At 31.8% G+C, this 52,301-nt stretch carries 90 protein-coding genes (1 of these 90 running past the window's edge); 3 read left to right on the top strand and 87 right to left on the bottom strand.

Annotation, left to right across the window (positions count from 1 at the left end; translation table 11 throughout):
• The 80 genes from CLMAG_RS28675 to CLMAG_RS28340 form a co-directional block, all read right to left on the bottom strand.
• Positions 1-111 carry the 5' portion of a transcription initiation factor IIE subunit alpha family protein gene (locus CLMAG_RS28675; RefSeq protein ID WP_066630649.1) on the bottom strand. 285 nt of this gene lie to the left of the window's left edge, so only the first 111 of its 396 coding nucleotides appear in the window; the start codon lies at positions 109-111; its stop codon lies beyond the left edge, outside the window.
• 30 nt (positions 112-141) lie between these two features.
• Positions 142-414, bottom strand: coding sequence for a hypothetical protein (locus CLMAG_RS28670; RefSeq protein WP_066630648.1), 273 nt, complete (start codon positions 412-414; stop codon positions 142-144).
• A 58-nt stretch (positions 415-472) separates the two neighbouring features.
• A complete protein-coding gene (locus tag CLMAG_RS28665) occupies positions 473-664 on the bottom strand; it encodes a helix-turn-helix domain-containing protein (RefSeq protein ID WP_066630792.1) in 192 nt (63 codons plus the stop codon).
• Positions 665-806: 142 nt separating this feature from the next.
• On the bottom strand, positions 807-3,158 hold the full coding sequence (locus CLMAG_RS28660; protein ID WP_242873165.1) for a hypothetical protein: 2,352 nt from the start codon (positions 3,156-3,158) through the stop codon (positions 807-809).
• Positions 3,143-3,313 carry a hypothetical protein gene (locus CLMAG_RS32800; RefSeq protein ID WP_161487058.1) on the bottom strand — a complete coding sequence of 57 codons (171 nt, stop codon included), beginning with the start codon at positions 3,311-3,313 and terminating at the stop codon, positions 3,143-3,145. Before CLMAG_RS32800 ends, CLMAG_RS28660 begins: the two co-directional genes overlap by 16 nt.
• An 11-nt stretch (positions 3,314-3,324) precedes the next feature.
• Positions 3,325-3,729: a hypothetical protein gene (locus CLMAG_RS28655; RefSeq protein WP_066630790.1), complete on the bottom strand. Its 405-nt coding sequence runs from the start codon at positions 3,727-3,729 to the stop codon at positions 3,325-3,327.
• A 287-nt stretch (positions 3,730-4,016) separates the two neighbouring features.
• Positions 4,017-4,235 carry a hypothetical protein gene (locus CLMAG_RS28650; protein ID WP_066630788.1) on the bottom strand — a complete coding sequence of 73 codons (219 nt, stop codon included), beginning with the start codon at positions 4,233-4,235 and terminating at the stop codon, positions 4,017-4,019.
• Positions 4,232-4,453 (bottom strand): hypothetical protein, encoded by a 222-nt coding sequence (locus CLMAG_RS28645; RefSeq protein ID WP_066630786.1) that lies wholly within the window; start codon positions 4,451-4,453, stop codon positions 4,232-4,234. The genes CLMAG_RS28650 and CLMAG_RS28645 overlap by 4 nt, the downstream gene beginning before the upstream one ends.
• A gap of 13 nt (positions 4,454-4,466) precedes the next feature.
• Positions 4,467-4,625, bottom strand: coding sequence for a hypothetical protein (locus CLMAG_RS32795; protein WP_161487057.1), 159 nt, complete (start codon positions 4,623-4,625; stop codon positions 4,467-4,469).
• A gap of 112 nt (positions 4,626-4,737) precedes the next feature.
• Complete coding sequence (locus CLMAG_RS33105) at positions 4,738-4,881, bottom strand: hypothetical protein (protein ID WP_169809824.1); 144 nt, start codon at positions 4,879-4,881, stop codon at positions 4,738-4,740.
• A gap of 179 nt (positions 4,882-5,060) precedes the next feature.
• The gene (locus CLMAG_RS28640; RefSeq protein ID WP_066630785.1) at positions 5,061-5,354 is read right to left on the bottom strand and encodes a hypothetical protein; all 294 of its coding nucleotides are present in this window, start codon (positions 5,352-5,354) and stop codon (positions 5,061-5,063) included.
• Positions 5,338-6,240, bottom strand: coding sequence for a ParM/StbA family protein (locus tag CLMAG_RS28635; RefSeq protein WP_066630784.1), 903 nt, complete (start codon positions 6,238-6,240; stop codon positions 5,338-5,340). Before CLMAG_RS28635 ends, CLMAG_RS28640 begins: the two co-directional genes overlap by 17 nt.
• 122 nt (positions 6,241-6,362) lie before the next feature.
• Complete coding sequence (locus CLMAG_RS28630; RefSeq protein WP_066630783.1) at positions 6,363-6,995, bottom strand: hypothetical protein; 633 nt, start codon at positions 6,993-6,995, stop codon at positions 6,363-6,365.
• A gap of 884 nt (positions 6,996-7,879) precedes the next feature.
• On the bottom strand, positions 7,880-8,866 hold the full coding sequence (xerA, locus tag CLMAG_RS28625; protein ID WP_066630782.1) for a site-specific tyrosine recombinase/integron integrase: 987 nt from the start codon (positions 8,864-8,866) through the stop codon (positions 7,880-7,882).
• Between the two features lie 237 nt (positions 8,867-9,103).
• Complete coding sequence (locus tag CLMAG_RS28620) at positions 9,104-9,298, bottom strand: phage holin (protein WP_066630781.1); 195 nt, start codon at positions 9,296-9,298, stop codon at positions 9,104-9,106.
• A gap of 13 nt (positions 9,299-9,311) precedes the next feature.
• The gene (locus CLMAG_RS28615; protein ID WP_066630779.1) at positions 9,312-10,193 is read right to left on the bottom strand and encodes an N-acetylmuramoyl-L-alanine amidase; all 882 of its coding nucleotides are present in this window, start codon (positions 10,191-10,193) and stop codon (positions 9,312-9,314) included.
• A gap of 13 nt (positions 10,194-10,206) precedes the next feature.
• The gene (locus CLMAG_RS28610; protein ID WP_066630777.1) at positions 10,207-10,512 is read right to left on the bottom strand and encodes a hypothetical protein; all 306 of its coding nucleotides are present in this window, start codon (positions 10,510-10,512) and stop codon (positions 10,207-10,209) included.
• Between the two features lie 192 nt (positions 10,513-10,704).
• Positions 10,705-10,896, bottom strand: coding sequence for a DNA translocase FtsK (locus CLMAG_RS28605; protein ID WP_066630775.1), 192 nt, complete (start codon positions 10,894-10,896; stop codon positions 10,705-10,707).
• A gap of 81 nt (positions 10,897-10,977) precedes the next feature.
• Positions 10,978-13,197: an SGNH/GDSL hydrolase family protein gene (locus CLMAG_RS28600; protein WP_153041013.1), complete on the bottom strand. Its 2,220-nt coding sequence runs from the start codon at positions 13,195-13,197 to the stop codon at positions 10,978-10,980.
• A 21-nt stretch (positions 13,198-13,218) separates the two neighbouring features.
• Complete coding sequence (locus CLMAG_RS28595) at positions 13,219-13,950, bottom strand: phage tail protein I (RefSeq protein WP_066630767.1); 732 nt, start codon at positions 13,948-13,950, stop codon at positions 13,219-13,221.
• Complete coding sequence (locus tag CLMAG_RS28590; protein WP_066630765.1) at positions 13,943-15,079, bottom strand: baseplate assembly protein; 1,137 nt, start codon at positions 15,077-15,079, stop codon at positions 13,943-13,945. The genes CLMAG_RS28595 and CLMAG_RS28590 overlap by 8 nt, the downstream gene beginning before the upstream one ends.
• Positions 15,079-15,360: a hypothetical protein gene (locus tag CLMAG_RS28585; RefSeq protein WP_066630761.1), complete on the bottom strand. Its 282-nt coding sequence runs from the start codon at positions 15,358-15,360 to the stop codon at positions 15,079-15,081. The genes CLMAG_RS28590 and CLMAG_RS28585 overlap by 1 nt, the downstream gene beginning before the upstream one ends.
• Before the next feature lie 10 nt (positions 15,361-15,370).
• The gene (locus CLMAG_RS34015) at positions 15,371-16,135 is read right to left on the bottom strand and encodes a phage tail protein (RefSeq protein ID WP_066630759.1); all 765 of its coding nucleotides are present in this window, start codon (positions 16,133-16,135) and stop codon (positions 15,371-15,373) included.
• Positions 16,132-16,395, bottom strand: a complete 264-nt coding sequence (locus CLMAG_RS28575) for a hypothetical protein (protein WP_066630757.1) — start codon at positions 16,393-16,395, stop codon at positions 16,132-16,134. Before CLMAG_RS28575 ends, CLMAG_RS34015 begins: the two co-directional genes overlap by 4 nt.
• Positions 16,395-17,411: a phage late control D family protein gene (locus tag CLMAG_RS28570; RefSeq protein WP_066630755.1), complete on the bottom strand. Its 1,017-nt coding sequence runs from the start codon at positions 17,409-17,411 to the stop codon at positions 16,395-16,397. Before CLMAG_RS28570 ends, CLMAG_RS28575 begins: the two co-directional genes overlap by 1 nt.
• The gene (locus CLMAG_RS28565) at positions 17,398-17,622 is read right to left on the bottom strand and encodes a tail protein X (RefSeq protein ID WP_066630752.1); all 225 of its coding nucleotides are present in this window, start codon (positions 17,620-17,622) and stop codon (positions 17,398-17,400) included. Before CLMAG_RS28565 ends, CLMAG_RS28570 begins: the two co-directional genes overlap by 14 nt.
• 11 nt (positions 17,623-17,633) lie before the next feature.
• Complete coding sequence (locus tag CLMAG_RS28560; RefSeq protein WP_066630751.1) at positions 17,634-20,252, bottom strand: phage tail family protein; 2,619 nt, start codon at positions 20,250-20,252, stop codon at positions 17,634-17,636.
• Positions 20,242-20,376 (bottom strand): hypothetical protein, encoded by a 135-nt coding sequence (locus tag CLMAG_RS34560; protein WP_278331914.1) that lies wholly within the window; start codon positions 20,374-20,376, stop codon positions 20,242-20,244. Before CLMAG_RS34560 ends, CLMAG_RS28560 begins: the two co-directional genes overlap by 11 nt.
• A gap of 23 nt (positions 20,377-20,399) precedes the next feature.
• A complete protein-coding gene (locus CLMAG_RS28555; RefSeq protein WP_066630750.1) occupies positions 20,400-20,738 on the bottom strand; it encodes a phage tail assembly protein in 339 nt (112 codons plus the stop codon).
• An 18-nt stretch (positions 20,739-20,756) separates the two neighbouring features.
• Positions 20,757-21,278 (bottom strand): phage major tail tube protein, encoded by a 522-nt coding sequence (locus tag CLMAG_RS28550; protein ID WP_066630749.1) that lies wholly within the window; start codon positions 21,276-21,278, stop codon positions 20,757-20,759.
• Complete coding sequence (locus tag CLMAG_RS28545; RefSeq protein ID WP_066630748.1) at positions 21,278-22,741, bottom strand: phage tail sheath family protein; 1,464 nt, start codon at positions 22,739-22,741, stop codon at positions 21,278-21,280. The genes CLMAG_RS28550 and CLMAG_RS28545 overlap by 1 nt, the downstream gene beginning before the upstream one ends.
• Positions 22,742-22,745: 4 nt before the next feature.
• A complete protein-coding gene (locus CLMAG_RS28540; RefSeq protein WP_066630746.1) occupies positions 22,746-23,081 on the bottom strand; it encodes a hypothetical protein in 336 nt (111 codons plus the stop codon).
• Positions 23,078-23,557 (bottom strand): hypothetical protein, encoded by a 480-nt coding sequence (locus CLMAG_RS28535; RefSeq protein ID WP_066630742.1) that lies wholly within the window; start codon positions 23,555-23,557, stop codon positions 23,078-23,080. The genes CLMAG_RS28540 and CLMAG_RS28535 overlap by 4 nt, the downstream gene beginning before the upstream one ends.
• Positions 23,557-24,123, bottom strand: a complete 567-nt coding sequence (locus CLMAG_RS28530; RefSeq protein WP_066630736.1) for a phage tail protein — start codon at positions 24,121-24,123, stop codon at positions 23,557-23,559. Before CLMAG_RS28530 ends, CLMAG_RS28535 begins: the two co-directional genes overlap by 1 nt.
• Positions 24,120-24,431, bottom strand: a complete 312-nt coding sequence (locus tag CLMAG_RS28525; RefSeq protein WP_066630734.1) for a hypothetical protein — start codon at positions 24,429-24,431, stop codon at positions 24,120-24,122. The genes CLMAG_RS28530 and CLMAG_RS28525 overlap by 4 nt, the downstream gene beginning before the upstream one ends.
• Before the next feature lie 11 nt (positions 24,432-24,442).
• A complete protein-coding gene (locus CLMAG_RS28520; protein WP_066630732.1) occupies positions 24,443-25,489 on the bottom strand; it encodes a major capsid protein in 1,047 nt (348 codons plus the stop codon).
• A 13-nt stretch (positions 25,490-25,502) separates the two neighbouring features.
• Entirely contained in the window at positions 25,503-25,874 is a 372-nt protein-coding gene (locus CLMAG_RS28515) for a hypothetical protein (RefSeq protein ID WP_066630730.1), read from the bottom strand.
• Positions 25,875-25,876: 2 nt separating this feature from the next.
• Positions 25,877-26,983, bottom strand: coding sequence for a head maturation protease, ClpP-related (locus CLMAG_RS28510; RefSeq protein WP_066630727.1), 1,107 nt, complete (start codon positions 26,981-26,983; stop codon positions 25,877-25,879).
• Positions 26,970-28,517, bottom strand: a complete 1,548-nt coding sequence (locus tag CLMAG_RS28505) for a phage portal protein (protein WP_066630725.1) — start codon at positions 28,515-28,517, stop codon at positions 26,970-26,972. The genes CLMAG_RS28510 and CLMAG_RS28505 overlap by 14 nt, the downstream gene beginning before the upstream one ends.
• A gap of 29 nt (positions 28,518-28,546) precedes the next feature.
• A complete protein-coding gene (locus CLMAG_RS28500; RefSeq protein WP_066630723.1) occupies positions 28,547-28,783 on the bottom strand; it encodes a DUF6148 family protein in 237 nt (78 codons plus the stop codon).
• A 44-nt stretch (positions 28,784-28,827) separates the two neighbouring features.
• A complete protein-coding gene (locus CLMAG_RS28495; RefSeq protein ID WP_242873164.1) occupies positions 28,828-30,654 on the bottom strand; it encodes a phage terminase large subunit family protein in 1,827 nt (608 codons plus the stop codon).
• Positions 30,623-31,216 carry a hypothetical protein gene (locus tag CLMAG_RS28490; RefSeq protein WP_066630721.1) on the bottom strand — a complete coding sequence of 198 codons (594 nt, stop codon included), beginning with the start codon at positions 31,214-31,216 and terminating at the stop codon, positions 30,623-30,625. The genes CLMAG_RS28495 and CLMAG_RS28490 overlap by 32 nt, the downstream gene beginning before the upstream one ends.
• A gap of 107 nt (positions 31,217-31,323) precedes the next feature.
• Positions 31,324-31,701 carry a hypothetical protein gene (locus tag CLMAG_RS28485; protein ID WP_066630720.1) on the bottom strand — a complete coding sequence of 126 codons (378 nt, stop codon included), beginning with the start codon at positions 31,699-31,701 and terminating at the stop codon, positions 31,324-31,326.
• A 468-nt stretch (positions 31,702-32,169) separates the two neighbouring features.
• A complete protein-coding gene (locus tag CLMAG_RS28480; protein ID WP_066630718.1) occupies positions 32,170-32,742 on the bottom strand; it encodes a tyrosine-type recombinase/integrase in 573 nt (190 codons plus the stop codon).
• 30 nt (positions 32,743-32,772) lie between these two features.
• Positions 32,773-33,318 (bottom strand): DUF4236 domain-containing protein, encoded by a 546-nt coding sequence (locus CLMAG_RS28475; protein WP_066630717.1) that lies wholly within the window; start codon positions 33,316-33,318, stop codon positions 32,773-32,775.
• Between the two features lie 57 nt (positions 33,319-33,375).
• Positions 33,376-33,534, bottom strand: coding sequence for a hypothetical protein (locus CLMAG_RS32785; protein ID WP_161487056.1), 159 nt, complete (start codon positions 33,532-33,534; stop codon positions 33,376-33,378).
• Positions 33,535-33,704: 170 nt separating this feature from the next.
• Positions 33,705-34,181, bottom strand: a complete 477-nt coding sequence (locus CLMAG_RS28470) for a hypothetical protein (RefSeq protein ID WP_082832133.1) — start codon at positions 34,179-34,181, stop codon at positions 33,705-33,707.
• Positions 34,182-34,224: 43 nt separating this feature from the next.
• On the bottom strand, positions 34,225-34,785 hold the full coding sequence (locus tag CLMAG_RS28465) for a recombinase family protein (protein WP_066630716.1): 561 nt from the start codon (positions 34,783-34,785) through the stop codon (positions 34,225-34,227).
• 369 nt (positions 34,786-35,154) lie between these two features.
• Positions 35,155-35,337, bottom strand: a complete 183-nt coding sequence (locus CLMAG_RS28460) for a hypothetical protein (protein ID WP_066630715.1) — start codon at positions 35,335-35,337, stop codon at positions 35,155-35,157.
• 21 nt (positions 35,338-35,358) lie between these two features.
• Positions 35,359-35,778: a hypothetical protein gene (locus CLMAG_RS28455; RefSeq protein WP_066630709.1), complete on the bottom strand. Its 420-nt coding sequence runs from the start codon at positions 35,776-35,778 to the stop codon at positions 35,359-35,361.
• Positions 35,779-35,784: 6 nt separating this feature from the next.
• Positions 35,785-36,141 (bottom strand): DUF4406 domain-containing protein, encoded by a 357-nt coding sequence (locus CLMAG_RS28450; protein WP_066630703.1) that lies wholly within the window; start codon positions 36,139-36,141, stop codon positions 35,785-35,787.
• A gap of 2 nt (positions 36,142-36,143) precedes the next feature.
• Positions 36,144-36,272, bottom strand: a complete 129-nt coding sequence (locus CLMAG_RS34555) for a hypothetical protein (protein ID WP_278331907.1) — start codon at positions 36,270-36,272, stop codon at positions 36,144-36,146.
• Between the two features lie 16 nt (positions 36,273-36,288).
• Positions 36,289-36,441, bottom strand: a complete 153-nt coding sequence (locus CLMAG_RS32780) for a hypothetical protein (RefSeq protein ID WP_169809822.1) — start codon at positions 36,439-36,441, stop codon at positions 36,289-36,291.
• An 18-nt stretch (positions 36,442-36,459) separates the two neighbouring features.
• Positions 36,460-36,636 (bottom strand): hypothetical protein, encoded by a 177-nt coding sequence (locus CLMAG_RS32775; RefSeq protein WP_161487054.1) that lies wholly within the window; start codon positions 36,634-36,636, stop codon positions 36,460-36,462.
• 30 nt (positions 36,637-36,666) lie between these two features.
• On the bottom strand, positions 36,667-36,921 hold the full coding sequence (locus CLMAG_RS28445) for a hypothetical protein (RefSeq protein WP_066630701.1): 255 nt from the start codon (positions 36,919-36,921) through the stop codon (positions 36,667-36,669).
• Between the two features lie 32 nt (positions 36,922-36,953).
• Positions 36,954-37,313 (bottom strand): DUF5406 family protein, encoded by a 360-nt coding sequence (locus CLMAG_RS28440; RefSeq protein ID WP_066630700.1) that lies wholly within the window; start codon positions 37,311-37,313, stop codon positions 36,954-36,956.
• The gene (locus CLMAG_RS33325; RefSeq protein WP_066630699.1) at positions 37,306-37,752 is read right to left on the bottom strand and encodes a hypothetical protein; all 447 of its coding nucleotides are present in this window, start codon (positions 37,750-37,752) and stop codon (positions 37,306-37,308) included. Before CLMAG_RS33325 ends, CLMAG_RS28440 begins: the two co-directional genes overlap by 8 nt.
• 47 nt (positions 37,753-37,799) lie before the next feature.
• Positions 37,800-38,009: a hypothetical protein gene (locus CLMAG_RS28430; protein WP_066630698.1), complete on the bottom strand. Its 210-nt coding sequence runs from the start codon at positions 38,007-38,009 to the stop codon at positions 37,800-37,802.
• Positions 38,010-38,037: 28 nt separating this feature from the next.
• Positions 38,038-38,265 carry a hypothetical protein gene (locus CLMAG_RS28425; protein ID WP_066630696.1) on the bottom strand — a complete coding sequence of 76 codons (228 nt, stop codon included), beginning with the start codon at positions 38,263-38,265 and terminating at the stop codon, positions 38,038-38,040.
• A gap of 71 nt (positions 38,266-38,336) precedes the next feature.
• Entirely contained in the window at positions 38,337-39,596 is a 1,260-nt protein-coding gene (locus CLMAG_RS28420) for a DNA cytosine methyltransferase (RefSeq protein ID WP_066630694.1), read from the bottom strand.
• A gap of 61 nt (positions 39,597-39,657) precedes the next feature.
• The gene (locus tag CLMAG_RS28415; protein WP_066630688.1) at positions 39,658-40,053 is read right to left on the bottom strand and encodes a hypothetical protein; all 396 of its coding nucleotides are present in this window, start codon (positions 40,051-40,053) and stop codon (positions 39,658-39,660) included.
• Between the two features lie 123 nt (positions 40,054-40,176).
• Positions 40,177-40,698, bottom strand: a complete 522-nt coding sequence (locus tag CLMAG_RS28410; RefSeq protein ID WP_066630687.1) for a hypothetical protein — start codon at positions 40,696-40,698, stop codon at positions 40,177-40,179.
• Positions 40,699-40,769: 71 nt separating this feature from the next.
• Positions 40,770-41,135, bottom strand: coding sequence for a hypothetical protein (locus CLMAG_RS28405; RefSeq protein WP_066630686.1), 366 nt, complete (start codon positions 41,133-41,135; stop codon positions 40,770-40,772).
• A 53-nt stretch (positions 41,136-41,188) separates the two neighbouring features.
• On the bottom strand, positions 41,189-41,515 hold the full coding sequence (locus CLMAG_RS28400; RefSeq protein WP_066630684.1) for a hypothetical protein: 327 nt from the start codon (positions 41,513-41,515) through the stop codon (positions 41,189-41,191).
• A gap of 21 nt (positions 41,516-41,536) precedes the next feature.
• On the bottom strand, positions 41,537-41,869 hold the full coding sequence (locus CLMAG_RS28395; protein WP_066630682.1) for a hypothetical protein: 333 nt from the start codon (positions 41,867-41,869) through the stop codon (positions 41,537-41,539).
• A gap of 21 nt (positions 41,870-41,890) precedes the next feature.
• On the bottom strand, positions 41,891-42,070 hold the full coding sequence (locus CLMAG_RS28390; RefSeq protein ID WP_066630679.1) for a hypothetical protein: 180 nt from the start codon (positions 42,068-42,070) through the stop codon (positions 41,891-41,893).
• 43 nt (positions 42,071-42,113) lie between these two features.
• Positions 42,114-42,236 (bottom strand): hypothetical protein, encoded by a 123-nt coding sequence (locus tag CLMAG_RS34550; RefSeq protein WP_278331893.1) that lies wholly within the window; start codon positions 42,234-42,236, stop codon positions 42,114-42,116.
• Positions 42,237-42,325: 89 nt separating this feature from the next.
• Positions 42,326-42,871, bottom strand: a complete 546-nt coding sequence (locus CLMAG_RS28385; RefSeq protein WP_066630674.1) for a 3'-5' exonuclease — start codon at positions 42,869-42,871, stop codon at positions 42,326-42,328.
• Positions 42,872-42,921: 50 nt separating this feature from the next.
• Entirely contained in the window at positions 42,922-43,149 is a 228-nt protein-coding gene (locus tag CLMAG_RS28380) for a hypothetical protein (RefSeq protein WP_066630673.1), read from the bottom strand.
• Position 43,150: 1 nt separating this feature from the next.
• Positions 43,151-43,351 carry a hypothetical protein gene (locus CLMAG_RS28375; RefSeq protein ID WP_066630671.1) on the bottom strand — a complete coding sequence of 67 codons (201 nt, stop codon included), beginning with the start codon at positions 43,349-43,351 and terminating at the stop codon, positions 43,151-43,153.
• Positions 43,329-43,526 (bottom strand): hypothetical protein, encoded by a 198-nt coding sequence (locus CLMAG_RS28370; RefSeq protein WP_066630670.1) that lies wholly within the window; start codon positions 43,524-43,526, stop codon positions 43,329-43,331. Before CLMAG_RS28370 ends, CLMAG_RS28375 begins: the two co-directional genes overlap by 23 nt.
• Positions 43,527-43,604: 78 nt before the next feature.
• Entirely contained in the window at positions 43,605-44,315 is a 711-nt protein-coding gene (locus CLMAG_RS28365) for a hypothetical protein (RefSeq protein WP_066630668.1), read from the bottom strand.
• A 23-nt stretch (positions 44,316-44,338) separates the two neighbouring features.
• On the bottom strand, positions 44,339-44,734 hold the full coding sequence (locus CLMAG_RS28360; protein ID WP_066630667.1) for a replication terminator protein: 396 nt from the start codon (positions 44,732-44,734) through the stop codon (positions 44,339-44,341).
• 19 nt (positions 44,735-44,753) lie between these two features.
• Positions 44,754-45,071: a MazG nucleotide pyrophosphohydrolase domain-containing protein gene (locus CLMAG_RS28355; RefSeq protein ID WP_169809823.1), complete on the bottom strand. Its 318-nt coding sequence runs from the start codon at positions 45,069-45,071 to the stop codon at positions 44,754-44,756.
• Positions 45,031-45,174: a hypothetical protein gene (locus tag CLMAG_RS32770; RefSeq protein ID WP_161487053.1), complete on the bottom strand. Its 144-nt coding sequence runs from the start codon at positions 45,172-45,174 to the stop codon at positions 45,031-45,033. Before CLMAG_RS32770 ends, CLMAG_RS28355 begins: the two co-directional genes overlap by 41 nt.
• On the bottom strand, positions 45,165-45,314 hold the full coding sequence (locus tag CLMAG_RS32765) for an aspartyl-phosphate phosphatase Spo0E family protein (protein ID WP_161487052.1): 150 nt from the start codon (positions 45,312-45,314) through the stop codon (positions 45,165-45,167). The genes CLMAG_RS32770 and CLMAG_RS32765 overlap by 10 nt, the downstream gene beginning before the upstream one ends.
• 16 nt (positions 45,315-45,330) lie before the next feature.
• Positions 45,331-45,465, bottom strand: coding sequence for a hypothetical protein (locus tag CLMAG_RS34545; RefSeq protein WP_278331891.1), 135 nt, complete (start codon positions 45,463-45,465; stop codon positions 45,331-45,333).
• A gap of 24 nt (positions 45,466-45,489) precedes the next feature.
• Positions 45,490-46,296 carry a DnaA ATPase domain-containing protein gene (locus CLMAG_RS28350; protein WP_242873163.1) on the bottom strand — a complete coding sequence of 269 codons (807 nt, stop codon included), beginning with the start codon at positions 46,294-46,296 and terminating at the stop codon, positions 45,490-45,492.
• Positions 46,232-46,987 (bottom strand): DnaD domain protein, encoded by a 756-nt coding sequence (locus tag CLMAG_RS28345; protein WP_066630661.1) that lies wholly within the window; start codon positions 46,985-46,987, stop codon positions 46,232-46,234. The genes CLMAG_RS28350 and CLMAG_RS28345 overlap by 65 nt, the downstream gene beginning before the upstream one ends.
• Positions 46,988-47,139: 152 nt before the next feature.
• Positions 47,140-47,388 carry a helix-turn-helix transcriptional regulator gene (locus CLMAG_RS28340; RefSeq protein ID WP_066630659.1) on the bottom strand — a complete coding sequence of 83 codons (249 nt, stop codon included), beginning with the start codon at positions 47,386-47,388 and terminating at the stop codon, positions 47,140-47,142.
• Between the two features lie 204 nt (positions 47,389-47,592).
• Here CLMAG_RS28340 and CLMAG_RS28335 point away from each other — a divergent pair, with 204 nt between their 5' ends.
• The 3 genes from CLMAG_RS28335 (at position 47,593) to CLMAG_RS28325 (ending at position 49,010) form a co-directional block, all read left to right on the top strand.
• The gene (locus CLMAG_RS28335) at positions 47,593-47,958 is read left to right on the top strand and encodes a helix-turn-helix transcriptional regulator (RefSeq protein ID WP_066630657.1); all 366 of its coding nucleotides are present in this window, start codon (positions 47,593-47,595) and stop codon (positions 47,956-47,958) included.
• 375 nt (positions 47,959-48,333) lie between these two features.
• Positions 48,334-48,534, top strand: coding sequence for a helix-turn-helix domain-containing protein (locus CLMAG_RS28330; protein ID WP_066630655.1), 201 nt, complete (start codon positions 48,334-48,336; stop codon positions 48,532-48,534).
• A gap of 110 nt (positions 48,535-48,644) precedes the next feature.
• Entirely contained in the window at positions 48,645-49,010 is a 366-nt protein-coding gene (locus tag CLMAG_RS28325; protein WP_066630653.1) for a helix-turn-helix domain-containing protein, read from the top strand.
• A gap of 34 nt (positions 49,011-49,044) precedes the next feature.
• On the opposite strand, the gene CLMAG_RS28320 is transcribed toward CLMAG_RS28325, so the two are convergent.
• The 7 genes from CLMAG_RS28320 to CLMAG_RS35135 all read right to left on the bottom strand — a co-directional run.
• On the bottom strand, positions 49,045-49,905 hold the full coding sequence (locus CLMAG_RS28320; RefSeq protein WP_066630651.1) for a hypothetical protein: 861 nt from the start codon (positions 49,903-49,905) through the stop codon (positions 49,045-49,047).
• 681 nt (positions 49,906-50,586) lie between these two features.
• Positions 50,587-50,970 (bottom strand): hypothetical protein, encoded by a 384-nt coding sequence (locus tag CLMAG_RS28315; RefSeq protein WP_066630650.1) that lies wholly within the window; start codon positions 50,968-50,970, stop codon positions 50,587-50,589.
• A gap of 32 nt (positions 50,971-51,002) precedes the next feature.
• A complete protein-coding gene (locus tag CLMAG_RS32760; protein WP_161487051.1) occupies positions 51,003-51,179 on the bottom strand; it encodes a hypothetical protein in 177 nt (58 codons plus the stop codon).
• Positions 51,180-51,240: 61 nt separating this feature from the next.
• A complete protein-coding gene (locus CLMAG_RS34540) occupies positions 51,241-51,363 on the bottom strand; it encodes a hypothetical protein (protein WP_278331886.1) in 123 nt (40 codons plus the stop codon).
• A 27-nt stretch (positions 51,364-51,390) separates the two neighbouring features.
• The gene (locus CLMAG_RS28310) at positions 51,391-51,786 is read right to left on the bottom strand and encodes a transcription initiation factor IIE subunit alpha family protein (RefSeq protein WP_066630649.1); all 396 of its coding nucleotides are present in this window, start codon (positions 51,784-51,786) and stop codon (positions 51,391-51,393) included.
• Positions 51,787-51,816: 30 nt separating this feature from the next.
• Entirely contained in the window at positions 51,817-52,089 is a 273-nt protein-coding gene (locus CLMAG_RS28305) for a hypothetical protein (protein WP_066630648.1), read from the bottom strand.
• Between the two features lie 54 nt (positions 52,090-52,143).
• On the bottom strand, positions 52,144-52,301 hold a 158-nt coding region (locus tag CLMAG_RS35135), incomplete at its 5' end, for a helix-turn-helix domain-containing protein (protein WP_423231102.1).

The raw sequence follows: 52,301 nt of genomic DNA, 5'->3' as shown, positions 1-52,301 counted from the left end.
ATTTGAGCCTATTTCTGGTCTTTCGTCTAAGTCTATTAGATACCTGCCACTTTGACTTAAATCCTCATAATTAATTCTTGTACCATCTTTTAAATAATAAACTTTATACATGAATAATCATTCCTTTCCTGCGCCATTTTTTCAATCTTTGTTTTCTATCCCAATAAAATCTCTCCATATATCCTCGTGTTCTCTATTACAATCAATATTCAAACCTTCTACGCAACCTATATGATTTACCTTGCAATGTCCTATACAATCATAATTTTTGAAAGGACAAGTCATTCCATTTTTCTGAATCAACGCATTTACAATGTGGTCAACATACGTTTCATCAGAATCTCTAACTTCCAAGTCCCCTGAATCAGATTGATCATATAGCAACACAAATAAAGCTTTTTTTAAATTACTCATTTTATACTCCTTTCAAATTTGCAATATTTCGCTCAACTTCACTAAACTTTCGTTTAGTCTAGTTGTTTTCTGTAATTTTCCCATAGACTCTTTCCATTGCTTCTTTAGTTACTAGCCACACCTTGCCACTCTGTCTATATTCTCCTTCTTTGAATCTCCCTTGCCTTACTGCGTTTCTTAAAACAGATCCGTCACTTAATCCCCAAAGTTCTGCTGCTTCTGTAAATGTTAGCACATCTTTGATATCCATAATAACCTCCTTTCTTTTAACACGTTTTCGTGTCTATACTTATATTATAAACACGTTTACGTGTTATTGCAATAGTTTTTGAAGAAATATTTTAGAAATTTTTAGAAAATAAAAAGGAGCCCAAGCCCCTAAATTAAAATATTTATTTAATTGGTAATGGTAGTTGAGTTATTCCTGCCCAGTAACCTTCTTCATAAGCTAATAGATTAAGGCAGTGATATCTTTTAAGATGTAATAGGTCTTCAAGGGAATATCCCTTATCTTCAAATTCTTCTTTCATAGCTTGATAATTTTTCTTATTACTACCAGCTATAAACATATAACTACACATAGCACTCTTCAGCTCCTCTTGTATTACAGGTATCTGTGCTAAATGATGGCATGAAAGAACGAGCTTAGTCCTATACTTAGGCATCTGGCTTAATATTATAGTTAGATATTTTTCACAATTTTTAGTTTGGTATAATTCATCTATCAGGATAACTGTTTGAACTAACTTATCTTGGTCTATATCGCAAAATCTTTTTTGAAGTGCACCCCATACTTTAGTGATCCAGTAGCATACATATATATCTTTCTGTTGCTGAGTAGCAAACATGCTATCATACATTCTTATACAGATTAATTTACCTTTCTGAATTTCATCTATAAGATTTATATTATTATCAGAGGATCTCTTAAGCATCATTTCTATATAGGCATTTTGCTTCAATCTGTGTACTCTGCTTAATATGGCACTTATATGTCCTTGTTTAGTTCCTATAACCTCTGCTGGAGTGTCCTTAGTAGCCTTAGACCACTCATCAATTTCTAATAATTCATCTATATATTCTTCCATAGTATCCTTAAGTTCTAATGGAATTTTTTTAATATATTCATGTCTTAAAACGTGTTGCTTTAAGACTTTAAAAACATCATTAACTGAACCATTACATACAAAGACTACTAATGCTGCATACTCTAAGTACCTTTCCATTCTACCTTCTAAATCGCTATCACCGTCATTTACCAAATTTATTAATTCTTTAAGTTTAGCAGCCTTCATTTTTGCGCAGTTATATAATTCAAATATAGAATCATCCTTAGGTACTATTTCATTATAACCAAATCCTTGTAATGTATCCCAAATATTGCACTCTATATTAAGTATTTTTTCCTTAGGAATAACCCGTGCTAGTTCATCACTTAGTTGGCATTTACCACAAAAGTCGGGTAATATTACTGTTCTACCAGCTTTTATTAAATCATAGACAATGTTTGCTATTAATGTACTTTTACCACTTCTATTAGGTCCACATAGGCATATGGCTGTATTTTTAAGTTCTTTATCCTCTGTTTGATATACGCTAGTTAATTTTCCTCTATAAGTATTTTCTCCTGCTCTTATAACTCCTGACTGTAATTGATCTGGTACCTTACTTTCTAATACATCAATTTTATCAATAATTTTATGTTGTTGAAGAAGTTCTCTTCCTGGGAGTTCTAAAAGATTTTGACATTCCTCTACAGATAGTTTATTTTCTTCTACTCCAGCTATTTTAAAATCAGTTATATAAAATGTATTCTTCTTAGGTAGTTTTTTATATATAAGTTCATTATCTTCGCTTAGTGTTTTATACCCCTCTAAAACTGCTATAGCGTTATTTTCAGTACGTTTTATATTATTACCATCTGCTACTATTAGCATCTGTGTAGAAAGTACTGTAGTGTCTTTTTTTTCTACAGTTGCACTACTAAGTTTCTTCTTATCCTCTAACATTAATGATGTTAAAGCTACCTCTGCTAAACTTTGCTTTTGTTCTTTTTTATCTGCTCCAAAGAAATCCGATACTATATCTAGTAGATCTTCAACTAAATTTATAAGTATAATAAACCCTTCTTTTAAAACATACTTCCATGTAAATTTTTCTCTTTCTATAGGTTCATTGTTTTTCAATTTGTCTATAGTTCTTTGGTATTCAACTCTCCATCCTCTCTGTATACAAGGTATAAAGTTATAGAATATTCCTACTCTATCTCCTTCTTCCAATATATCTAACACGCTGAGAATAGAGTTTAAAGGTTCATTACACTTTTTATTAATGTTTAAACTTAAGGCATCTTCTTTAGAGTATTTTAATTGATATTTTAAAGCTTTTTCAGAAAAAACAGGGATTGTATCTACTTCTCCAATTGTAACTTTAGACCATGTTTCAGTTATCTTTTCTTTGATGAGTCCTAGATATCTCTCTGGAACTATAAAGTAAAACGAAACATCATTCTTTTGTATATCTATGAAAAAGGAACATTTGACAGGAGTTTCTATTATGAATTGTTTTTCTTCTTTACGTATCCTTTGAGTAATATTTTTATACATGTATTGAATAGCTTTTGCTATATTGGAGCTGTTATAATTACGAATCGATGTATCTGGTATAAGTTTTAAAATTATATATTTAGGATGAACTAGCTGAAAATAGTCGCTTAATTTCATGGATTTTATAGTGCTGAACATACAGCAGCCACCACCCAATAAATAATTACACAAAACACACTAACTCTACCTCCTTTTTTAAACCCTGCTATATAGCCTAGAAGTCCGACCATTCCAATAAATAAGCATAGCCAGTAAGCATTTTTAGCTATAAAGGTAAAGATTAAACTTCCCATACATCTACCTCCTAAAATATACTTTTAATTAAGTCTAATATCCAAGGGAAAATATATAATGCTCCAAATGCCAATGCATATTTCATCATAACCTTAGCAATATTTTTTGTATCTCCTTGCATTAATGCCTTTATTATGTCAATAATGCATCCTATAATACAACACCAATATCCTATATTCCTAACTATACCGAGTATTGTATTTCCTGCAGCATCTATTTTCCCCATAGGATCAGCAGCATTAACAATATCATTCATATATAAAAGGCTGCCACCAACAAATGCTACTTTTTTCTTTAGTTCAGTATTACTATTAATGTGCTTTGCTACAAGTTCAATATTTTCATTAAACTTATCCTTTTGTCTTTTTTTAAAATCAGCCATAGTAGAATTTGAGTAAATTACACTTATTTTCATAAAAACCTCCGTATAAAATTATTAAAATAGTGAATACTAATAATAAATTAACTTGAAAGAAGGGTTATCATGGGTGTATTAATTTTTGCCTTTGGTGCAGGAATGGTTGTTGCTAGTTATATAGTTCAAGCATTCTAATTGTAAATAGATTATTAACATTCTCTAAGATAGCATTAAATTAGTCATCTTTTAAAAGTTTGTTGCATAAGCTAGAAGTGTATACGACGTAGCGAAGCAAGGAGTTCACTTTTAGCGTCGTGGATAAGTCTGCCCTTTCGGTGCAGGCTTTATTTTTTATAGTGTAACTGTTTAAATTCCTCAAACAGATTAGTTTTTATATCAAGTCCACTAAAATCTTTACAATCCCAAAGTTCTTTTACTTTATTCCCTTCTCCATCTACTAGAGTAGAATCTCCGTTATCAAATTCGAGTCCAAGACCAAGCTCCCAGTTAGCATTTTTAATTCTTTGAAAAACAACTGTGTTAATTCTATTTATATTCCTCATTGCTCTGCCTCCGTAAGCATTATTTCCGTACCATCTGCTGGTGTCCAAGGATCATTATAATCTTTAGGGATATAAGCCTTTGTATAATTGCTAGGTTCAAATTCAATACAGCATGCTCCAGTATCTATAGCTTTCCATCCTTCAGGTGTAATCACTAACCAATGCAAGTCTCCAAAATCCTTTTCTACTAAAATCATTCCACTAACTAGATTTTCCATTAATACATACCTCCTAAAACCAACTAATTTCATACTTATAAATATGGCTTACTGTAACCTTCATATCTTTTTCTAAAAAAGTTTCTCCATTACCATTTATCATTCTGAATCCTGTTTCCCACTTTGCTTTTTTGGTTCTTTTGAATTTAATTGGTTGATAGAGATTTTTCATTTAAAGCCTCCTGGTATTAAAACTTAATGTTTGAAATACTCATGTTGTAGCTCAAGAAAGAGCTGTGATTAATATGAAGTGAATAAAAATTAGATATGATTTATAAATTAATCTACTTTTTTTCTTTTTCTAAATAGTCTATATAATGCTCTATTGCATCCTTTATAAAGTCTGATTTTTCTTCTAAAGCATTTACAAAGGTAAATAATTTCATATCTCTAGATGTTTTCTTAAAGCTTACATTAATTGTAGCCAAGTTTTGCTCCTCCTTTTTTATTCTTTATTTAATGTATATGCAGGATTTGAGCAAATATTACTAAATAATATTACAAAAGTATTACTTTTATATTATTTTTGTAATATTTTTATAACACAAAAGAGAAGTCTATAATTTTATAAACTTCTCTTTTGTAAAATATTTTAAATACTAAAAAATTAATCTGAACTATTTAAAAAGTTTTTGTATGCTTTCTTACCTTTAGCACCTAATTTACTATTAATCTTGTTTTCCGAATCTGATTTTATGTTTTTAGTATCCAAATTCATTTCTTGTAAAATCTCTTTTATTATTCCTTTTAATTCTTCTTTTGGATACTGCCTGTTTCTTTTTATATCATCTCTTATTAAATCTTTAACATAAGTTCCAAATGGTTTACTTTGGCTTTCAGACCAATTTAGTATATCTCTTTCATTATCAGTAAAAATTATTGGTTTACTCTTGATCTTCATCTCCAAACTCCTCTTTTGCTATAGCATCATATACCTCAGAATTTATGAACTGATTATTTTCAACTAGTTTTATTTTTGGAAAATCATTTTTCCAGTAGTTAATTGCATCAGCTCCACCGCCACCAATTAGGTAGATTGCCTTTGCATCTTTATATTTAAAATCATTTTTGATATATGAAGCTATTTCACCAATGTGATTTGATATTATAGGTCTAATATCTGTTATATCAGTTTCTTCTTGATTTATGATAGTTGTCTTTTTATTGAATATTTTTTCTATATCAGTCGGCTTAAAATCTGCGCCCTTATTAGTATTAAGATATGATGCTATCTCAGCATACATTTTATACATAGCTTCATTGTAGGTAGCACTATTGATTATACTTAAGTCTTCCCACTGAGTTACATTAATAGTTCCAGCTCCATTATCAATCACAATTACATTATATTCTATTTCTTTCAATATAGGATAAGCACTTTCTATGAATACTAATGCATCTTTAATTCGTATAGTATATTCTTTTCCATCAACTGATATTTGCTTTTGCCCTAATGATGTTATATGTTTCTTAAGTTTTTCACCTATCAATTTATATTTTCGTTCTGGTAAACCTACTACAACAGATTCTTCGATAAAGTCCTCATTTCCAGAGCCTAATGCAAGTGCAGTTAACAAACAAACTGTATATTGATTACTAAAATATCTATCATCTCCAGTAAATATAGCCCCTTCTCCTACAACATAATTTACTCCATCATAAGTTACATAATGAATCTCTTTTTTTTGTTTCCCAAATGCAGTTTTTTCTCCTATTTTTGTTCTGCTTGCAAACTTCTTTCCTTGAAATTTTACATATCCGTTTCCGATATCAATACCTCTAGCCATTTATTAGAACACCTTCCTTTTTATAATTATATACTTTTTATATACTTTTTATATACTGGAATTATTTACAATTACAATTTTACTCTAAAATATATACTTTGTAAATACTTTTTATATACTTTCTATTTTTTATATTTATTAATGAATTCTAATAGAGCTTTAGATATAAGATCCTGTTGCTTATAACCTGGATATTGCTTACAAACTTCTTTAAATTTAATAAAAATACTATCATAGCACTTAATCGGATGAGGACTAACATTACCAGATAACTCAGGATCATTCAAATTAAGTTCCAATTTAGCTAGGATTACTTTAGTACTACTATCTTTTTGGAGCCTGTACCACTCTAGTATTTCCAATAGAGTTGGCATAATCTCCTTAAGAGTATTTAAAGTTGTAAAAGTATTACTTTTATAATCCTCAACTTCTTTTTCATTAATTTGTTCCTCTGAAGTAGCAGCCATCTCCTCTTCTGCTTCTGTGCTACTTTTAGTATTAAGCATTACTTTAGTGATACTATTGTAATTTGCTATATCATACATAAAAGTAGTTTGATTGTATTTAATACCCGTACCTTTGATAGTAAAAGAAAAATCTTTACGACTTATATCAAATCTCTGTCTTATAAAATGGTCATTAGAAATTTTATTTTCTTTACTTCTGGATCTATTAGCTAACATATTTTCATTTAATGCTTTTGCGATTTCGCAAAGTTTTTCGTAATCTAAATTAAGCTTTTTAGGATTTCCCAAAACTAAGCCCCTCCTTTTGTACTACAAATCTACTACAAAAGTAATTCTACGTGTTGGTAAAAATATCCTTTTAATTTTAAAAAATTGGAAGCTTAAGGTATCCAAATTTATTTAAATTTTAAATATTATGATATCCCTAAAAATTTGAATTTAGTTTTCTAAGAAGGACACGTTAAGAAGTCTGTTTTGGATATGTTAACAATAAATAATATAAGAAAAATCAATGCTTGAAGACATAATTAAAAAGAAAATCCCTTTTAGAAAACAAGCACGTTTTCTTTATCAGAAAGTAAGTTTATTTTCTTTTGCTCTTAAAAATAATTGGTAAATGAAAAATAATGTGAATTATGTAATAATATTGATGCTTAAAGTATCCTTTTTTATAAAAAATCATGACGGTAGAATGCGGGTTTGCAGTTTTCTTAAAGTATCCCTCAAGTCGATTTTTTAGTATATATTTAGAGGGATATGTTAAGAGGGGTATTTTGGACACGTTAAGCACCTCGCCAAACTAGTGAGATCAATACTTTAGCTACTTTTCTCTAAGAATATCCTTTCAAGAGAGTTTAGGAGGTTGTTTTCTAAATTTTAAAACTGAAGGGGGTTTTCTTTTTTGATAGATAGAATTTTGCGAAAAGTTAGAGGAAAAAGTTATGAAAGAAGATGATGACTTATATCAAATTATTTAATAATTTAAAAGAGAGCTTGGACTAATTTAAACTAATCCAAGCTCTTTTGTGCTATTGAGATGAATTATTTTGACCTTTTTTTAACGGTTGGGTTAAAGCTTTTTCAATACTCCAACCTCGCATTAATTAGTTAACTTTCCAAATCTTTGACCATTATTAAATATGAGTTTTCTCACAATAATTCAACTCCTAACCTTATTGAATTCTTTTATACTCATGTCTTACATTATCCTCCGATACTTCACTATATACAAGTGTAGTTTCTGGAGACTCATGTCCCATTAGATGCTGAAGTATATGTAAAGGCATACCTGAATTTATATTGTGTGTAGCAAAACTATGCCTAAATAGGTGAGGGTATATAGATTTATCAAATCCGGCTCTTTCTGCAATCTTATTTACTTCTCTTTCAATACTTCTGCCACCCATTCTCCCGTGCGGAAACTTGCCAGCTACAAATAAAGCAGGATTCTCATCTTTTCTTGTCTCTAAATATTTTAGTAAAAGAATCTTAGCTTTTACATTAAAGTACACTTTCCTCTCCTTATTTCCCTTTCCAATCACAAATAAGCTCATTTCATGCCAATTAATTTCGTCTTTATTAATTCCTACAATCTCGCTGAGACGGCACCCGGTTGATATCAAAAATTCAACTATACTTTTTTCGCGATCCGTTTTACAAGCTTGCCTTAAATGTTCTACTTCCTCATCAGATAAAGCATGTCTTAATCTTTTAGGTTCTTTAGTTTGTTTTAATTTTCTTGCTGGGTCCTTAGGTATATATTCTTCATCCGCTAACCATGAAAAGAATGATTTTAAAATAGATATTTGTCCATTTATACTAGTTGGTTTCATACCTTTGCATCTTGCTGCTAAGTACATTCTTAAATCCATTGTTGTTATAGTAGCAATAGGTTTAATTAAGTGACTAGCAAATATAATCAACTGATAATTATAGTTATTTAATGTTCTTTCGCTTAATCCATCAAGCCTTTTAGTTGCAAGATATATCTGTAGTTTTTCTTCTACGTCAGAAGCTACTAAAGCAGTTTCTTGGGGTAGTACATCATACTTGTAAAAAACCTCTTCTAATATGCTCCTTAGTTTTAATTGGTCTATCGTTGGAAATTCTAGTGATATTTTACCTACAGACTTAATAATAGCCTCTTGATTACAGTTCATTGTACATTCCTCCTATTGCCCTATACAGGAGGTTAATGCTATAATATATTCGACTCCTGTATAGGGGTTGTTTTGAGAAGAGAGTTTTCTAACTTTGACCGGGAAGAAGCTCTCTTCTTTTATACTCTTATATTACCAAACATTTGTTCTTATGTCAAGATATGACAAACTTTTTGTTATACTTTTTTTACTTATTCAAAAAATAAAAAAATCCCCGAGCCTAAGCCCGGGATAAAATTACTTGTCTGATACTCCTGGTGTTGTAGGATCGATTACTATACCTAACATAGTTAATAATCCCAAAATCATATTTATTAATTCATCGTAGTTATCTGGAATAGTAAATAAATTAAATGTCTTTCCCATTAATGCTACTAATGCAGCAACCGCTAACCAAAACGCTTTATTCTGTAATCTTTTCTTTATATCCATAAATTTATTCCTCCTATAATCCTAATAATTTTCTCCATGTATTTTGTCCAACAATTCCATCTGGTTGAAGTCCGTTAGAATTTTGAAAATCCTGTACCGTTATAAGTGTTTGTGTTCCAAAAATCCCATCTGCGGTAATACCTAATTTACATTGAATCCATTTAGTTATATCTCCTTGGCCACCATGTTTTACAATACATTTTGAAGCTGCACTTAAAGTTAAGGCTCCAGGGAAACCATCTTCTGCTAGAAGATTATTATTCCTATCTCTGAATCCTTGTACATTTAATAAGTGCTGTAATGAAGCATAATCTTTATTCCAAGTAGTTCCGAAGGCTTGTTTTGTTATAGGTGTTGGAATAGGTATACTAACAGCGTTTTGACCGGTTAACCCTCGTATTATAGCAGTAGCAATATTCTGTTCATTGTAGATAGCATGATCCACTTCACTATCACAGAAACATATCTCTATAAGTATTGCTGGTGCAACTGTATTTCTTAACACATATAGATTTTCTGATTTTATACCTCTGTTTGTAAATCCAAGAGCAACTAAATTTGATAATATAGGTTCAGCTATTTGTTTGGCTGCATCTGAGTTAGCAAATATCTCAACTCCATGTCCTTGACCATTAGAAGCGTTCATATGAATTGAAACATATCTGTTTACACCCAAACTATTAGCTATCTGACAACGCTTTGCCAAAGAGCCTATAACACTTGAGAAGGTTTCTCCTAAAGGAGTTACACATGCACCTTGATGTCCAGGTGTTGTATCTAGCCCTGCTACTACTAAACTACCGATATTTCTAGTGCCATCATCCTCTTGTATCCAGCCACTAGCTCCTATGTCTGGTGCACAATTATGACCATAATCAATTCCATCTAAAATCATAAAAACATCTCCTTTATTTTTTAAATATTAGTGTAACTGCAGTCGCTGCAAGTGCACTTAAAAAAGAAACTATAACAGATACTTTTATCTGACTAGCTTCTTTTGCTGGCTCTTGTTCTATTGCATCTAACTTTTTAGCTATACTGGCTATACTATCTTTAATCTCATTTAGAATTTTATAGATCATCTTGATTTGTTCTTCACTTACTGCAGTATTTCTCTCTAGTAATGTAAGCCTTTTCTCAAACTCTTTTTCAGTTTCCCTCATTTCTTGGACTTGTTTTTCTAGATTTTCAATTCTCACGTCTTTTTCATCCATACATACGCCTCCTGTTTTTTATAAATAAAAAGACTTAGTTTCCTAAGCCTCTGTAACATATAAGTTTTTAACCTCTTGTTTATATCTACTTATAATAACCAATACTCTCTAGTTTCTATTAGCAAATATTATGATTAATATTGTATATCATGAAAGTGCTCACAAAGAGCACTTTTACTTTTACACATTTTATTATATTAATACTCTTCTTACGTTTTTATTAGGATTGTATGCTTCAATTATTCTTCTGTTTTCAAGCACATCAATTAATTTTGCACATGTAATATTACCTACCTTGAGTTTTTGTTGTAATAAAGTTACACAAAAGCTATCACGGTTCTCCTTTGCAATTTGAATAGCTTTCGTTACTAAGTTATCATCCATTCAAATTCCCCCTTCTAGTTTGTAAAAAAACTAATTTAAAGTTTAATTTATATGTGTCGCAATATTTTTCAAAAGCGACAATTAATCCAAAGAAACAATCTCTGCAAGTACATCAGTAGCACTTGTTATCACGTTATCAACTACTGTTCCGTTTTTAACTGCTGTATAAGGTTGTGTAATAAATCCCTTTATTCTATCTTTTAATGGGATAATATAGCCATTTTTGTTATATGATGAAAAAACACGTACCCCCTTTACATAAACGCCTGTTCGTCCACCACTATCGGTTTTGGCTTTAATAACAGTTTTATGTTGTGTATTCATTAATTTTTGATTACGATGTGGATTTTTAAAGAAATAGCCATTATAGGTTGCATACATATTTGTAGTACTTGTATATAATCCATCTGTTGTAATTTCACTATCACCACCATTGGGATGTAAACAAAATTCTATGTTAATTTCTTCGCCTATCCAATCAATTTCTATCGTATCATCAGCTACATTTGTCTTATAAGTCCACATGCTAGGAGCAACTTCTGTTCTAGTCCATGTTCCAGTAAATACCCCATTCACTTCTGTATGTTCGGATATTTTTTGATTTCCAACTACTGAAATACAAGTGATATAAGCAGTTCCACCAATAGCAGTTATTTTAATATCACGCGTTGCCATATTTACTTCATTTGATTTATAAAGTAATGTTTTTTGTGCGTTTGTCCCTAAATCATCACCAAAAGCAACGCTCGTAAGTGCATTATATCCAGTAGGAGTTTGAACCGTAATTGTACCTGTCGAAGCTTTCATTAATCCAGCAACAAAAACATAATCAACTGCAATATCGCCAACATAAAATTGAGCACTTTCTCCATCGTTTAACACAATCGCTTCATCAAGACCTAAATAAGTTTTTCTCGAATTTCCGATACCTGTTACAGTAGCTACATTATAAGCAAGATTAGGTTCAAACAAAGTTTTAACAACTTTTCCATCTTTATATATATTTTCATTAGTTACAGTTGGAGTTGCTAATAGACAATCACGACATAAGTTTGCCATTTTCTCATTACCTGTATCATTTGGGTGCGTTCCATCTGCTGTGTATAGTTTTAAATCAATTCCCTGTTCTTTTAAGTCATACCAATGTTTATTTACATCTATTAAACTTGCCCCTTCTTCTACTGCAACTCTTCTAATTACATCAGCATACAAGTTGTAGTAATCTTTTTCTGTCTCCATTATTTCACCTGTAACCATATCAATCATTGGTTGTTCCGTCATGCAAAAGACATCTATTCCATTACGTATTCCCATTCTTACAGCTAGTCGATATAGGTTTTCAAATAACTTAATATCGACATGATTATTATTTGCATCATTTCTTCCTGTACAAATAAACCAATAATCATAAGTAAATGGTGTAGTGTTTAATGATTTTGATGTTAAATCTTTACCAGTAATCATCCCAACGTTTGGAATAACACTTCGTATATCTTGACTTCCTACCGCCACGCATAGAGGATTGAATCCAGTCATTGGTTGACCCAATGCTACAACATCTCTTACCTTTTGACTTAAACGATAAAACCATGTTTTTCCGTATTCACTTGAACCATTACCTGCTCCAATGCTATCGCCTGTAATGTAAGCCTTAATCGATGGTTGTTTCATTAAAAATTTTTGTCGTATATATTTGTGACGAGCCACATAAACTTCTTTTTTTACTAAAATCGCATTATCAATATCTTTTTGAGCCGCCTTTTCAGCCAAATGCGACGCATGGACTTTTAATTCTTCCACTACTTTTCCGGTGGATAGCTCTGTAACATCACCAACTTTTTCATTAAATTCTTTCTGTGATGTAAATACTAGAGACTGATCTATTGTAGCAGTTACGCTTGAGGCATTACCTGTTATTGTAATTACTTCTAGTACATTTTCAATAATATCAGAGCCTTTTCCTGGTATAAAGTCAGCAGTATTTCCAGCATTCGCAACACAGTAAAGAATTTCTCCACTATCGGGATCATTCGCATATAGTCCAATTTCACGTACATATATACCTGCAGTTAAATTTTGATTAGATAACGTAGTTTTAATTTTTACAGTACCATCTCCGCTGCTATTTACATCAATATTGCTTATATCTAAATCCATTGTTTTATGAACTAACTCAGTTAAACTTTCTAAAGTTTGACCATTAGCTAAATATCCATCTCCGATCGCTACTTTTGTGAAATTTAAAGGGACACCTGTTTGAACTTTATTCATCAACAGTATCCCTTTACTTGTTAGTTTCATATTGTTAAATTGTGCCAATTTCTACACCTCCTGAGTTGTAATAGTTATGGTTTTGCATATTCGAACTATGCCACTTACATAAGAGCTTAATTTGTTTGTGTTATTTATTAAGGTAGTATTGATAGTTTTACTGCTATTACTTTGAATAACACCTGAATAATAGTTGTTAAGCATATTCTGCTTTCTTAATGATAAATCAGTGTCTAATGCTTGATTCCTACCTGAGCGAATAACACTAGCAGAGTAATTATTTAAATTATTACCTCGTTGTATTGTTATGCTTTCTAATATTGATCTTGCATTTTTAACTGATTTAATTGCAGTAATTAAGCTTGCTAATTTATTAGTACTTGGTATCCTATCTGTTGTTGTTATTTTGAATCTATAAGGTTCTCCATTATATTCAAACCACTCTTGTATACTACTATCATCAAATGCCGCAGATACTACTCCTTCTACAGCTGCTGGTGTTCCTTTTTGTTTGTGCCATCTTAAGGAGTTTTTTACCAAAGCTCTCTTTTTATCGACAGGTAGCGATTGATCATAAAAGTCAACATGCATTTGCCAAGCAAGGAGATCCAAAATATCACCATCAAGACTATCAACATTAGGTAAGAGTATACAATTTTTAACCTCGTTAACAGCTAGTAGAAAATCGCCATCAATTGCTTTAGATGCAGCTATCATATCAGGATCTTGTCTTAAATTAGGTGGTAGCAAATCTAAGAGACTAGCCTCATATATATTAATCATCTTCAAGCCCTCCATATGTTACTGTTGTGGTTAACGCTGCCGCTACCTCAGTGTCACTCAATGCAGTGTAGGTAGGGCTTATAACTTCAACTCTCTTAGCTCCAGCTTTAATAATTCTAGCAATAAGTTCAGACGGATTGATATCTCGTTTGATTTTACTTTTTTGCCATGTCTTATAATCCTCTATTGCTTGATTTACATTTGATTGAATTGTTGAGGCTGATGCTGAGTTATCTCTTAGAATATAATAAGTTAAATTGATATCATAATTGACTACTGTAGGTGCAGCAACTTGTACTTTATCTGTTAAAGGCCTTCTGCTTTTATCTGACAAATAATCATTTAACCCATCTAGAAAAGTTTGTGTTGGAATTTCACCATTTTCTAATAAAACTATTATGTTAACAACAGCATCACTACTAGTAGATACTTTTACATTACTTATCGATGAGTTGTATTTTTTTGCAAAGTATTCATAGGCTGCAGATGGTCCTGCTACACTATATCCCTCTGGTGCTTGTCTTATTATCTCTCTGAAGGTATCATCATCCTCAGAATCTGTTCCTCCTGAACTTGTAGTTACATTAGTAACACTTGATATCCAAGGAAGAGGGTCCATAAGCACATTTATTTGACCAGGTGTAAAATTATTACCTGCAGTTCCTGAAGTTGTGCACTGCATTGTAATATTAATATCTGTAGCACCTATAGGGACATCTATATCTTCTGTTGTTGCAAAGTATAGTCCAGTACCCGGACCTACTCTGGTACCTTTTGGTATGATCTGAATTACACTTTGAGCTGCACTTAAGTTAAATTTTTCGGTTACTGTTGCATATTTAGATTCTGATTTCTCAACATCATGGAATGCTCCTAAATTAACTAAATAGTCTCCAACAGCATATTTAAGTAAATTTTGTTTTGCAGAAAAGTCTATTAGCTGTCTTAGTTGAAATTCTCTTAATGCTTGACTATAAAGAAATATTCTTATTTTGTCACCTGGATAAAGTGTTATTTGCTCGCCTTTCTCAGCATAATATGCCTGCTCATATCCGGCTATCAAGTCATTTAAAATACTATCAATATCCTTATATGCAAATTCAACATCAGGAAGGTTCTTTAAATCCATTATTCAACCCTCACTTTCGGTATTAAATTATTATTTGCATCTAAGGTAAAAGTAATTTCTTTTACCTTAACCCTTGGCTCATATAATTGAACTTTTTTTACTAGCTCAACTAATAGTTTTCCTGGAACTAAATTAATAGGTTCATCTAAAATACTTGGATCTATACCAAAATTTCGGTCAAATGGAACTGTGCCTTGCGGTGTTGTAATTATATTTTTTACATTTTCAACTATCTCGCTAGATTTAGTGCCTATTATAATAACATTATCTAAATTAATCATTTAAATCACCCTAATTATTTAAAAATATACTCCAGGTATCTAACCTTAAAACCCCATCAGTAGGTCTGCCCCAGTTCTTTTGCATGTTAGTTACTGCCTGGAATGTTGCTTCATCATAAACCTTGTCAGTATAGGCTCCCTGTTTTAGATATCCATAGTTTACTAGCTTTTCTTGAATCCAAAGTATAACAAGGGACTTATGGCCTTTTACTATAATACTTGTTATCCCATTCAAAGCCGCTAGTGTATCTTTATCTGCTACACCAGTCTGTGCTATTTTTGCATTGTATTCACCGTTTAAATCGTATTGTAGTGCTTTTATAGACTCGCTTAAAGTATCTAAATCAGCTGAAGATTTTTTTGTTTCTGTAACAATATTAATACTTTCAATATATTCTTCTAAAGTAACATCTATCTTCCCACTAAAAAGCTCTCCTTTATTAAATATAACATCCCATGCTTCGCTCACACCTTTGACTGACCACTTATCCTGTCCAAGGGCTTTAGTACCGATAACCAGTACATCTACAATTCCACTGTTAACTAGCCCAATCCACTTTTCCATTTCATCTCTAGGTTTCACCCCATAACTACCATTAAGATTTATAGTAAAAGTAATTGTATCAAGATCAGGTCCTACAAATTCGCTTATAGGTTTTGTCCCTATAACATTATGTTTTTCCCAGCGCCCAGCCGAATCATGTTTAAAACTTGTGAAAGTTAAAATTTTTTTATCTGAAGTTTCAAAAACAATATCACCAAAATATCCTATCATGCTGAACCTCCTGGAGGATTAATCTCTGAATAGAACTTCCCAATGCAAAATCCGCTTTCTATACCATTAGGTAAAAATATACAAACTACTTGATCCCCAATATTTAATGTGTTTAAATCAACATTTGCCATTATGGGTAACTCATCACTTATAAGATTATCTTTATCATCAAATAAAGCTCTTAAAGTACCCTGTGTTTTATTTAGAGTGCTGATTTTCCCAACACGTATTAGATTTAGAATAACTCCATCTGCAATCATTAATATCCCTCCAGTACTTTATGCATTTCTAAGTCAACGGTATACTTAGGAATATTATGGATAGCTTTATCAATAAAATATTTACCACTAAAAGCTCCAAAGTCAACCAAATCTACACATATTGCACCTACAAGTTTTAAGTTTCCTACAACATTTAAGTTGGCTATACATCCTTTTTTATTAACTTCTCTAAGTTTTTTCTGAGCTAATCTCATTGCCTCCTCAAGAGACCCTACTACTTTGTTAACTTCATATATTTTATCTGAGTCCTCTAAGTCCTTAATTGAATATAAATACTCAATTATTGTACCTTTTTTAGCATTTCTATACTTTACTCTACACCCAGCATAATCTGAATTTGTTAACGTTGTTTTAAAACCATAACTATTAACCAAAGTACTTGATTCACTAAGTTTCATTATGCTTGGCTGCTGTTCATATTTAGCCTCATCATAAATTACTATTTTGCTATCTGTTACCTTAAAGCCAAAACCTTCTTTTTTACATACCTCAGATAAGAAACTCATATCTGAGGTTTCAGACTGATCTTTTCTACTATAACTAGGATCTGAAGGTGCATCAAAAAACAGTTCAAGCCCAGCACTGTCAGCAATATTTTTTGCTATAGCACTAAGCTTGATATTTTCCCAGGCTCTACTTTTTTTTGTTGAAGTAAAATTAGTATTGCTTGGCATTGATATAGCTTTTATAGTAAGTTTTCTAGGTCTTCCTGAGTATTCTGGTTCATCAACTATGAATGAGCCACAGTAGAGACTTCCGGTATCACCATCTTTATTCCAATTTACAGTATCTATACTGGCCTTTATGTTATCTCCTTTTTGTGGAAACCAATCATTTAACCATTTAACCTGTTCATCTTTTAACTCTATCTCAATATCATCTGCATTATCTGAAGCATTGTCTGTGTATTTGAAATTTAATAAATCCGGTTGAATATCTTTTGTTATGTCTACTCCCATATAATTTATAGATATATTCGCTCTACGTGCTTGCATTTGTAGTACCTCTTTTCCAAGGTGGTAATGATGAATCATCTGTTGTAGTAGCTATCTCTGGTATATTTAAGATAATGCCATCCGAAAACATGATTATTGCAACATATGCTAGATTTACCTCTATAAGCTCTCTAGCATATTTTTCATTTCCCCATATTTTAAATGCTATCATATCCCATGTATCTCCCAAAACTGTTGTATAGGTATCCATCTTATCACCACCTATTGATTACTAAAGGATAACCTTTGTTTACTCTTAAAAAAGTTTTCTGCCATTCTATTAAATTCAGCCTGACTAATAGCAAGAGCTTCTACAACGTCATCTTTTGAAGCATTACCTTGAATAATAATTTGTGGATTATAACTTATAGTAGGTTGTTGCACAATTGAACTACTAGCACCTTTAATTATATTCTTCAATTTTGATACTGGAGAAACTATCTCATCCTCTGAACCCTCACCTATATTTGCTAGAATTCCACCAGGTCTATGCTTTATATAACCACCATTTGCAAGTTGTGGAATTGATCCTACTGTTCCTATGTTTACTCCTGGTACTTTATTAGCTTTTTCTATCATATTATTTACGCCGCCAATAAAGCCATTTAGCATGCCTATGCCACCATTTATAATTGATTTTATAGCACTCCAAATTCCGCTAAATATATTGACTATAGAAGTATACATGTTTTGGAATATAGACGTAACACCAGATGCTGCACTATTGAATCCATTGACTATAGTATTCCATATTGTAGTTATAATACTTGATACAGTGCTATAAACATTATTCCATACTGAAACTATAAAGGTCCATATTGAAGTTAAAACGGATGATACTGATGCATATATAGTATTCCATATCCTTACTATGACATTCCATATTGTAGCTAAAACTGCACTAACAGAATTATAAATGCTATTCCATATTGTAACTATTGAGCTCCATACTCTGGCCATTATACTTGAAACAGTAGAATATATTGTACTCCATACTGAAACTATAAAACTCCATACTCTACCTACTACTCCAGCTATAGCTGTATAGATACTATTCCATATTCTTGTTATTACTTGCCATATTTTCGATAATACATTACCAACAGCAGTAAATATTCTAGTCCACCCTGTAACTACTCTAGTGTACAAATTATATACTGCTATTATTACAATTGCTAAAATACCCTTAAATATTGCTGATACTATCTTAAATAACGCACTTGATGTTATAGCCTTAATAACTGCTTTCCATCCATTTGAAACAGCAGTACTTATTATTTTCCATACACTTGATATAGATTTTACTATACTAGTCCATGCCTTTGAAATTGTTGATGTTATCCCATTCCATATACTTGCAGTTTGAGTTTTTATGCTATTCCAGACATTTGATATAGTATTTTTAAGATAAGTTACATTGTTACTTATCCAACTACCTATGCCAGTAAAAATAGATACTGCTTGATTCTTTAACCAAGACCAATTATTACTAATAAATTTACTTATTTTGTCCCAATTCTTATACAATAAATATCCTGCTGCAACTAATCCCGCAATAACTACTACTGCAATTCCTACAGGACCAATTAAAAATGTCATTGCTTCTCCAAAAGTTGCAGCTCCCGTACGTACTGCAGTAAAAGCAAATCCTACATCTTTAGATATAGTAGTGACTTTTGCTATTGCGCCAAGTGATTTTAAATCTTTAATAAAACCTGTAATTTTTATTGTAGCTAGTGCTGATCCTATCGATAGTATAGATGCAGTTATTAAATCGATATGTTCAGTAACAAAATTAACAACTTCAGTAAATCCATCTATTATTCCTTTTAGTGCTATTTGTATTGAGTTAATACCTTCTGTAGAGCTTAATGAACTCCAAATTTTATCAAGTCCACTTACATGTGTAAGCCTAACTATACTATTCCATAATCCATCTAAGTTAGGTTTTAATGAACTTATAACTGATATAGCTTTATCAAATCCAACACTAAATATAGCCCCAATTTTACCTATGCTGCCACTATTAAAATATATTAATAATTGATTTAAAAATGGTAATACTTTTGTACCTAGTGTAGCCCCCATTTGAGCCAGGTTTGTTTTTGCTATTCTTAGTTGATTTGCAAAGGAATTCTGTGTCTTATTGAAGTCTCCCTGGGCATCTTTGCTAGCATTCAATAAATAATTATATCTCAACAAAGTTTGTTCACTTTGAGACATCTTATTCCAGCTTTTAGTTATTCCTTGACTTAGAGCATACGCTTCAAGATTTGCTACAGACATATTCACGCCCAAGGCTTTAAGAGGTTCAGTTTCACCCGAAATTCCAGAACGGATTTTCTCAAAAGCTTCTTCAATCGGTAAGTTATAAAACGAAGCAAAGTCACCTGATAATCCAGATAACTTCTCACTCATGTCTACTAATTTATCTGAACTTATACCACTAGATTTCATTAGAGCTCCGAGTGTTCCTGTAAACTGTTTCGCTTGAAGTTCCGATAACCCATAAGCATTAAGCGCTGTTTTACTCCATGCATTTATTTGTGTAGCACCACTACCAAATGTAGTATCCACTACGTTTTGAACTTCAGTAAGACTTGAGGCTAGTTCTACGGATTGTTTTATAACCTCTGCAAAACCAATTCCGGCAGCCGCACCAGTAGCTGCCTTAAATACTTTTGTTGCCCCTTCGCCTAATCCTAAAAAACCTTTGTTAGCCGCTTTGCTTTGTACTTCTAAAGCTTTAATATTATTGGTTGCAGCATTAAAAGTACTTCCAAAACTTGATAACAATCTTGCCCCGAGTTGAAAGGCTATTTCATATGTTTTACTTGCCATTACCTTTGTTCGCCTCCTCTATTTCAGAAGCTATTTCACAAAGTTCAATTATGCTTAATTTTAGGAAAAACTCTATTGAAGTAAAGGTATTTAAACCTAAACGAACAGCTGCTCTTTTGAACACCTGCCCGTCTCCTGGTTTAATACCTAATTGTATAAAAAACTTACTACCGCAGTTTTAACCTTTATACCTTCTTTAGCTGGTAGTTGATTAAAAAATTCTAATGGTTTTCCTGCTGCCTTACTTGCTACTATACAAGCATAAGCTAGAGACATTTCACTAGAAGGTGCAATATTACCTGTTTGATAAAATAATTTATCTACTGCTACTAAGTCTTTTGTAGATATGTTTTCTATGCTAGAAAGGTCTATTTCTGTATAAGATTGTCCTTCAAAAACATATGGTTTATTAAACTTAATTAAAAGATCATTAGTAACCTCTCTTGTTGCCTCTGTATTTGTTGTATTTACTGTTTTCTCATCCATTTTCATATACCTCCAAGTTTATATTAGATTTCTTATATCTGCTAATACATCAGTTCCATTTACAATAAAAATAAAGTTGAGTTTGTCAAGCTCTAGAAGAGTCTTTCCATTTTCCTCAACTTTAATATATACTACTTCAAATGTATTTTTTGTTTCTGTAGCTTTACCTGGACTTAACTTACCTAAATCAACACCTTTACTCAATACCTTCATTGATATTTTTAATGCTCTAAAATTCATTTGACCACCAGCAACATCATAACTTTGTTGTGCTGCTCTAAAAACAAGAAATTTAGCGCCAGGTGTTAACAGTTTGGCAGCATCCTCTGTCACTGCATTAAATGTAACATCAGTTTCAATTTTTCCAAAATGCCCTGGCACTGCACTTTCGTATTCACCAGCTATTCCAGCTCCAGATATTGTTTCTGTCATTTGTTCAAGTTTTGGTAGTGTAACATCAGCTTTTATACCAATAAGCTTATCGTTATCTAAGTAAACATTGTAGTTAACTACTTTTTCAGGTATTGCATTAACACTCATTAATTACCACCTCCTAATGATGCTTGTAGTGTACTAGGATCAAATTCCAGTACATTAATGATATTTTCTGCCGGTGGGAATGCAGCTATTTTTTGTATGAATTGAATTTTACCATTTAAGATATCTGTTAACGGATTATCTTTTGATCTAAATTCAATTTTTGCACCAGCAATTTGACCTGCTGCTTGAAATCCATTACCTCTTATATTTTCACTATCTACGACTGATTCAATTAACCTATAGTTAGTCGGATCATCTACTTTTTGAAAATATGTCAGTATAAAAGTATTTCCCCACCAGTCGAAAATCCTTCTTATAGGTATAAATCTATCTTTTGGGTCTGAAGATGCTGGATAAATTGATGTATTATTTCCCCAGGATCTCCATCCGTTTATATTTATTGCTGTTACTATACCATTACCATTAAGAAAATTAGCTTGTAATTGGTCTAAAAATACTTCTGTACCATCCTCAAGCACTGTACCTGATATAGCCATTAATTTATTTGAAGGTGACCTATAAGGTACGCCTTTACTATTAGCATCTGTATACTGAATAAGTGCTGCAAATATTGCACTATAGTAATATTGTTTGCTTCCAACTTTAATTTTAGGCCACATTGAAAATTGCCTCTTGCCTGTATAACCATTAAGACTCTTCCATGATGGTACATCAGTATACTTTTTACATGCAGTGGTATCTACATCAACTACTGTTTCACCATTAAAGGACCCATTAATACCCTCTATTTTTGCATTCATAACTGCAGCAACTTCAGGATCATGACTCCACCCAGGCGCAATTAATGTTCCTGGTACTATACCCAACTTAGGATATACTTGATTTATAAGTTCTAATCCTGAATATAAGTTTGTGGATACGTCATAGCCTCCTATAATATCATCTTTTGTAACTTTGCTTGGGTCTATTTTATTACAAGTGACTTGGAGTTGTGTTGCTCCAGTTGGTATTGCTCCTGACTTAAGCACCGTAATTACTGGATACCCATTTTTATCAAATGCAACAGAGTAATCAGTATCTTTAACATAGGCAGTCGTCCCAGTACTATCTTTAACAATAAATGTATTGTCCAGCATAACGCCAAATACATTAACATTAACAACTCCATTTACTATACTTAACACTTGAGGATCAACTACTGATTTATGAACTGTAGGATCAAGCACATTTATTAATATTATTGGTGCAACATTAAATATATTGAAAGTTGCATCTATTGATTGGCATAAAGTATAATTTTTAAAATCTTCACAATATCCTACACCTCCAACAGCTTCACCAAGACTATAACAAAGTATAGGTTTATTTACTGCACCTTCTGGATCACTTGCAAGGTTAACTGGCGCAGTACCTACTGCAACCTGTATTCCACAATCTGCAGTTATTGGTGGTGTTACCGGTGTTGCATTCTCTTGTATATATACACCATGTTGGTATGACATTTAATTACCCCCTTGTATATTCCATTATTTTTTTTAGCAAGGTATTTTCTCTTGTCCCCTGTATCTCCATATTTTGCCTTGTAGCATTGAGTTTTGTTGTAGAAACAAATAATTCTTTTATAGCAGGGCAAGCTTTAAACTGATCATTTAAATATTCAGGTAGCCCATTTTTAAACATAGAATATTGCTGCAGTACTCCATTAGGTAAACTTGGGCCACAGTATATTAAAGTATTGATTTTCTCTGTTTCCCTAGTTTCTTCAATCTTGCTTTCTTCCTGTTCAACATTCACCGTTTCAATTTCTTCTACCTTAGTTTCCTGAGTATTTTCTTCACTCAAATTAATCCCTCCACATCTTGTAAAATAATTTGTGGCATCTTCCAACTGGTTTCAATGCCACCAAAATAATAAGGGTAGTTATCTTCATCATGAATCAACCACTTCAAAGGATAACTCAATTCAAACTGATTATTATAGAATTTCTTAGATATTAACCTCTGTTTCATTTTAGTTATAATATTCATGACATCTTTATATCCTTGATAGTTGCTTTCATCATCATATACACCTATAACAAAAGCAATTTTACAAATATCATCCAAGTCTCCATCCTGCTTTTCTTCTAAATCTCCATCCATAACTCTAACTATCAAGTACGGAAAGTGATCCGTGTCTTTCTGCCCCTTTTTTGCAGGTAAATTTTGTGAGTAAATATTCAAGTTTACCTGCTCACCTTTTATATTTTTAAGTAAAAAACAGCTTAGTTGTTCCTTTAAATCATCAATTAAACTGTCTTGTAATATAGTAGGAGTCATTACTTATTCCCTCCCATAATCCTTTGAATCTCATGATCTAGTCTCTTATCAAATACTTTCGCTGCTTCACCCTCTATAAATTCCTTAACACTAACATTGCCTAACATTTGAGGTACTGCAGGTCCAAATAGTTGTTCTATTGGTAACCTACTTTTCAAAGTTCTCCTAAACACTTTATTACCATTTATACTTGCAACAAATCCTCCAACTAATTCCTTTAGTCCACCTTTCTTAACTGCTACCCTCAATACCTTAGGTGGTTTTTTAGGCCTTGGATTCGGGGGACTTACCTTAAATTTGATAAGAGGAAGCCTTTCACCAGTTGACTTCACAACTGCCCTCAGACTTCCTTTGCTAGCCTTGGCTATTTTTATAGTTGAATTTACATCTCTAGCTTTTATATTGTATTTTTCTCTAGCTTTCTTAGATGCATTTGTTTTAGCATTAGCAGCCGCTCTATTGAGAGCTCTTGATAAAGCTAGAGGTGCCTTTGTTTTATATTGTCCTAGTTCCTTTTCTACCTCTTTTACCTTAGTTGCATTAATAGTTATCGCTGAGCCAATCATGACATAATTGCCTCCAATGTTATTGTATATATGCCCATATTTTCTTGAAAATCAGTAACTCTCATGGGTTCGTTATCTAACTTTATAATCTGTTCTCTGGCTGGTGGATCTCCAAAGTCAGATTTTTTAACTAAAAAAAGAACATCTCCCAAGTAAGTACCTTCAGCAAACTTGGCTTGACGTTCTTTTAATAAATCATTGTCAATTTGAATAGGAATATCTGCACCATCTATATTACGAATCTCTGCAAACTCATCTACATTTAAAAAAGTATCTAAGTCTTCTTGAAGTGATTCCTTAAAATTCATAAGCTACCTCTTTAAAGCACAGAGGCCACTACATATGAGTCTACATCTTTCTGATAAGGTAATGGTCTTGATGTTAACTTTATTGTATCTGTTTCTGTTTCATCACTTACAACATATTTTGGAACACGTTTCTCCATATATTTCATCCATGTTCCTTTTTCTTTTTGTGTTACTGCACCATAAGCCATAACTCCTTGGCCTGTTTCTGCTACAATAACGGTTCCGCTAGGTAATAATTGTGCTGCAGTTTCACCAGTCTTAATAAGACATGAATAGGCATAAAACTCTAAATTGAATTTTGTAAATACACCTATGAAAGTAACCCCTTTCCCCTTATAAGTTGGTTCCTGCCTATAGCCTGCTTGAGCTCTTAAGCTTATAATCTCTTTTACTGCTGGATTAGCCATGAAAGCTTTAGCTGCCTCCGGGTCCATAATGACTACATTAGGTGTTCCATTAGATTTTGTAATAATTTTATCTTCTATCCAGTCCTCTACATTTTCTATAGGGTTAGCTATTTCCTCTGACCATTTTTCACCAGTTTGTAAAGACACTTTGTTTGAAAAACCATAGTTTACGTTGAAAGTTCCTGCTTTGTTTCCTTTTTCATCTACTAGATCAATATCGAAACCTTCACCTAACATTACCTTTGTTGAAAACCATTCTTCTGAACGAATGATTTGTTTATCCAAATCGATTAGATCCTGCATTAAAATTTGTGCAGCTATTTGTTCTGGAGATTTTACAGTGTAAATATTGTCTCCAGGTTGACGCTTTGCTAAATCTTCACCTGTTAAAATTCTTTTAGGCGCAATTCTAGGTGTTGTCAATTCATTAGTACTGTACCCTTGTCTTTCGTCAATTGTACCATTAATACGTGGAGCTACGAATGGTGCCATCTTTTCTCCACCTTTAACAATATCAACTAATACCTTTTCAGTTGGGAAAGGTTGGATATTAGGAAAAAAGGTATCCCTAATAAAAGATAACGGCTCCTTAACCAGCTTAATAGCCTCTAACATAGTGGTTGTTTCATAAAGATTAATTGTGTTTGGCATTTTCTATTCCTCCCTATTTCACATATATTCCAAGCATTCTTAATTCTCTTTCAAAGTCTGACACTGTTGTATCCACACCTGTTGTCATATATGTGGAATTAAATTCACCACTGATGTATACAGTGGCATTTGTCTTACTTGAACTACTTAATGTAACATCATCTGTTAGAATACCCTCCACAATATCATAAGTTGTAGTTGTGTCCGGCTCTACCCCAGTTGTTGTAGAATTAGCAAGTTTTCCTGCTATGGATATTAGTGAACCTCTTTTAAGCGTTCCAGTTCCTATTTCTAGTTCAATAGCTTTTGTAAGTAACGGTACTTGATTACCAGCAATGAGGTTATCAGGCGTAAATGTTCCTATTTGACTAAATGCTTGACTCATTATTATCTACCTCCAGTAATAGATTCGGCTGCACTTACCAGTAAATTTAATGCATCTTGTTTTGTATCAGTCTTTTCTGGTACTGCTACACTTGATACATTATTAAGATTTGCGTTTATAGCATCTTGTTTTGCATCCTGAATGTGCTGTAAACCTTTCTCTTTTTGTGCCTTAATAATGTTCATGGCTACTTTTTCAGCTGAATCACCTTTTTCAATGCCTTCATTGATTAAATTTTCCAATCCAGGCATTGCTAAATCATTAATTGATTTAATTCTAGCTCTTTCGTTTGTTACTGCTTCTGCGGTTACATCTTGTACAATCTGATTGTATAAATCCGCATGATCTGACTTAAGTTGTTCTAAATTCATTTTGTTTTCCTCCTGTTTTTTATTTTCAACTACCGCATTAATTACAGTAGGTTGATTCTGACTTGCATTTTTAAACATCTTGTCTAAGTTTTCTGTGAGCCTATTTTTAAGTTCATCTATTGTTTTGCATTTTTCTAAATCACTTAAAATGATATCGTCATCAAGATTTAATGCATTATAAAGCTTATAAGATTGCTTAGGCTCTGTTTTACTCTCAAACAAAATCCCATCAATAAGACCTAGTTCTTTTGCCTGTTCACTTGTAAGCCATGTTTCAGCTTCCATAAGTGCTCGTATTTCTTTATCTGATTTGCCACTTTTAAGTGTATAAGCTTTAGCTATAGTAGCATCTGTTACTTGTAGCATTTGGCTTGTACTATCCATGATCTGATGTTGTCCTTCTGCATAAGTTGAAGAATTATGAATCATCATTTCAGCTAATGGACTCATATAACACTTTGCATTTGGTGCTTGAGATATGAAAGATGCTGCACTTGCCGCCAATCCTACTATTTTTATAGTTACATTCCCTTTGTATTCTGCTATGGCATTATAAATTTCATATCCATCATATACTGAACCACCACCGCTATTAATGTGGATTTCTATATCTTCATTGTTCACATCTTGTAGAACGCTTGACACATCTTTAGGGCATGTTGCTGGGATATCTAGCCAATCGTAAATCCACTTACTACCATTTCCAATAATTCTCCCTTTAATATTAATTATTTTCATTTACAGTTCCTCCTTTCATATCACTTATACCTGGTATTTCTTGCCTCATTTTCTCTTCCTTTACTCTTTGTTTATTATTCTTATAAAAATCACCACCTGTAAGCTCTACGGTTTCTCTTGTTCTAGTAGAAAAACCATTTTCAACACGAATAGCTGCCGCAGTAGCTTCTTTTACTGGGTCAAGTTGTCCTTGTGATGGCCCACTCCATTCTGCATTACAATAAGCTTTGCGAACAATCTCACTATCAAAAAAACCTGGTGCATATATCCTCCCTTTAGCAACTGCTTCTGATAACCATTCTTCATAAACCGGTTGACAAAAATCATTTGCAAGCCATGTTCTACGCATTTTAAACATTTTCCATGCCTCTAGTAAAGCTGCCCTTGAAGCAGAATAAGAAGCATTAAATTGTTTTAGTAGTAAATCATGTGGTAATTCAAGAGCTGTTCCTATTTGCCTACATATTGATGTAATAAATACATCAAATGCTGAATTTGGTCTTGTAGGATTTGCCATATTAGCTTTTTCACCTGGTGCCAGTGCTACTATTGCTCCATTTCCCATCTCTAAACTATTCTGATCTGCATCATCTACTCTTTGTTCGTCACTAATTAGTTCCCCTAAAGGCGCATCATTTGGATTTTCAGTTTCAATGAATACAGTAAACATACCACTAACGACTGCTGCCATAAGTTCAGCATCAGTATAACGTCCTAGTTGTTTTAAACTTTCTATCACAGGGGCTAGAATAGGAACACCTCGTCTTTGCCCTATACGTTCGCTCTCCATAATATGGATAACATTTCTTCTGCCTGTTTTCTTTCCGAAAGCCTCAACTCTCGTCCACTCATTATTAATTCTACTTCTAGATAACGGATGAAAATTTGCTATATGATATGCTACTATCTCTCCATTTTCATTACATTCAACTCCTGCACTTATTATATCTGAGCCTATTTTGTTATATGGGTTACATACTCTATCAGCTTCTATAAGTTGTATTCTCAAATCATATGGCGATGCAACTCTTCGGGTATAGGGTAACAATACAAAAGAGTCCCCACACATAAGGCTACTCAAAAATACTAATTGTTGAATTTCATAAAAATCATTAAGCCTGGCTAAATCACAATTTACACTGTCTGCCCATAATGAAAATTCTCTTTCAATATTCATCTCTAGTTTCAAAACTTCTTCTTCTGTCATACCTAGAAATTCATAGTCTATTTGGGGTTTTAACCTTAACCCTGCACCAACAACATTAGTTCTTAAAGTTTTTATTGCTCCTGTTGCAATAGGTGTTCCCATATACAAATCTCTAGATCGTTCTCTTAAAATTTGTATATTATCCTCAATGTCTTCTTTAGCACTCCCACCACCAAACATCCATCCAATTAAACTTTTTTTAGTTCTACTGGCTCCATGGTGTGAATACCCACTATTGCTAATTATCGTTAACTTTTGTCTAGCTACTTCACGTTTTAAAGCTGTTGCTGGAGCAACTATACTAATTGCTTTATCAAGTAAATTCATCTTTTCACCTCCAATTGCAATAGCCTAACTTATAAATCTCTTGGCACAACTCTATATACCCTGTTTGTTCCTCTATGTTGCTGTCTAGCCTCTAACTTTTCTACTTCATTGGCCCAAAACTTAATTTTTTCATTTATTTGACCTAAATCAGCTCTTGTTAACTGTCTAGTTCCTATAGAATAACTTTGTCCAGCCGTAACCTTAAGTTCTGCTTCCATCCATGCCTGCAAATGATCTCTTGCTTGTTGAATTGTCCATGCTGCCATTGTAATTAGCTCCTTTCAATAAAAAATAGACCTAAATCCTAAGATTATAAGCCTTTTGATATAACTCTACGCCTTCTCATACCATTATTAGTACTAGTTATACTGTTTTTGCTATTTATATTGCTATTCTTTAGTTGATTTTTGAGTAATTCTAGGTTAGGATTTAAGATTTCAAGTGCTGCTGTAGCATAATTTCTAAGGTCTAACGGCTCATTTCTTGTACCAGATTTCTTTACCCATTCAACTTTTGGCTTACCTTTGTAGTACTTAATTGTTCTTTTTTCACTTGTTAACCCCTTGAAATACGCTTCATCGTACCCCCTGTCGCCCTCTATAGGAAAATGACAATATCCTTCTCCCTCAAAGTCTAGTTTTAATCTTGATAGTAATGTTTCTTTCCCCTGGTCAACTCCCAACATAAATAAAGCTACCTTTTCCCTGTTAGTCCTTGATGCTTTTCCAACAAACGGAATACCATCTCCACCTTTACCTTTTACAGCAAAGATTCTTCTATGTTCTCTAGTTTTACAAAATTTATAAACTTCACTAGTATGATGGCCTCCACTATCTATGCAAGTGCATGATATTACTAATCCTTCACCATTTTCATGTTTCCATACCCTACTTAAATACTCATCAAGTTCATTCCAAACAACAGTTTGAGATGGATCTCCATAGAAAACCTTATATTCAATTCCCCAGCTTTCTTTCCCCACACCCCATCCAACTACTTCAACTTCAAGTCTATCATCCTGAGTATCAACGCCAGCTGTTAAAATTAAAACATCTTCTGGTAATTGAGAGTTATATCTTTCTCTGCGTTTCATTAATGTTTCTTCATCAGCTTTTTCGCCTTGTTCTTCCCAGCTCTCTCCAAGTGAAGTGTTAACCCAAACTTTTAATGTTTCACTATTTTTTTTAGCTTCTCTAAAATCTTCAATTATTTCACTCCATCTTTTCCATGGTGAAGATAGTTCATTTAAATGAAAACCTCTTTTGTTTCTATGAGTACTTTTAGCTCTCCATTCACCTTTTCCAGATTTCCATTCTGCTTCAGTAGAACGTTCTCTACAATACAAGCATTCCATAGTAGCATCATCAAACCTAATCTGCCCCCATGTTAATGGTTGGAGTTTTCCACAATATGGACAAGGTAAGCACCACTCTTCCATGGTACTATCTTCATACTCAGATTCAATTCTTGAAGCGCCCTTTATAGTTGGAGTTGATACATAAATCTTTTTCTTATTCCAAAATGTAGTAGTACGTTTAGCTGCTAGGTTTACAGGATCACCTTCTGTTCCTGCTGAAATAGGATATCTGTCAACTTCATCACATAACAAGGTCCTTATAGGTCTACTTGCTAGTGATGATGGAGAGTTTGCTCCAGCTAAGGTTATATGTCCACCAGGGAATATTTTATGTAATAGTGTATTCCCACTGTTTTTTGACTTAATATCTCCAACTTTATTTTTAAGTACTGGTGTATCTCTCAACATTGGCGCTAATCTATCTTTTGAAAAAGCTTCAGCCATTTCTAGTGTTGGTTGAAGTAGCAAGATAGGTGCCGGATCATAATCCATGAAGTATCCTATTACATTTAATAACAATTCAGTTTTACCAACTTGAGCTGATGACATTACTATAATTGTTTCAATTGTAGGGTCATTTATAGAATCCATTATTTCCTTTTGGTATGGTGCCCTTGAAGTTCTCCATTGCCCCGGTTCTGCTGAAGCTTCTGATGATAGTTTTCTGTAGTTATCTGCCCATTCACTAACTGTAAGTTTTGGAGGAGGTGCTAACACCTTTGCAATGTCTCTGAATAGCTTAATTGTTCTATTCTGTATCTTCTGTATTTTCTTCCTCACCACTTACACCATCCTCTAAGTCTTCTTCATCCACTTCAATATATTTATCACTATAAAATGTCGCTGGATCATAACAAGACAATTCCTGTAATACTTCAAAGAATTCTTTCTGCAATATTTCTTGAATTTCTGAAATATCAGTTCTAGCAATAAGAATTGGAGCTACTTTTGTTGGCATAGCAATAAGTTTTGCTCTAAAGTTAGCTAGCATATCATTCATGACACGTTCAACATCACTTGAAAGATGCATTTGACCTCGCATTGCTGCTATTTCTAGGTCTAGTTTTTCCCTCTGTCTCCTTGTTAACAACGCTCTTTCTTTATCAGGATCTATTTCATTGTCAGCTGTCTTTTCTTTTAAATCCTGACTTGCTTTTAGATATACTATATAGCTTTTTATGTTTTCTTGAAGATTGTATCTACCTCTGCTAGTTTTCTGAATAACACCTTCATCTGCTAGCATTCTAATTCTTCTAGTTGTTAACCCAAATAAATCAGCTAAAACAGTGCTTGATACAACCACACTTTCCACATCTTCAATTTTTTTACTTTTATCCTCCAATAGTTATCACCACCTTTAGGAAACGGAAACATCGATTTTAAAAATTTTATATCTAGAAAAACCTCGGGCATCGTTCGACCCGCATCTTTCAAGGGTTCTGGAAGTACCTACGCCTTTAATAGCCTCTTGGCATTCATCTTTATTAGCATTCTATTGATGTCCTTCATCTCTTTAATTGCATTTACTAATTCATTATCTACGCTGCTATTAGGGTTGTTTATTATATCAGCTATATCATTTGATATGTACTTTCTTTCTCCTTTATAGGAGTTAGTCATTATCCTGTGGCCTTGATTATTTATATAATCAGCCACCTTAACTACATCTCCTAGCTCAAGATATTTTTTAAATATAATTGTTTCTAATGAATCCCTAGCTTTTACTTCACACTTATCTAATACTCTTACAAAGTTATTTATCTTATTAGTAAATCTTATAGCCATCGTTCTATACTTGGCTTTCTTATTTATTAAGGCTTCATTCATTGCACTAACTCCTCTAAATGTTCTTTATATTATGCAACAAAAATAGGCACCCACTATTGAGTGCCTATTATGTGGATAAGGATTTGCACCTTACATAGTCAACGTGCTCTACCCAGCTTGGTTTTGAGGACTGGTAACCCCATATCTGTCCGTTAGACAGCTAGCTACATCAAAACATGACCTTGAAAGTGCCTGCACGAAGCGTCTACCTATTCCGCCACCACATTTATTATAATATTTAATCTTTAACTTTTATTTATCATAACATACTTGATATAATCTATTGATGAATACGTCTGCTAAATTTGAATTGTGTTAAAAATTCTATGTAATAATGTTACGTTTTATTAATTTTGTAAACTCATAAAGACATTTTACCTACATTAATATGCATAAAAAAATATACCCTTAATGTTACATCTTATTTTTATGTAACATTCTAGAGTAAATAAAAAAATACTTCCGTTTTTAACTCTTTCTTATGAATTTAAGTTTGCTAATTATTTTATCTTTATTATCTTGATTTACACCAATATATCTAAGTGTTACAGCTTCACTTGAGTGGTTATATAAATCCATTAATCCTGCAATATCCTTTTTTTCTTTATAATAATGATATCCAAGGGTTTTTCTTAGAGTATGGCAGCCCATACTATCTATATCAAATACTTCTCCAACTTCATGAAGTATTCTGTAAGCTTGTTGTCTACTTAGTGATTTGTTAGTTCCCTTGGGACTTTTAATTATAAATTCATATTCTTTTTTATCTATCAAATATTCTTTTAAAATTGGTTTTAAATCATCATTTATTATGACTTTTTTATCTTTTCCTGTTTTCTCTTCCTGAAGGGTAATATGATTTCTGATTTTACCTTTTGAATCTTTTATATCTCTTGTTCTAAGCTTCAATATATCTGATATTCTTAGACCAGTATTTACTCCGATTAAAAACATAATATAATCCCTTTTGTTTTTTGTTTTTAAATAATCTGCTATATCATAAACTAACTGAATATCTCTTATGGGTTCAACCGCATTCATATTACCACCTCCTCTAAATAAAAAGAAGCATCAATGTGATGCTTCTAAGTGTTTTAATAGTGTTTTTGCAGAATTATTATTTTCAAACTTTTTTATTGCTTTAATACAATATTTTTTGCTGAGTTCAAAATTCCCTGTCTTGTAAAGTTGTATAGCTCTTTGTGTTAAATATGAACTTTTAAACTCTTTATTAGTAGCCATTATTCCTAATGTAAATAGTAAACTAGGAACTGCTAATAATAGTACAGGTATAAAAACAAAACCTGCAATTACTAAAACTATTGATCCAATAGTCCAATTAGTTATTTTAGCTGGTACTTTGGGTATATATACTCCTTCTGGTAAAGTATACATTACAATGTCTTTAGGTATCTCTTTTTTTCTTGCAGTACTTTTAAAGTTATAATCTTTTCTATATTGTAATCCACCTACACCAAGTGTAGTTCTGACTCCTTTTTTATTCATGCTTACTCTAGCACCCTTAACTCCTGTCGAGATTCCTATTCCACCTGTTTTGCTAAAATTAATTCTGGTATTTTTACCTATTTTTATTGATTTTCTAAAACTGAATCCCATGTAATAACCCCCTTTTATTATATTATACCACCTCTGGGAGTATATTACATAAGGTATCTATCTGGTTCGTCTTAGAGCTCCCTTAAATCTCCGATATGTTGGAGCATCTTCCATCATTCTTCTAAAATCTTCATCAGTCAACTCTTCGTATCTGTCTTTTTCATATTTGGATTTATTTTTGCTATTCTTTGAGTCTTTTTTATTTAATCCTCCCATAGCGAATCCCTCCAAAAATAAATTAGCACCTGGATTTCTCCAAGTGCTTTAGGAAGATTTTAAGTACAACATATTACCATTGTAGTCCCTGCTGGTAATACTGCCGATTTGATATTTTCCATGATTTAAGTATATCTGAAAAAAATGCTACTCTTCTATACTTTTTTTCGCTATTTTTTCGCCACTTTTTCGCTACTAACTTCAAATACGAATAATATGGGTATCATTTTTTCTATTGCCCTATCTTTTAATTTTCTGCACCATGCCTCACACATATCAATTTTTCTTGAAACATTCGTCCAGCTTTTCTTCCTCTCCGAAAAAAATTTTAATTCAATAATTCTTATTTCTTTATTATTTAATACCTCTAATGCATTATTTATTCTCTCTACTCTTATTTCCTTACTACGTTTTAAGTCTACTAAACTATCCATTCTCTTTCTTCTGCTTAACATTTCATTTTCAACAGAGCTATTAAATGCATTTGTGGAACTTGTCCTTTCTTCATATGCTATAGCTCCACATCCTTTATATTCTTTTTCAGATTCCTCAATATCTAATTCAAGGTTTTTTATTTCACTTTGTAACATTGTATACTCACTTAACATTTCCTCAGCTTTTTTGTAATAATATTTACTATATGCCACTAATCTTCCTCCTTAGAGTAAATTATTATGTATCTACTATTAATTATTTTTCTTCATGCTCTTTTATAAGATTGTAAAATGTATTTCTTTTAAGACCTAGTAAATCCATTGCTTCATTTCCAGTAATATCTCTGTTTTTCCATCTTGCATAAATCTCATTCCAGTTATCAGGATATCCTATCCGTTTCCTCCCCTTGTATTTACCTTTACTTTTAGCTATTGCAATTCCCTCTCTCTGACGTTCCAATAAATTTGATCTTTCGAATTCATAGATAGCGCTTATCATAGTTAGCATTAACTTACCAGATGCTGTATTAGTATCTATATTCTCTTTGTTACTCACTAACTCCACGCCCTTGCTTTTAAAGTAATCAACCATGCCGAGTAAATCTTTTGTGCTTCTAGCTAGTCTGCTGAAATCGTGAATATATATAACGTCTCCTTCTCTGATAAATTCAAGCATTTCTTGTAACTTTGCTCTTTTGGTATCTTTTGCGCTAACTTTTTCCATAAACCACTTTTCTATATTAAATCTTTCTAATGCCTTAATTTGTCTTTCCTCATTTTGATCAACAGTACTAACTCTTACATATGCTATATTCATATAATCCCAACCTCTTTTATTTAATATTTGCTTATATTATAACAATTTGTTTATTTAATTACTATAATATAAGCAAATAAGTGTTTATTAATTCTATAGCAATGTTATTTAAACACTTTTTAAAAATTTCATCTTTATTTGAATAGGGGATACTCTAAATAAATACTATATGTTCATTTAGTCACTTTTTATTGGATTAGGTTTTAAGATGAGTTTTAATACTATTAAAATGTGATAACTATGTCTGCTGCAGTTTTATTTTTTGTTAGTTTTATAATTGGTCGTTTTTGATACTGAATTGATAATTAAATCTTTCCTATCTACTGGTTTACTTTTTATTCTATTTACATAATATTAAGTAAGTTAACTTTAAGACTTTACAGCCTCTACAATCTTCCTCTTAAATTCTCTTAAGTTTTTTAGCTCTTCTAGCCATAAAAGTAACTGCGCATGTTGATTTATACATTCATCACAACTATTTGATTTTCTAATAATTTCTCTGCAATGATCTATTGCTTCATTTAGTGTCATGTTTCCTATACTATTTCCCATTTTCTCACTTCCATTATAATTTTATTGGATAACAATGCAGTTCTTTGTATAAAAATCTATGTATTTAAAACTTATAGGGTAATTACCTGCTTTTACAATTATCATGAAGTCTGTTTTTTGAATTATTTTACCTTCGATTATTTCAGCTTGTCTAGTACTTATTTTTGCTTTTATTTTTATATCATCCTTTAAGTTGAAACTTTCCTTTATTATGTTTAGTTCCTTAGTTTTATTTCTCCCTTTCGATTCTGAATTATTGTTGATATTCCTATGGCCTTTTGAACCATCTCTATTTAATAATTGACCTTTAAAAATCATATTTTCTATTTTGCTTTTTACGGAATGTTTTGTTCGTCCTAATAATTTTGCAATTTCGTCCGTTTTTAATAAAAAACTTTTTTCTTTTAAGAATTCTATTTCTACTGGAGTCCAATCTCTCACAATTTATCACCCCTCTACGTTTTCTGCATAATTTATTTCTAATCCAATCAAATTGTCCCCTTCTAATTCGTATATTGGAATATGGTTTTGTATTGCAGTTTCAATCTCACCAAGAGTTCCTGCTGAATTTTCCCAACCAGGTACCAATACCAAAACATCACACCTTTTTAACATTTCAATATCTCCATTTATAAAACTCTCTTCGGGAAGATTATTAAATAATGCAGAATTGCTATGAGGACAAATCACTCCATATCCTAGCTTCCATAGTTTCTTTGCAACTTTTCTAGCAACAATTATGTTTCTAATTATTCCTAATTTTGTTTTAGCTCTATATGGTCCTCCTACATATGCTATATCCAACTTTACTTCCCCCTCAGATTTATTCTTTCTGGATGATCCAAACCTCTATCTGATTTACCTGCCGCCTTGCATAAAGAAAATGTTATGATTACAGTTGCTATAGCCACTGCTCCCAGTATTGTTTCTAGCATATACTGTGCCTCCTATCTACTTTTGTCCGTTTCTCCATAAACCATTAGCACATCTCTCAATTCCCTTAGCTTGTACATCTCCTAGATCCCAAAGTAACTTTCTTCTTTTATAATCCTTTTTTCTGATTCTGTTCTTTGCATATTCCATAAATTTTTCTTTATTAGTCATTATTAGCACCTGCCTTTGCTATACAACTTTAACTTTTATATCTTCACACTCTTTCATGATTTTTAAGTCATTCAAACGTTGTCCAGCATTTACTCTTTTTTCAACATCAATTTTAGCAGCATCTATTGTTTCAAATTTTTCATCAGTAAACATCCATAAATTTACCAGTATATTTTTTATCATAACTCTGTACATCTCTCATGTCCCCTTTACAATTTCTTTGATTTAATCAAACCATTCTGGCTTGTCTTCATAACACATTGCAGTTTTAGTAATCTCTTTGAATTCAAGACATTTTTCACAGAAAAATCTATCTATTCTTTTCCACTCCTTACCTGGTCTTACTCCTATCCAAGCATCTTCTCCGTGTTGCCTTGAAGTTTCCATATGAATAAATTTATGCTCACATTGATTTGTTTGCATTGGAGGCCTTTTAGGAGGTGGATAGCTGGCTGGCGGAACCTTCTTTATATCATCCATTTTTAATCACTTCCTTCTCAAAAGTATTTGCTTTACTTAGTTAGCGTATTATCTTTAATTTTACAATCTACTATTTCAAGTTTTACAATTAATCTTTCTAAATCATAAGTATAATCCTCTATTTCGCACTCATTCCCTTCGTCATCTTTTAAGATGCATCTAAACCATTCTTCTCCATCATCATCTTCTCCAATAAACTCTAAATTACAGTTATTTTCTAATAAGTATTCTACTTCTAAGCTCTCTGGGCTAAAGAAGTTTAATATATTCATTCCAAAGCAATTACCACTAATCTCTTGTTTTAAAGTCCCTTTATACTCTCCACTTTGTAACGTAACCTCTAAGGTATGGATTCTCTCTCTAAAGTTATCTCTGTTTTCATATTTAATCATCTAAATCCTCCTCATTGTACCAATCTCTGCAACAGTCAGCACAGGCATTTTCTTTATTTAGGATGCATCCTAAACAATCCATCTCTTCATCGGAATTATCTATCTCATCATTCTCATGATCCTCTCTATTCATTTCATAAAGTGCTGCACATATATCTATGAACTTACAATTCTTTTCTAAACATTCATTGCACAATGCTGAATTAAAAGCTGGTGCTGTATCATCTTCTCTTATCTCTTTGCAGTATTCACTTCCTTCAAGAGTATACTTTAAACTTACCCATAAATCAGAGTATGGATTTCCGCAAGTTTCTTCTTGCTTACCATTCTCAAGCTCTTCTCCACAGTTGTTCTCGCATATATTTTCGCAAAAATCTTTAGTTCTGCTATCACTATAGTAATAGCAATATCCTTGATTATAATGTTTACAATCTCCCATCTTCATCCCTCCGACCGTTAAAATTTGGGCTTGATTAAATTTTGGGATTAACCACATGCACTGGATGAAGTAACTGCTGGTCTTCTACTTTTATCTATTTTAATTTCAAGTTCATGTCCTAAAAACTCACAACTTAATCCATCTTCAATTGTCAACGTGTCAACATTCTCAAACCCATTATTAATAAGTACTCTAAGTATTTCTGTCTGTAATTTTGAAAACTTATCTTTAGGAATATTACTAACTACTACTTTCATAACCTTTCTCCTTTCATGATTTGTTGTACTATTCAATCTTCCAACTACTGCATACTGGAATACATTCACTACATTTTGCACTAGTTATTTTGCATATTTTTACTTTTATTTCATATCCTAATATTTTCATCAAATCATCTGTAGACAATTCTTTTGCAGCATAATCATCTATGCAAACATAGCTAATTTTTATGCCATCTTTACGTTCTTGCACTTTTAAAGTTCCTTCACCTTTTTGAAATTCAATATTCTTCATAAACCTCTCCTTCGTTTAATGAATGCTTTGCTTAATCACCGTTTTATTTGTATATATAGATAATTTGATACTTAAATTGCTTCTCTAACCTTATCTTTACATAGTTCTGGTGTATTAGCCTCCACTAAAACCTTTGCTAATGTAGGCACTACTGCATTCCCACATCTTGCTTTTTGCTGTGTTGTTGGATACTTCTTACCAGTATAATCGTGATCTATAATATAATTTTTAGGAAAACCCATTCCATTGAATAACTCTCTAGCAGTAAGCATTCTTAATCCAACATCTGCTATTTTATAATCTTTCCCTCTAACTACCACTAAACCAAACCTGTCCTTAGTTGTAATAGTGTGAATAGGTCCATTTAAGCTTTGGCCTGTATCTGAACCGTAGTATTTAGTGAGAAAGGCATACACACTATCTTTCATAGGTAACTTTATATCCTGTAGTTTAACTGATACTAATCCAAATCTATTTTGTGTAGGTATTGTTGCTATTGGCTCTCTTAGGCTGCTACATCTAGTTTCAGTTCCCTGGTGTGTGTAGTAATGGCTTAAGAAGTATGCTGTATCATTAATTACATAAGGTTCATCCTCAATTACATATTTTTGAATGCCCCTTGCAATTCTTATTAATGTATTTTCTACTAATGGCTTTTTCCTATTGAAAATACTAGGTACTGGTATACTCCAATCAATTATGCTGCTTGCCGGAACATATGGTAATTTACCTTCTCCATGTGTCGACTCTGGCCACTTAATTGGTTTTCCATCACATCTAGCTATTAAGAAAAATCTTTTTCTAGTAGTTGGTGCTCCATAGTCCGCAGCTACCAACTCTTTATATTTAACTTTATATCCTAAGTGTTTAAAGGCATTTATGAAACTTTTAAATGTTCTACCTTTTTCTTTTTCTATAGGTTTTCCATTATCTATAGGCCCCCAGGTTTGGAACTCTTCTACATTCTCAAGAATAATTACTCTTGGCCTTACAGTTCCTGCCCACTTAATCGCTACCCATGCAAGTCCTCTTACCTTCTTTTCAACAGGTTTTCCTCCTTTGGCCTTACTAAAATGCTTACAATCTGGAGAAAACCAAGCTAATCCCACCGGACGCCCTTGTACTGCTTTTCTTATATCTACATCCCAAACCGATTCACAATAATGCTTGGTTGTTGGATGATTGGTTTTATGCATTTTAATAGCTTCTGGATCATGATTAATAGCTATATAAACTGAATACCCTGTCGCAAGTTCCATACCTGTACTAGCTCCTCCACCACCAGCAAAATTATCCACTATAACTTCATCAAAAATACTCAATTGACTCACCTTATCACCCTCACTCTCTGGTAAAATTTCTCACTGATTTAATTTTTGTATTGTGACACAATTAGGTTAAATCTTTTATATCAAAAACAATTCCTCTACAATATTTTTCACCATCTTCGAAAATCTCAAATGTTTCATGAGGAATAGAGGTTTTATATTCCCATGAGTATTCTTTGCCCCAAATTGCTTCAATAGCTTTTGCCTTTTCTTTTGCCAATATTGAATACTTACACTCGCACTCACACCCTTCAAATATACCGTTAGAATCAATATATATTTCTCTACCTTCATAACATCCTGCTTCATCGCTAATTGCTCCCTCAAATATAACAACATCATCTGAATAGCCAAAAACAACTACAAATCCAAATTCTTTAGCAAGTTGTTCTTCTTCCTTTGTAATTTCCTTTCCGTACTGTCTTCCAGACAGTAAATTAGCAAATTCTTTAATATCCATATTCAATACATCCTTTCGTTAACTTTTTAGTACACATAATTATCAATATTCTCCTTTCACAATTAAGTCAAAATTTTTGCTTTGCTTAATTAGCGTATTATCTGTATATATGGATAATTTGATTTATTTTCTTGGTAAATAATCCGATATTTTGTTTCCGTAAAGTCCATGTTCTTCTGCTATTCTATTTAATCTAGTTACATCTATCCTTCTAGGAGTATCTGTTTTTTCTTCTGTTTCTCTAGCTTCTTTACCTATAGGACATTCATTTTTACAATAATCTGTACCCATAACCTTACACTTATCATTCATACCTTCATATAGGTTACAAGTCTGGCAAGTAATAAATACTTCATTGCATCTATTTCTTTTTGCTTTACACAAAGGATAAATATCATTATTAGGTATAAAACAAACTGGCTGTTTTCTGAAGTGTTCTTCTAATGTCTCTTTTGATATTTCAATCCAATGAATCTCATCTGGCTTATCTTCTTCAAGTCTTATTTCTCCACCAATAAGTCTATAATCCTTATCCTCTGGAATATACCAAGTGGAACCTTTTTCTATAGTTGTATATTCACCCTCTATAGTAAAACCATCATCGTCGCACTTTTCCAATGCAAACCCTTTAATACACTTATACATTTTTAACCCTCCCATTATTAATACCTATGGTAAAATTTCTCACTGATTTAATAGTTGTATTACGAAGATAATTATTTAATTTTTAACATATTTTTACCCAAGTATGGCTTTGGAACATCCATAAAAGCAATAATTTTATCACTACCGCCAAAAGTACATTTTTTAGCATCAAACCAATACAGACTTACAGCAGGAGGTCTATCACTACAACATAAATAATAACCGTTTTTTTTCGGTAAATCATCACCTTTAAATTCAGACTTCCAGCCTGTGTTATCATTGATAAAATGTTTAATTGGCATATATGCAATAATTCCATGTCTTTTTTCGTTTGGAAGAATTGCATTTAATGTTATATATCGACTTCCATCATCTCTTTGCCATGTCAAAAGGCAATTTTGTATTACGCTTTCAGGTAATTCTGTTGACCACTCCATATTTTTTATCTCCTTCACATTTATTTGCTTCGCCTTTTTTTCAGAATACGCTATTAATTTTCTATTAATATCTCTTCTAAGTTAACTGTAATAACATGAGTATCCCATTCTGTTCCACAGTCAGTTTCGGAACTATACCAGCATTCCATGCTTGCACTTTTATTCCTTATTCCTGGTTTATTTTTAACTATTTTAGTGCTGTTATCAGAGTATACCAATGGCTTTCCTAGATAACTAAGGTCTTCCTTTGCCAAATCATCTTTGTGTGATTTTATTAGTTCTTTAAAATACTTTTTAGCTCTATTTAAGGACTTAAAATACTTTGTATTACCTTCAAATCCATACATGTCAACTTCTTCAACCTTTATTATTCTCAACATTTAAACTCCTCCATTACCACTTTATGAATTTAACCTTTGAATATCCTCTATAATATCAACTGTTAAATATTCTTTAGGTATATTAAATTCAGAGGTTTCAATACCTGGAAGATCATCTTTTTTGAGTTCTAATTCATCTTTAGGTATTTTCATTGATTGTTCATCCAGGTTCAATGCACTAATTAATTTAAGTCCATCATCAGAGGAAGGAATTGCCTTGTAACAATCAGCATACCCCTCAACCATTTCCTCACCAATTATTATAAATTCATTGTGTAATTTACCTTTTTCGATTAATTGATTGTAGTTTCTAGTTCCTTCTTTTAACTGATAAGTTTTAAATTCTAAATTCATATTATCCACCTCATTTCCATTTTATAATTCTTCAGCGTTACAGCCTTCAGATTTCTCATACCATTCACTGATACCTTCTTCAAACGTTTCGCAACATCCGTGAGGACTGATTACAATTTTTTCTTCGTTAACATTTCTGGTACACATATCTTCCCAGTAGTATTTGCAATCACTGTTCATGCACAACATATTAATAGCCATACCTATTCCCCCTTAAACTTTTCCTGTAGCTCTCTAAGCTTATTCATTCTCTCCTCATAAGCTTTTGTCTCTTCCTGAATTTTCTTAGCTTTGTATATCCGGTTAACTTTTCAATCTCTGGACCTTTTAAACCAATAACTTTTCTGAAGCCAGCATAGCTTTTCATGTTCGCACCTTCTTTACTTTTTTAATTTATTTTGTATTTTCTCTTTACTTTTTAACTTAATTTAGTCAAATATTTATGACGTGATGTTATCATATTTTTAATAATAATTTATAAAGTTCAATAGTTGCACACACATCACCGTAAGCAGTGTGTCGCTCTGGTACTTTTATATTAAAATACTTAAACGCCTTATCTGATGCTGCTACATCTTCTGTAATTTTGCCCGAATGATATAAAAACCTAATTATTCCGCAAGTATCTAGTGTTCTATGTGAAGCATACTTAGGCCAAAATTCTTTGCATTCCTTAAAAAGCTTTGATAAAAAATTAATATCAAAATTTATATTATGTCCTGCAATTACAGGTTTTTCTTCCCCAAAAGCTTCTTTAATGAACTCAATCATTTCTCTAACAACAAAATCTTTCCCTTGGGCTTTACTATCATGTTCAACTAAATCTATGTTATTAATCTTAAGAGCCTCAGTGTTTACAACATAATCCTTATTCTTAACTCTCCATTCTGCTGCTTCTTTTATTTCACCATCTTGGTATGCTACAAATGCAACCGTAAGTAAACTATGTTTTTCTGGATCAAGTCCCCCGGTTTCTGTATCGATAAATAAAATTTTATTCATAAATACTCTCCTTTCACCTTATGATTCTTGTTACTTTTTTCAGATACTAACTATTTCATCTTTATACCCATAAACGAGAGATTATAAATTTGCTTTCTTATCTCTTCGGATATATTTTTCCCAGCACTATCTACTGTCACCTTCACTTCTTGTGCAATTCCAGTAGATTTATTGATCTTAGTCTTAAGTTCTCTTAATTCTTTATAATTTTTGTAGGCTAGAACTGTACCAATAAACCCCTGTGATACTAAGACTGTTATAATAATATCTTTTAACATATTAGACCCCCATTGCTTCTAAAGCATGTCTATTTTCTTTATAAAGTTGAATTGCTTCCGGTATTGTTTTAACTCCATATTTTTTTATCTTTTCAAAAGTTTTAGTTGCCTTTTCCTTATCAGTTAAAATTTCATGTAAATGATTATGAATTAATTCTTTCAAAGTACTAACTTGTTTTTTATTTAGATTCCTTTTTATCATATAATCCACTCTCCTTGACTTTTACAATCAGCTTACATGCATCTAGTAATAAATTAGGATTCTTTCCAGCATCGTATTTAGTTACCATTTTCATATACATGGCATATTCTATTAATTCATCAAAGGTATTTATTAACTCTTGTAAAAGCTCTTTGTTATTAATCTTTTCACTCATTTTTAACTTCCTTAATTTAAATAATTGTATTTATAGGACAAGTTAGCTATTAACCTCTAACCTGTCCATTTTATTAAATTAGGATATAACTTTTATGTTTTCTACACCTTGAAGTTGATCTTCTAGGAATTTTTTAATTTTGCCCATTGCTTCGTTTCTCCAAGCACCACCATCAGCTTCAAAGAGTGCTGCACGTGGTCCACTTTGCATTCTGAATATAAACTTTGATTCTGGCTGTACTATTTCCGGGAATGTTCTATACGGTGCAAGTATTACTGGATTAGGAACTACTACATCATTTACACTTGCTACTCCAGTTTTGATTGTAGCTGCTTGACTCACTCCGTCATCACCAATTTCCTTAATTGCACTGTCCTTTACACATCCTGTTACTTTTAAAAGAAGTGTTCTATCTTTATTTTCCACAAATGATGATTGAAGCATTATATTGAATTGTTCTGTATCTATGAATCTATCAAAAACGATATTGTCCGGTAGTAAAGCCTCACATGTAATATAAGATTCCCTTTCTGCATCTGAACGTAATTCTGAATACAATGCTACTTTCTCAGGACTTATTACATGTATTAATAATTTACTACTTGCCTTAATATCAAAATCAGATTTGATATAATCTACTAATGCTGTTAGTGTTGTTGTTTTTAATGCTGCTGGCTCCGGCTCCATTACTCTATGAAGTGCCTTTGTTGAATATTGCTGTCCATCAATTTCTAGTAATTTTACTTCTCCTAAAGCTACCAAATACTCTAAACTCTCTTTATTAAACATATTGAATTCCTCCTAAAATTTAATTATTTTACTAATTTTAACCCTTCTAGATCTTCCTTGGATTCTTGCTTAGGTTCTAAAACTTCTCCAGTTTCAGAGTCTACTTTAATCGCCTGTTGTCCTGGTAACTGCTTTTTAAATTCAGCTCCTATTATTTCACCATCTAAGTTCCTATCTATCAGTATCTTCGTGTGTATAGATTCTTTTGGAGCTAGTTTTACTTTTGTAACAATATCTATGTTTGTTATGTCTCTATCCTCTTTTGATTCAAACACCATATCAATTGTTACTTTTCTTTTTGTTTTCCATGGTGTATTAGGATCTGATATATTCTCCATTACCTCCTTTATAGCTTGATTAACTCTTTCTGCAAATCCACCACCAGCGAGAGTTTCTAAATTTAACATTTTTTCTGGCATATTGTATTCCTCCTACTCTTTAATTTTTGGTAATGTGTAACCTAATAGTTGCAGCAACTTCACACCATCTGTTGGTTAGCTTTTTATTGTGTCTGTGTATGCCTTGCTCTATAATCATGCCTTCTTTAAATAGCTTGTACACCATTCCTACTCCAACCTGTATTACATCTAATACCTCTTCCATTATTTTTGTTTTGTCATTTAAATCTATTGCCTCTATAAGTTCTTCTACCTCTTCTTTTAATTTTTTCTTCCAGTATTCCCAGGTAACTTTTGTATTATCAATTACTTTGCCGTCATGTCCTTTTACCTTCTTTAGTACAAATAGTCTTACCATTCTCATCCTCCATTCTTTCCTTAATTATTTCTAACGCTTCCCAGAATACATATCCTTTTTCATAGAGCTTTAGTAATTCTTCTATCCAATCTTCTAAGCACATACCATTTGTCCATTATAAATATTAAGCAGTACATCTAGCTCCTGAGACTTTCTAACTGTTCTTATATCCATAAGATCATATAGTCTAATACACTCATTCATTTCTTCTCTAACTTTTTCAATCATAGCTTTTATATCCAAATATCTCACTCCTTTTTTATAAAAACCATTTTTGGAACAATTCATCAGATACTTTAAACTTAGCTTTGGCAATTTCAACTGCTTGTGAAACTGTAATATCATTTTGACAATAAATCTTAAATACTTCATTTTTGAAATCATCTATTGACATTACTTGCCTCCTAATTAATGAATTTTATATAAAGTTTCGCATTCTGTAGTTATAGTTTTTACCTTTGAAAATTGTTATATTTTCTCCGCATGTTTCAAGTATTCTTCCTGCTAGTGCTTCATCTAAGTCTATAAGCATATCTGGAGTGCATTCACTACTTATTATTGTTGGTAGGTAGTTAAGATATCTATAGTTAAGGATAGGGTATATATGCTTCATATCTGCTTCATTTAGTCCTACTATCATTCCGTCCTTTCTTAATAACTTTCCATTTTTAATCTTATCTTTGAATAAATCATCTATTATCAGGACCTTTGCTCTACAATATCTATCCATGAGCTTGTTGTAATACTCATCATCTAAAACATTTGCTTTTAGTTCCTTCATGGATTCTAAGTAAGGCATATATACCACTGGAACAGGATCAGACTCTCTATTAATTAAATTAGTGCCTATAGATACTACAATATGTGTTTTACCTGCACCAGCTTGTCCAAACAATCCAAATCCATTTTCTCTTTTAGTTCTTAAAGTATTGAAGTTTTTAATATAACTTACAGCTTTATCTCTAGCTTCTTTAGTCAAATCATCATACGGTTTATAGTTATTAAGTTTTAATAACCTCTGCTCTGTATTAATCCCTGAACTTTCCCATAAAACTTTTAAATGAGCTATCTCTACACATTCACATTTTTTATAACAATCTAAATCTTCGTTATAGATCCATCCAGTGTCATGACACTTGCTACAAGCATATTGTATTTCCTTAACCACCAAATCTCTTGAAGTTGTATCCCTGACTTGATTGATTATCCTCGCTAGAGCTTCCACCTTTTATCTCTCCTTTCTTGGATTTTTTATTTCTTTGCATTGTATAAACTTGTGCTTGTTCTGTAGTTTTAATTCCTCTGCTGTCCCAATCCATTAAAATTTTTTCTATATACTCTAACCTTCTAGCATTGTTCTTTGCTGCAATATTTATAGCTAAAATTACTAGTTTATCACTTAATTGTTCACTCCAGCTATTTAGAGAATCTAGTTCTAATTTACCTGGTGAATGGAATATATTTTCTTGATATACCTGTATAGGGTTTAAGTCCTTATTATTATTAATATCATTATTTAGTTTATTATCATTATTTAGTAAGGAGCCCTTTTGCCAAATCGGCGTTTCACCAGATTGGCATTTTGCCGAATCGACGTTTTGGCACTTCGGATCTATTGGAGTTTCATATACTATGTAGTCATATCCTCCAGCGAATTTACCAGTGTTACTTCTTTTCAAGTCTCTTGTAACATATCCATATGCTTCTAGTTCCTTTATAGTATTAGATATACATCTATGTTTATCTGATGTATTTTCACATATCTCATTTATATAAAACTCCCAATTATCAGGCCTGCTTAAAAAATAAGCCATAAGCCCTTTGGCTTTTAAACTTATCCTTTTATCATAAATAAAGTTTTTATTAATAACTATATAAGGATTGTCTTTGTCCTTTTTTACTCTGAATACTGCCATTTAATTCACGCTCATTTCTAAAGAGTTTTTTAAATTTGACATCCCATCATCTCCTTAACCTCCATTACTAGCTAATCATTAAATTAGCCTAATCTTTTTTACATACCTTTTTCCTTTTTCTCTTGTTTTGCGTGAATTTTTGTGCTAAAATTTCAACTTCCTGAAGAAGTTGATTTTGTCTTAATAGTATCTCGCTCTTTTTCATTTCTAACCTCCTTGTACATAGATTCTATGTCTTTCTCATCGGTTTTATATAAATCTGAGAGCTTTTGTTTAACTTTTACAGTTAAGTTGACCCTTCCAGATTCTATGTCATTGAGATGTTTACCACAAATACCCACTTTAGAGGCTACAAATTGACGTTGAAGGCCTTTAATATATCTAAATTCTCTTAAATTCAATGTTCCACCTCCTGTCTATTTATATTTTCTCTTATTTCGAGTGAAAAATAAACTTGCATATTTTGCCTTTATATGGAATGTGCCCAACATATTACGTCATTATCTCGATTTTCCTTTATTTCTCTCAATTTGCGTGATTTTACAGTTTTTTCTCTTGAAAGGTGAGAAAATTTATTATATTATAATTAATGAGGTGTGAGTTTAATGAGTGGAATATTTTCTCAAAAATTAAAAAATTATAGAAAAGAACTTGAAGTTAAAAGAGGCGAAAAAGTTGGGCAAGTGAAATTAGCTGGGGAGCTTAATGTTTCTCGTGGTATTATAGGAGATCTTGAGCGCGGAACAAGAACTCCTTCTAAAAAATTTCTAGTTAAATTAGTAGAGCATAGTGGTAAATCAATTGATTACTGGATGGACGGATTAGAGGAATATGAAGCACCAAACACAGTTGATCTTATATTAGATAAAATGATTGAAACTGGTTTAATAACTAGTTCTGAATTAAGCGATGATGTATGGAATATTATAAAAGAAGCTGTTAAGTTAGAAGTTGACAGAAAGTTGAGTTAACGCAGGTTATTAAGTACCTGCTTTTTTCTTTTTCTCTTTTAATTCTTCAACTAACATTAATAGTTCTTTTTGTCTTTTTAATATTTCGTCGTTTGTCATAAGTAAACATCCCCTTAATATTTTGCTATAATTATATCACTTTTAGCATTTGTATACAAACATATGTTTCTATAATTATGTGTTTAATGGTTATTTTGCATATAATATGTTTTTTTTACAATTCTTATTATAACATGTCTAAAAATCGCTATAGCGATTTTTTTTTCTATAATATCCCATTTAATGATATTTTTTTACATATATTTGCTTTTATGTTTAAGTTGTTATATTATATTAATAACAATTTTGTCGAAAATATAAATAAAAAGGTTTAATATGAAAGTAAAAATTGTACTGAAAGATGTTAGAATAAGAAAAGGTCTTACGCAAGCTGCGCTTTCACATAAATCTGGTGTGGCACAAAGTCATATTTCCGACATAGAAAATAGCATAAAAAGTCCAACTTTAGATAAGTTATGTAAATTAGCAGAAGCTCTAGAAGTTAAACTAGAGGACTTGTATATCTGTTTCAATTGATGATGAGTTAAATGCGTAAATAGGAACTTTTTTTATTTACGCATTTAACTTTATTTCCCTCCTCAGATGCTATTATACTCTTGACTTCAATATTTTCGGGGGGATGTATTATGGATATAAAAAGAATTATAGCTAATAATATATATATACTACGTACTAAACACGACTTAACTCAACAAGAATTTGCAGATAAATTATCTGTGAAATTTACAAGAGGTCATATTTCACGAATAGAACTTGCAAACCATATTCCTTCCGCAGAATTCATTAAGGCCGTCAGTGATGCATTCAATGTTTCTGCAGATTGGATAATGGGAACTACAGGTAAAGAAATTCCTGAATCTTCAGATACTCCTATAGTAACAAACGTAACAACTAGAGAAGTTGATCTTCTATTGAGTTTTAGGGCTCTATCCAATGAAGTCCAGCATAGAATATTAGATTTAATCCAATCCATACTTAAATCCACATCATAGTATATTTAATTAAATGATTAATAAAAGCAATATTCTACCAACCTAACAATGCACGCTCAATATTTTTTAAATCCTCTGATGTATAGTTTCTTTGAGGGAAGTCATTAAATCTGCTGTAGGTGGTTCTACCTTCATTGGTAGTCTTGTTATTTATAACATACTTTTTATAATTGCTTTTAGATTGTATTCTAGCATTAGTTATAGCTTTTATTACATATGCTACCGCATGTTTCTTGGTTATATTTGAATAATTATTAAATAGCTTATCAATTACATGGCCTTTAATCCAACTAGATTTAACTTTCATAGTTATGAACAATTTCTCTATAACAGGAGAAATGTATTCCCATGAAGTAACCTTTTCTTGATCCTGTACATAGTTTTCATATTCAAAGTTATCAGGTGTCCTTGGAGAACAAGTATTAGAGTCTAAGTCTATAGAAACTCTTTCAGAGTTTAAGTATTTATGTTTTTCATCGTCGCATGGTAGCACAGTATTTTCAATAGGTTCAACTACTTCTGAAGTGTTTACATTTTTGTTTACACTTTCGTTTACCATGTATCTAAAAAATGAATAGGTAAAGCTATTTTTGAATTTTTCGACTGCTATTAATCCAAGCTCTATTAATAAATCAATTCTCTTTTTTAAAGTTCTTATAGACATTTTTGGATGACATCTTTTATATTTTTCAATAAAATCACGCATAGATATGCTTAGTTTGGTAGCTTCTTTTAAATGTGATAATCCTGCTTTTTCATACTTAGCATTAGTTGTATTGTTAAGTTTTAAAAGATATGAATAGATACTCATTACTGAGTCTTTATTTTTTTGATTTTCTAGTGTGTTAAATTTATCAAGTTCCTGACTATTAAAAACAATATTATAATTTTTCATAATAAAAAATCCTCCTTATGTCACGAAATACACCCATAACACAAAGAAGGAACTAATTTTTATATACGGAAAATATACGTATTTTATTATTGACTATATGCAAATAATAATTTATAATAAAATACATAATACAGTATATAAGAAGTTAAACTTCTTGTGTCTTTGGAACTCCTGTCAATCTGGGTCGGCAAACTTTCGATTGATAGGAGTTGTTGCATTTTTTGACTATTTATTTTTAAAACCGTTTAATTTGCAATAATTTATCTAAATTATAAATTATCTTCTGTAATTTGTAAAGAAAAATGTGGATAAGCTGTCTAATAATCGCTAAATTATAATTTATATTTAGTAATATAAATTTCAAAATAAGTAATATAAAAAGTATAATTAAGCATCTGGAAATAAATTAAATTAAAAATATATTACTGAAAATATAAATATACAATTATAAACATAAATAATTTTAAATAAATATAAATTTAGGTTTCAAAGCTGCTCTAATAAATAAATTAATTATAGCAGCTTTTTATAAATGCAGTATTAATATAACTGCTATAATTAATTTAAATTTAACCTTTAAATCGCATTATTCCAATGGATAGAGGTAGAGTGTTTCACATATTCTTGCAGTTACATAACCCTTTTGATTAAATTCTTTATTTGATAAATTCATGTTTAACATTATCCATTGCATACATTTTCAGTATGTTTAAATTCTTTACCACAGTGAATGCACTTTAATTCAAAATATAATTTTTTAATAGGACCCACAGAATCAGATTCACCATACCAATTTAAAATATGAGCTTTAGCAAAACCACAATCAGGACACTTTTCATCAACAATATCATTTTCTTCATAGTTACCTAAGTAAGATTTATCACACATTTCACAATACTTACTATCATCAAGCCAAAAACCACAATCAGGGCACTTACCATAATGTTTAAAAGTTATCTCCTTACCACAAGTACCACATTTTACAGTAACATTTTTATCATCTTCATTTAATACATTCCAAAGAAAAGGAACATCACAATCTGAACATGCTGCACATTTTTCCATTATTAAAACCACCTTTCAATTTCGCTAAAACCTTATTTCTCGAATGTTCCTTTTTCAACAAGACCCAAAATAACATCAAGCATATCTTTTTGACCATTATAATACTCAATCATATCAGCAGGATATTTATTTTCTTTATAACGTTCAATATCAGATTCAATGTTAGCCCTTAGATTTTCCATAGCATATACAAAGTTATCTTTATTCATTTACATATCTCCTTTCAATTTCGCTAAAATCTCATTTAACGTTCTTTGATATTCAAATTTTCTATTTAACAATTTTACCTGTCTTCTCAAATTCTTTCTTTGCTACATCCACCGGACAAATCTCAAACTCTTTATCCGTACGCAGTATACATTCCCTATAAGGACATTCTTTACAGTTTTTCATAGTAACCTCCTATAGATGAAATGTGAACTATCGAATTTTTATTACATCTGCTTTTTTCTTTGGTATAACGCTGTATTCAACGGTAACTACTCTTTCAAATTCAAGTTCACTATTACATCTTGTACAAGTACGTTCCCCAGTATCCTCTAACTCAAAAGCATCTTGATATATGTGTCCACAATAAGGGCAAGTGAACTCACTTTCTAAAGTTTCATCTACTTCATCATCATCTTTAAAATTAAAAGCTCTTACACCAACCATATTATGTTCCATTATCATACATACTGAATATAAATTGTTGTCTATCTCTAAATTTGAGCCTATTTCTGGTCTTTCGTCTAAGTCTATTAGATACCTGCCACTTTGACTTAAATCCTCATAATTAATTCTTGTACCATCTTTTAAATAATAAACTTTATACATGAATAATCATTCCTTTCCTGCGCCATTTTTTCAATCTTTGTTTTCTATCCCAATAAAATCTCTCCATATATCCTCGTGTTCTCTATTACAATCAATATTCAAACCTTCTACGCAACCTATATGATTTACCTTGCAATGTCCTATACAATCATAATTTTTGAAAGGACAAGTCATTCCATTTTTCTGAATCAACGCATTTACAATGTGGTCAACATACGTTTCATCAGAATCTCTAACTTCCAAGTCCCCTGAATCAGATTGATCATATAGCAACACAAATAAAGCTTTTTTTAAATTACTCATTTTATACTCCTTTTCAAATTTGCAATATTTCGCTCAACTTCACTAAACTTTCGTTTAGTCTAGTTGTTTTCTGTAATTTTCCATAGACTCTTTCCATTCTTTAGTTACTAGCCACACCTTGCCACTCTGTCTATATTCTCCTTCTTTGAATCTCCCTTGCCTTACTGCGTTTCTTAAAACAGATCCGTCACTTAATCCCCAAAGTTCTGCTG

Source organism: Clostridium magnum DSM 2767 (genome assembly GCF_001623875.1).
Classification (GTDB): domain Bacteria; phylum Bacillota; class Clostridia; order Clostridiales; family Clostridiaceae; genus Clostridium_AM; species Clostridium_AM magnum.
Note: the sequence above shows the minus strand (reverse complement) of the source record. Positions and strands in the feature narration are given on the sequence as shown.

Excerpts from the sequence above, each read along its gene's own strand:
- CLMAG_RS28615 (WP_066630779.1), bottom strand. The coding sequence starts at position 10,193 with ATGATTTTAGATGGAATTGATTATGGTCATAATTGTGCACCAGACATA.
- CLMAG_RS28515 (WP_066630730.1), bottom strand. The coding sequence starts at position 25,874 with ATGAGTCAAGCATTTAGTCAAATAGGAACATTTACGCCTGATAACCTC.
- CLMAG_RS33325 (WP_066630699.1), bottom strand. The coding sequence starts at position 37,752 with ATGGGAGATTGTAAACATTATAATCAAGGATATTGCTATTACTATAGT.
- CLMAG_RS28430 (WP_066630698.1), bottom strand. The coding sequence starts at position 38,009 with ATGAAAGTAGTAGTTAGTAATATTCCTAAAGATAAGTTTTCAAAATTA.
- CLMAG_RS28635 (WP_066630784.1), bottom strand. The coding sequence starts at position 6,240 with ATGGCTAGAGGTATTGATATCGGAAACGGATATGTAAAATTTCAAGGA.
- CLMAG_RS32785 (WP_161487056.1), bottom strand. The coding sequence starts at position 33,534 with ATGGGAGGATTAAATAAAAAAGACTCAAAGAATAGCAAAAATAAATCC.
- CLMAG_RS28370 (WP_066630670.1), bottom strand. The coding sequence starts at position 43,526 with ATGAGTGAAAAGATTAATAACAAAGAGCTTTTACAAGAGTTAATAAAT.
- CLMAG_RS28600 (WP_153041013.1), bottom strand. The coding sequence starts at position 13,197 with ATGAAACTAACAAGTAAAGGGATACTGTTGATGAATAAAGTTCAAACA.
- CLMAG_RS28485 (WP_066630720.1), bottom strand. The coding sequence starts at position 31,701 with ATGAATGAAGCCTTAATAAATAAGAAAGCCAAGTATAGAACGATGGCT.
- CLMAG_RS28500 (WP_066630723.1), bottom strand. The coding sequence starts at position 28,783 with ATGGCAGCATGGACAATTCAACAAGCAAGAGATCATTTGCAGGCATGG.
- CLMAG_RS28655 (WP_066630790.1), bottom strand. The coding sequence starts at position 3,729 with ATGAAAATAAGTGTAATTTACTCAAATTCTACTATGGCTGATTTTAAA.
- CLMAG_RS28545 (WP_066630748.1), bottom strand. The coding sequence starts at position 22,741 with ATGTCATACCAACATGGTGTATATATACAAGAGAATGCAACACCGGTA.
- CLMAG_RS28400 (WP_066630684.1), bottom strand. The coding sequence starts at position 41,515 with ATGTTGAGAATAATAAAGGTTGAAGAAGTTGACATGTATGGATTTGAA.
- CLMAG_RS28425 (WP_066630696.1), bottom strand. The coding sequence starts at position 38,265 with ATGAAGAATATTGAATTTCAAAAAGGTGAAGGAACTTTAAAAGTGCAA.
- CLMAG_RS28395 (WP_066630682.1), bottom strand. The coding sequence starts at position 41,869 with ATGAATTTAGAATTTAAAACTTATCAGTTAAAAGAAGGAACTAGAAAC.
- CLMAG_RS28610 (WP_066630777.1), bottom strand. The coding sequence starts at position 10,512 with ATGGATGAAAAAGACGTGAGAATTGAAAATCTAGAAAAACAAGTCCAA.
- CLMAG_RS28385 (WP_066630674.1), bottom strand. The coding sequence starts at position 42,871 with ATGAATAAAATTTTATTTATCGATACAGAAACCGGGGGACTTGATCCA.
- CLMAG_RS28560 (WP_066630751.1), bottom strand. The coding sequence starts at position 20,252 with ATGGCAAGTAAAACATATGAAATAGCCTTTCAACTCGGGGCAAGATTG.
- CLMAG_RS28305 (WP_066630648.1), bottom strand. The coding sequence starts at position 52,089 with ATGAGTAATTTAAAAAAAGCTTTATTTGTGTTGCTATATGATCAATCT.
- CLMAG_RS28380 (WP_066630673.1), bottom strand. The coding sequence starts at position 43,149 with ATGTTAAAAGATATTATTATAACAGTCTTAGTATCACAGGGGTTTATT.
- CLMAG_RS34550 (WP_278331893.1), bottom strand. The coding sequence starts at position 42,236 with ATGAAAAGCTATGCTGGCTTCAGAAAAGTTATTGGTTTAAAAGGTCCA.
- CLMAG_RS28595 (WP_066630767.1), bottom strand. The coding sequence starts at position 13,950 with ATGATTAATATATATGAGGCTAGTCTCTTAGATTTGCTACCACCTAAT.
- CLMAG_RS28550 (WP_066630749.1), bottom strand. The coding sequence starts at position 21,278 with ATGAGTGTTAATGCAATACCTGAAAAAGTAGTTAACTACAATGTTTAC.
- CLMAG_RS28520 (WP_066630732.1), bottom strand. The coding sequence starts at position 25,489 with ATGCCAAACACAATTAATCTTTATGAAACAACCACTATGTTAGAGGCT.
- CLMAG_RS34555 (WP_278331907.1), bottom strand. The coding sequence starts at position 36,272 with ATGCTAGAAACAATACTGGGAGCAGTGGCTATAGCAACTGTAATCATA.
- CLMAG_RS34540 (WP_278331886.1), bottom strand. The coding sequence starts at position 51,363 with ATGAAAAACTGTAAAGAATGTCCTTATAGGGAATGTATACTGCGTACG.
- CLMAG_RS28510 (WP_066630727.1), bottom strand. The coding sequence starts at position 26,983 with ATGAAAATAATTAATATTAAAGGGAGAATTATTGGAAATGGTAGTAAG.
- CLMAG_RS32780 (WP_169809822.1), bottom strand. The coding sequence starts at position 36,441 with ATGACTAATAAAGAAAAATTTATGGAATATGCAAAGAACAGAATCAGA.
- CLMAG_RS32770 (WP_161487053.1), bottom strand. The coding sequence starts at position 45,174 with ATGTGCTTAGAAGATTGGATAGAAGAATTACTAAAGCTCTATGAAAAA.
- CLMAG_RS28505 (WP_066630725.1), bottom strand. The coding sequence starts at position 28,517 with ATGAATTTACTTGATAAAGCAATTAGTATAGTTGCTCCAGCAACAGCT.
- CLMAG_RS32760 (WP_161487051.1), bottom strand. The coding sequence starts at position 51,179 with ATGAATAAAGATAACTTTGTATATGCTATGGAAAATCTAAGGGCTAAC.
- CLMAG_RS28620 (WP_066630781.1), bottom strand. The coding sequence starts at position 9,298 with ATGGATATAAAGAAAAGATTACAGAATAAAGCGTTTTGGTTAGCGGTT.
- CLMAG_RS28440 (WP_066630700.1), bottom strand. The coding sequence starts at position 37,313 with ATGATTAAATATGAAAACAGAGATAACTTTAGAGAGAGAATCCATACC.
- CLMAG_RS28310 (WP_066630649.1), bottom strand. The coding sequence starts at position 51,786 with ATGTATAAAGTTTATTATTTAAAAGATGGTACAAGAATTAATTATGAG.
- CLMAG_RS28535 (WP_066630742.1), bottom strand. The coding sequence starts at position 23,557 with ATGACTCCTACTATATTACAAGACAGTTTAATTGATGATTTAAAGGAA.
- CLMAG_RS28345 (WP_066630661.1), bottom strand. The coding sequence starts at position 46,987 with ATGGCAGTATTCAGAGTAAAAAAGGACAAAGACAATCCTTATATAGTT.
- CLMAG_RS28325 (WP_066630653.1), top strand. The coding sequence starts at position 48,645 with ATGGATATAAAAAGAATTATAGCTAATAATATATATATACTACGTACT.
- CLMAG_RS28570 (WP_066630755.1), bottom strand. The coding sequence starts at position 17,411 with ATGCAAGCACGTAGAGCGAATATATCTATAAATTATATGGGAGTAGAC.
- CLMAG_RS28650 (WP_066630788.1), bottom strand. The coding sequence starts at position 4,235 with ATGAGGAATATAAATAGAATTAACACAGTTGTTTTTCAAAGAATTAAA.
- CLMAG_RS28415 (WP_066630688.1), bottom strand. The coding sequence starts at position 40,053 with ATGGATATTAAAGAATTTGCTAATTTACTGTCTGGAAGACAGTACGGA.
- xerA (WP_066630782.1), bottom strand. The coding sequence starts at position 8,866 with ATGAACTGTAATCAAGAGGCTATTATTAAGTCTGTAGGTAAAATATCA.
- CLMAG_RS32795 (WP_161487057.1), bottom strand. The coding sequence starts at position 4,625 with ATGAAAAATCTCTATCAACCAATTAAATTCAAAAGAACCAAAAAAGCA.
- CLMAG_RS28605 (WP_066630775.1), bottom strand. The coding sequence starts at position 10,896 with ATGGATGATAACTTAGTAACGAAAGCTATTCAAATTGCAAAGGAGAAC.
- CLMAG_RS28530 (WP_066630736.1), bottom strand. The coding sequence starts at position 24,123 with ATGATTGGCTCAGCGATAACTATTAATGCAACTAAGGTAAAAGAGGTA.
- CLMAG_RS28330 (WP_066630655.1), top strand. The coding sequence starts at position 48,334 with ATGAAAGTAAAAATTGTACTGAAAGATGTTAGAATAAGAAAAGGTCTT.
- CLMAG_RS28465 (WP_066630716.1), bottom strand. The coding sequence starts at position 34,785 with ATGAATATAGCATATGTAAGAGTTAGTACTGTTGATCAAAATGAGGAA.
- CLMAG_RS28460 (WP_066630715.1), bottom strand. The coding sequence starts at position 35,337 with ATGGGAAATAGTATAGGAAACATGACACTAAATGAAGCAATAGATCAT.
- CLMAG_RS28390 (WP_066630679.1), bottom strand. The coding sequence starts at position 42,070 with ATGGCTATTAATATGTTGTGCATGAACAGTGATTGCAAATACTACTGG.
- CLMAG_RS28640 (WP_066630785.1), bottom strand. The coding sequence starts at position 5,354 with ATGAAGATCAAGAGTAAACCAATAATTTTTACTGATAATGAAAGAGAT.
- CLMAG_RS28315 (WP_066630650.1), bottom strand. The coding sequence starts at position 50,970 with ATGGAAAAATGTGCAGCATGTTCAGATTGTGATGTTCCTTTTCTTTGG.
- CLMAG_RS28665 (WP_066630792.1), bottom strand. The coding sequence starts at position 664 with ATGGATATCAAAGATGTGCTAACATTTACAGAAGCAGCAGAACTTTGG.
- CLMAG_RS28360 (WP_066630667.1), bottom strand. The coding sequence starts at position 44,734 with ATGCCAGAAAAAATGTTAAATTTAGAAACTCTCGCTGGTGGTGGATTT.
- CLMAG_RS32800 (WP_161487058.1), bottom strand. The coding sequence starts at position 3,313 with ATGGGAAGTTTAATCTTTACCTTTATAGCTAAAAATGCTTACTGGCTA.
- CLMAG_RS28365 (WP_066630668.1), bottom strand. The coding sequence starts at position 44,315 with ATGTTTAATAAAGAGAGTTTAGAGTATTTGGTAGCTTTAGGAGAAGTA.
- CLMAG_RS28590 (WP_066630765.1), bottom strand. The coding sequence starts at position 15,079 with ATGGATTTAAAGAACCTTCCTGATGTTGAATTTGCATATAAGGATATT.
- CLMAG_RS34545 (WP_278331891.1), bottom strand. The coding sequence starts at position 45,465 with ATGTCAATAGATGATTTCAAAAATGAAGTATTTAAGATTTATTGTCAA.
- CLMAG_RS28555 (WP_066630750.1), bottom strand. The coding sequence starts at position 20,738 with ATGGATGAGAAAACAGTAAATACAACAAATACAGAGGCAACAAGAGAG.
- CLMAG_RS28645 (WP_066630786.1), bottom strand. The coding sequence starts at position 4,453 with ATGGAAAATCTAGTTAGTGGAATGATTTTAGTAGAAAAGGATTTTGGA.
- CLMAG_RS28480 (WP_066630718.1), bottom strand. The coding sequence starts at position 32,742 with ATGAATGCGGTTGAACCCATAAGAGATATTCAGTTAGTTTATGATATA.
- CLMAG_RS28375 (WP_066630671.1), bottom strand. The coding sequence starts at position 43,351 with ATGATAAAAAGGAATCTAAATAAAAAACAAGTTAGTACTTTGAAAGAA.
- CLMAG_RS28660 (WP_242873165.1), bottom strand. The coding sequence starts at position 3,158 with ATGTTCAGCACTATAAAATCCATGAAATTAAGCGACTATTTTCAGCTA.
- CLMAG_RS28355 (WP_169809823.1), bottom strand. The coding sequence starts at position 45,071 with ATGGTAAGACTATTTGTACTAAAGAAGGTAAAAGGACATGACGGCAAA.
- CLMAG_RS28585 (WP_066630761.1), bottom strand. The coding sequence starts at position 15,360 with ATGATTAATTTAGATAATGTTATTATAATAGGCACTAAATCTAGCGAG.
- CLMAG_RS28565 (WP_066630752.1), bottom strand. The coding sequence starts at position 17,622 with ATGGATACCTATACAACAGTTTTGGGAGATACATGGGATATGATAGCA.
- CLMAG_RS28335 (WP_066630657.1), top strand. The coding sequence starts at position 47,593 with ATGAGTGGAATATTTTCTCAAAAATTAAAAAATTATAGAAAAGAACTT.
- CLMAG_RS34015 (WP_066630759.1), bottom strand. The coding sequence starts at position 16,135 with ATGATAGGATATTTTGGTGATATTGTTTTTGAAACTTCAGATAAAAAA.
- CLMAG_RS28575 (WP_066630757.1), bottom strand. The coding sequence starts at position 16,395 with ATGATTGCAGATGGAGTTATTCTAAATCTAATACGTGTTGGGAAAATC.
- CLMAG_RS28405 (WP_066630686.1), bottom strand. The coding sequence starts at position 41,135 with ATGGAGTGGTCAACAGAATTACCTGAAAGCGTAATACAAAATTGCCTT.
- CLMAG_RS28320 (WP_066630651.1), bottom strand. The coding sequence starts at position 49,905 with ATGAAAAATTATAATATTGTTTTTAATAGTCAGGAACTTGATAAATTT.
- CLMAG_RS28525 (WP_066630734.1), bottom strand. The coding sequence starts at position 24,431 with ATGAATTTTAAGGAATCACTTCAAGAAGACTTAGATACTTTTTTAAAT.
- CLMAG_RS28445 (WP_066630701.1), bottom strand. The coding sequence starts at position 36,921 with ATGGATGATATAAAGAAGGTTCCGCCAGCCAGCTATCCACCTCCTAAA.
- CLMAG_RS28475 (WP_066630717.1), bottom strand. The coding sequence starts at position 33,318 with ATGGGATTCAGTTTTAGAAAATCAATAAAAATAGGTAAAAATACCAGA.
- CLMAG_RS28670 (WP_066630648.1), bottom strand. The coding sequence starts at position 414 with ATGAGTAATTTAAAAAAAGCTTTATTTGTGTTGCTATATGATCAATCT.
- CLMAG_RS32775 (WP_161487054.1), bottom strand. The coding sequence starts at position 36,636 with ATGTACAGAGTTATGATAAAAAATATACTGGTAAATTTATGGATGTTT.
- CLMAG_RS28410 (WP_066630687.1), bottom strand. The coding sequence starts at position 40,698 with ATGTATAAGTGTATTAAAGGGTTTGCATTGGAAAAGTGCGACGATGAT.